The following is a 57118-nucleotide window of genomic DNA, read 5'->3' on the forward strand; positions in this document are numbered from 1 at the left end:
CCCCAGGATGTGATGAGCCGACATCGAGGTGCCAAACACTGCCGTCGATATGGACTCTTGGGCAGTATCAGCCTGTTATCCCCGGCGTACCTTTTATTCGTTGAGCGATGGCCCTTCCACGCGGGACCACCGGATCACTATGGCCGACTTTCGTCTCTGCTCGACTTGTCAGTCTCGCAGTCAAGCGGGCTTATGCCATTGCACTCGTCGAGCGATTTCCGACCGCTCTGAGCCCACCATCGCGCGCCTCCGTTACTCTTTGGGAGGCGACCGCCCCAGTCAAACTGCCCACCATGCGCTGTCCCGGCTCCGGATGACGGAGCGCGGTTAGACATCCATGACGATAAGGGTGGTATTTCAAGGGTGGCTCCACGCGAGCTGGCGCCCACGCTTCAAAGCCTACCACCTATCCTACACATGCCGACACGAATGCCAATGCAAAGTTACAGTAAAGGTGCACGGGGTCTTTCCGTCTGACCGCAGGAACCCCGCATCTTCACGGGGAATTCAATTTCACTGAGTCTATGTTGGAGACAGCGGGGAAGTCATTACGCCATTCGTGCAGGTCGGAACTTACCCGACAAGGAATTTCGCTACCTTAGGACCGTTATATTTACGGCCGCCGTTTACCGGGGCTTCAATTCAAGGCTTGCACCTCTCCTCTTAACCTTCCGGCACCGGGCAGGCGTCAGACCCTATACGTCATCTTGCGATTTCGCAGAGCCCTGTGTTTTTGATAAACAGTTGCCACCCCCTGGTCTGTGCCCCCTCGCCCTGGTTGCCCAAGACGAGGGCCTCCTTCTCCCGAAGTTACGGAGGCAATTTGCCGAGTTCCTTCAGCACCATTCTCTCAAGCGCCTTGGTATACTCTACCAGTCCACCTGTGTCGGTTTAGGGTACGGTCTGATGTGGGGGCTATTTCCTGGAACTCCCAGGCAGCAAGAACAATCCAATAAGTCCTCACTGCTTTCGGCGTTCGTCACCACCCACTGGCCCACGAATATTAACGTGGTTCCCATCGATTACGGCTTTCGCCCTCACCTTAGGGGCCGGCTAACCCTACGCAGATTAACTTTACGTAGGAACCCTTGGACTTTCGGCGACAGTGTCTCTCACACTGTTTGTCGTTACTCATGTCAGCATTCTCACTTCCGATACCTCCAGCGGCCCTCACGGGTCCACCTTCACAGGCTTACGGAACGCTCCGCTACCGCGCATCTTGCGATGCACCCGCAGCTTCGGTGTATGGCTTTAGCCCCGGTACATTTTCGGCGCAGAGACCCTTATTTAGACCAGTGAGCTGTTACGCTTTCTTTAAATGATGGCTGCTTCTAAGCCAACATCCTGGTTGTTTTGGGGTCTCCACATCCTTTCCCACTTAGCCATAACTTTGGGACCTTAGCTGGCGGTCAGGGTTTTTTCCCTCTCCACCACGGACGTTAGCACCCATAGTGTGTCTGCCGAGCAGTACTTCCAGGTATTCGGAGTTTGGTTAGGTTTGGTAATCCGGTAAGGACCCCTAGCCCATCCAGTGCTCTACCCCCTGGAGTATTCACTCGACGCTCTACCTAAATAGATTTCGCGGAGAACCAGCTATTTCCACGTTTGATTGGCCTTTCACCCCTAGCCACAAGTCATCCCCGGCTTTTTCAACAGACGTGGGTTCGGCCCTCCAGTAAGTGTTACCTCACCTTCAGCCTGCTCATGGCTAGATCACGTGGTTTCGGGTCTAATCCGACGAACTGAATGCCCTATTCAGACTCGCTTTCGCTGCGCCTACACCTATCGGTTTAAGCTTGCTCGCCAGATTAAGTCGCTGACCCATTATACAAAAGGTACGCTATCACCCTTGCGGGCTCTAGCTGTTTGTAGGTATCCGGTTTCAGGAACTGTTTCACTCCCCTAGTCGGGGTGCTTTTCACCTTTCCCTCACGGTACTTGTGCACTATCGGTCGCGCAGGAGTACTTAGGCTTGGAGGGTGGTCCCCCCATGTTCAGACAGGATTTCACGTGTCCCGCCCTACTCGTATCCCCAATCCTTCAACACCTGTACGGGGCTATCACCCGCTAAGGCCTGACTTTCCAGACAGTTCCAGTTAGAAGAATTGAGGCATTGGCCTAGTCCGCGTTCGCTCGCCACTACTAACGGAGTCTCGGTTGATGTCCTTTCCTCCGGGTACTGAGATGTTTCAGTTCCCCGGGTTCGCTTCGTTAACCTATGTATTCAGTTAACGATACCCTTGCGGGTGGGTTGCCCCATTCGGAAATCCACGGATCAAAGCTTGCTCACAGCTCCCCGCGGCTTATCGCAGCGTGCCACGTCCTTCATCGCCTCTGCGCGCCAAGGCATCCACCAGATACCCTTAAGACGCTTGATTACTCTCATTATCACTGCTCATTCCCAGATGTCGTAAGACACCCGGTCATGTTTTGATGACAACGAAAAGACCAGATAATCATTCGATTTACCCGTCCATGAGACCCATTAGTTAGTGTGGGTTGGTCTCACCGCAGGACCTCATGTGCATGAGGCGCTCCTGCGAACTGGCGAAGCTGATAGTTCTCCAGCGAAACCCCGTCCAGGGTGACGCTTTCAAACCCATCAGCCGGCTACGCCAGCATCGGGTAAATCCCTTCTTCACGATGTAAATGAACTGGGTCCGCACACGAAGTGTACGAACCAAATCTGTTCTTGGACGAGCTGTCACCGCTCTCGGCATCCGCCAGCACTACTGAAGCGCCTTGGTGGAGCCGGACGGGATCGAACCGACGACCTCAAGCTTGCAAAGCTAGCGCTCTCCCAACTGAGCTACGGCCCCGATAAGGCGTGCGAGCTAGCCTGAAAGCTTGGTGGGCCTGGGTAGACTCGAACTACCGACCTCACGCTTATCAGGCGTGCGCTCTAACCACCTGAGCTACAGGCCCCGCTGTAAGCGTGCGCTCGTCCAAAAAGCCCGGACATTCAACCGCCGGATGCGGAAGAACGACCAGACTTGAGAGAAAGAGAAACGAAGACGGCGGCATCCCGCTCTGTCTTTAGAGATGCTGCGCGGAAAGGCTGACTACCTTTCTCACCAGCATCATGTCTATTGAGGATCCGATAAGAGCAAGCTCTTGAAGGATCTTCCTTAGAAAGGAGGTGATCCAGCCCCAGGTTCCCCTAGGGCTACCTTGTTACGACTTCACCCCAGTCGCTGACCTTACCGTGGTTGGCTGCCTCCTTGCGGTTAGCGCACCAGCTTCGGGTAAAACCAACTCCCATGGTGTGACGGGCGGTGTGTACAAGGCCCGGGAACGTATTCACCGCGTCATGCTGTTACGCGATTACTAGCGATTCCACCTTCATGCACTCGAGTTGCAGAGTACAATCCGAACTGAGACGGCTTTTTGGGATTTGCACCGGGTCGCCCCTTCGCTGCCCATTGTCGCCGCCATTGTAGCACGTGTGTAGCCCAACCCGTAAGGGCCATGAGGACTTGACGTCATCCCCACCTTCCTCCGGCTTATCACCGGCAGTCCCTCTAGAGTGCCCAACTTAATGATGGCAACTAAAGGCGAGGGTTGCGCTCGTTGCGGGACTTAACCCAACATCTCACGACACGAGCTGACGACAGCCATGCAACACCTGTCTCCGGTCCAGCCGAACTGAAGGAAACCATCTCTGGTAACCGCGACCGGGATGTCAAGGGTTGGTAAGGTTCTGCGCGTTGCGTCGAATTAAACCACATGCTCCACCGCTTGTGCGGGCCCCCGTCAATTCCTTTGAGTTTTAATCTTGCGACCGTACTCCCCAGGCGGGGTGCTTAATGCGTTAGCTGCGTCACCAAACAGCAAGCTGCCTGACAACTAGCACCCATCGTTTACGGCGTGGACTACCAGGGTATCTAATCCTGTTTGCTCCCCACGCTGTCGCACCTCAGCGTCAGTACCGAGCCAGTGAGCCGCCTTCGCCACTGGTGTTCTTTCCAATATCTACGAATTTCACCTCTACACTGGAAATTCCACTCACCTCTCTCGGACTCGAGTCATCCAGTTTTGGAGGCAGTTCCCGGGTTGAGCCCAGGGATTTCACCTCCAACTTGGAAAACCGCCTACGTGCGCTTTACGCCCAGTAATTCCGAACAACGCTAGCCCCCTTCGTATTACCGCGGCTGCTGGCACGAAGTTAGCCGGGGCTTCTTATCCAGGTACCGTCATTATCTTCCCTGGCGAAAGAGCTTTACAACCCTAAGGCCTTCATCACTCACGCGGCATGGCTGGATCAGGCTTGCGCCCATTGTCCAATATTCCCCACTGCTGCCTCCCGTAGGAGTCTGGGCCGTGTCTCAGTCCCAGTGTGGCTGATCATCCTCTCAGACCAGCTATGGATCGTCGCCTTGGTAGGCTTTTACCCCACCAACTAGCTAATCCAACGCGGGCCCATCTAGGGGCGATAAATCTTTCACCCGAAGGTCGTATACGGTATTAGCACAAGTTTCCCTGAGTTATTCCGTACCCCTAGGTAGGTTCCCACGTGTTACTCACCCGTCTGCCACTGCTGTATTGCTACAACCGTTCGACTTGCATGTATTAAGCCTGCCGCCAGCGTTCGTTCTGAGCCAGGATCAAACTCTCAAGTTGAGTTGATCCGACTTATCAATCTCGCGAGGAAAATCGCGAGACGCGACGCAAGACACATACTCTCGTTATTGCCGATCTTGCGATCGACTAACGGGGTAGTGTGTTTTGAAACGTCAGACAGTCGGTATTTGGTTTGCTCGCAGATCCCAACTTTCGCTGGGCGAGCTCGCCAGGACACCGCCGTCCACGTTTCTCTTTCTCAAACCACAATGTCAAAGAGCACCTAAGCTTCTCGGCACTTTAGCGCCTCGAAACCGAGGGTCGTAACCGACCCGAAGGACAGTCATGCCACCGCTTCCGGAGAAGTCGGGGCTTGCCGTCACCCATCGTTGGATCGTCTACTAGACCACAAGGCAGACTGTCAAGCAAGCTCTTCAGTCTTTCTTACCGTCGGTGGCGCGCCGTGTTTGCGTTGCGCCGTGGTCTCGTTCGGTGAGGCGGTTTATAGGGGGGTCGCCCTGCCCCGTCAAACCCTTTTTTGCGTCAATTTCCAAAAAAATTCACGCTCTTTGCGCTTGACTCTGTTCGACTGATTTGTGTTGCGGCGCAGGCACTTCTCTCAAGGTGATTCCGGCCCGTCTTCTGCTACGCCCCTCGCAAGTGAAGGCCCGCCACGCTCCCTTTTGGGGCGTTATGGGACAGGTTTCGCGCGGCCGTCATATAGCCGCTCCATAATGGGAAGATAACGAGGCCGAACGACATAACGCGCGTTGACAGGGCATCCCTGAGAACGCATCGTTTGTTCACGACAAATTACAGTTCGTTACCGGCCGCCTGCGGGGGTGCCCGGAAACGGAGTTAAGGGCGGACGCGGGGTCCGTTCCGGACGACCAGGGGGTCCCTACTTGTACGACTCGGGGAAGCTTTCCGACGAACTCGACCTGGATAAGGCCAGCTCCGAAGCGGAGACCGGTGCCGAACAGGTCGCGCCGATGACCCGGTTCCGGCAATCGCTGCAGCGTTCGATGAAGCTCTATGTGTCGGTCAGCCGGCTGGTTCTGGGGCAGAGCCTCGGTCAGAACCGCTGGCTCGCCGCGACGGGCGTTGCGGGCGTGCTCTCTTTCGCCCTGCTCGGCATGGGCGTCGCGGCCCTCGTTTCACCCTATTCCAACGTCGAAACGGCCGCGTTGACGGCCGACCAGGCGCCGCAGATCGTGGCTCTGGACGCCGACGGCCCCGTCGAGCGCGTCACCCTGTCGGAGGAAACGCCGGCCCCGGATGCCGACCAGACCGCGGCGGAAGACGCCACGGATGAGACGGTGGCGGCCGATGCCTCTCCAGCCAATGCCGAACTGACCGCCCCGGCCACGCCCGCCGAGCCGAAGGAAGTCCAGACCAAGGTCGCCATCAATGATGGCGAGACGCTGATGCAGGTGCTGACCGATGCGGGCGCCGATCGCGTGGACGCCTATCACGCCATTGCGGCGATGAAACCGGTATTCAGCCCGTCGAAAATGCGGGCCGGACAGGAAGTATCCCTGACCTTCCTGTCCAATCCGAACCCTGAAAAAGACCAACCCTCCAAGCTTCTCACCGCCATTTCGCTCCAACCGGACATTGACCGCGCCATTCAGGTGAACCGCACCGAAGACGGCAGCTACAAGTCCGAAGAATTCCAGAAAGAGCTGAAAAGCGGCTTTGCCCACGCAAAGAACACGATCAGTTCAAGCCTCTTCCTCGACGCGCAGCAGGCCGGCATTCCGGCGCCGATCATCCTCGAAATGATCCGCATGTTCTCCTACAGCGTCGATTTCCAGCGCGAAATTCATCCCGGCGACTCATTCGAAGTCTTCTTCGATCGTAAATTCGACGAAGACGGAATTCCTGTGAAGGAAGGTCAGATCGCCTACGCGTCGCTGACCGTCGGCGGCAAACCCTATCGCCTGTGGCGCTTCAAGACCGCCGATGGCAACTGGGACTACTACGACGAGAACGGCAACAGCATGAAGAAGTTCCTGATGAGGACGCCGATCGATGGCGCCCGCATCAGCTCCGGCTTCGGCATGCGCAAGCATCCGATCCTCGGCTACAGCAAGCTCCATGCGGGCGTCGACTTCGCGGCCCCCAAGGGAACGCCGATCTATGCCGCCGGCGACGGCGTTGTGAAGATCGCGGGCTGGGTCAATGGCTACGGCAATTTCGTCGAAGTCGGCCACGCCAACAGATACGAAACCGGCTATGGCCACATGAGCGCCTTCGCCAAGGGTATCCGTCCCGGCGTCCGCGTCCGCCAGGGCCAGGTGATCGGCTACGTGGGCTCGACAGGTCGGTCGACGGGCCCGCATCTCCACTACGAGATTCATATTGCCGGCAAGAAGGTCAATCCGCTCGGCGTCAAGGTGGCGACGGGCATGAAGCTTGGCGGCAAACAGCTGGCCTCCTTCAAGGCCAACCGCGCCAATGTTGCGAGCCAGATGGCTGAAACGCCGTTGATGACGCGAGTCGCGCAGGCATCGGAAACGCCGAAGGCGAACTGATCCGCGGATATCGGGACGGAGATCAAAAAAGGGGCCGAAAATCGGCCCCTTTTTCATATGCGTCGAAGGCTTCCCGCCTTAGTGAATGAGGTGAGCTTCCGCGCCGCCTTCGTCGGCGATATGCCCGTCCACAGTGTCATGGCCGTTGATCGCGATGCCGTCGGCACCAGCAGAAACTGTCACCGTCTCGCCATCGCGAATCCCGCCTTCGAGCAGCAGTTCCGCGAGCGGATCCTGAACATTGCGCTGAATGACACGCTTCAGCGGCCGCGCACCATAGACCGGATCGTAGCCTTCATCGGCAAGCCAGGTCCTCGCGCTCGGATCGAGGTGAATGGCTATCTTGCGATCCGCCAGGAGCTTCTGGAGACGCGCCATCTGGATATCGACAATCGCGTCCATCTGCTCGCGGGTCAGACGGTGGAAGAGCAGGATCTCATCGAGACGATTGAGGAATTCCGGGCGGAAACGCGACCGCACGACATCCATCACCTGCTCGCGAACATCCTCCACGGCGCCGCCCTCGGCCAGGTATTCGGCACCGAGATTCGACGTCATGATGATGAGCACGTTTTTGAAATCGACCGTGCGTCCCTGTCCATCCGTCAGGCGTCCGTCATCGAGCACCTGCAACAGCACGTTGAAGACATCCGGGTGCGCCTTCTCGATTTCGTCGAAGAGCACGACCTGATAGGGCCTGCGGCGAACCGCCTCCGTCAACGCGCCGCCTTCCTCATATCCGACATATCCGGGCGGAGCGCCGATCAGGCGCGAGACCGAGTGCTTCTCCATGTATTCCGACATGTCTAGGCGACAGATCGCCTGGTCGTCGTCGAAGAGGAAGCCGGCGAGCGCCTTGGTCAGCTCCGTCTTGCCGACGCCGGTCGGTCCGAGGAACAGGAAGGAACCGATAGGGCGATTCGGATCCTGAAGACCGGCGCGAGCGCGGCGCACGGCCCGGGCAACTGCGGAAACCGCCTCCGACTGGCCGATGACCCGCTGTCCCAGCGCCGATTCCATCTGCAGGAGCTTCTCACGCTCGCCTTCGAGCATCTTGTCGACCGGAATTCCGGTCCAGCGCGAAACGACCTGCGCGATATGGGCTTCGGTCACGGCCTCTTCGACCAGCGCGCCCGCGGCGCTGGCGCGCTTTTCCATCTCGGCGAGCTTCTTCTCGAGATCGGGAATGACGCCATAAGCAAGTTCCGAAGCACGCTCAAGCCTGCCGGCACGCTGTGCCTGCACGAGTTCGTTACGCGCATTGTCGAGCTCTTCCTTGAGCTTCTGCGCGCCCGCGAGCTTCGACTTCTCGGCCTGCCAGGAGGCTGTGAGATCGGCTGACTTCTTCTCGAGGTCGGCAAGCTCGCCCTCGATCTTCTCCAGACGATCCTTCGAACCCTCGTCCTTTTCCTTCTTCAGCGCCTCGCGCTCGATCTTGAGCTGAATGACGCGGCGGTCGATTTCATCGAGCGCCTCCGGCTTGGAGTCGACCTGCATGCGAAGCCGGCTCGCGGCTTCGTCCATCAGGTCGATGGCCTTGTCCGGCAGGAATCGATCGGAAATGTAGCGGTCCGACAGGGTTGCCGCCGCGACGAGCGCCGAATCGGTGATTCTCACGCCGTGATGCAGTTCGTACTTCTCCTTGAGCCCGCGAAGAATCGATATCGAATCCTCGACCGTCGGCTCCTCGACGAAGATCGGCTGGAAGCGGCGGGCAAGCGCGGCATCCTTCTCGATATATTTGCGGTACTCGTCGAGCGTGGTCGCACCGACGCAGTGCAACTCGCCGCGCGCCAGAGCGGGCTTCAGCAGATTCGACGCGTCCATCGCGCCATCGGTCTTTCCCGCGCCGACCAGCGTGTGCAATTCGTCGATGAAGAGAATCACGCCGCCTTCGCTCGAACCGAGCTCCGTCAGTACGGCCTTCAACCGCTCTTCGAACTCGCCGCGATACTTGGCGCCGGCGATCAGGGCGCCGAGATCGAGCGACAAAAGGCGCTTGTTGCGGAGACTTTCGGGCACGTCGCCATTGACGACGCGCAGCGCAAGACCTTCGGCAATGGCCGTCTTGCCGACGCCGGGCTCGCCGATCAGGACGGGATTGTTCTTCGTGCGCCGGGCCAGAACCTGAATCGTGCGGCGAATCTCCTCGTCGCGGCCGATCACCGGGTCGAGCTTGCCCGACCTGGCCTCAGCGGTGAGGTCGCGCGTATATTTCTTCAGAGCCTCATAGCCTTCTTCGGCAGAAGCCGTGTCGGCGGTACGCCCCTTGCGAACGCGTTCGATCGCCTCGTTGAGAGATTGCGCGGTGACGCCCGCCGTCTTGAGGATTTTTTCCGATTCGGTGCCCGGCTCGATCAGCAGCGCGAGGAGCAGACGTTCGGCGGTGACATAGGAATCGCCCGCCTTCTTCGCGAGCTTTTCGGCCTGATCGAAAATTCGCGCCGTCTCGGGTGCGAGGTAAAGCTGACCGGCCGCAGATCCCTCGACCTTGGGCAGCTTGTTCAGCACCGTTTCGACGCCGGTAAGCGCCTGATCGGGTCTGCCGCCCGCGGCGCGAATGAGGCCCGCGGCGAGACCTTCCTCGTCATCGAGCAGAACCTTCAGAATATGTTCGGGGGTGAAGCGCTGGTGTCCCGAGCGCACGGCGAGCCCTTGCGCCGACTGGATGAAACCGCGACTGCGGTCCGTATATTTTTCCAGATCCATCTCTCGTCCTTTCAAGCACGTCCCGCGAGGCCCCGCGTCTCCATAAAAGGATGACGTCCCAGCACCTCTTTCGAGCGCCTTCTTCAAAATATCGCTTACTCTCCCTTGCGGGAGCATTGCGCTGGATCAGCCCTCTTCGAGGCACCGCTCCAAGGCAGATATGGTGTGACCTCATCGCCACACAAGAGGGGTATCCCCCGGATATCCGCGCGTTTTTGGAGCGAGAAACATGACAGGCTCGGCCCGCATTGCAGGTCTCTACCGCTACCCGGTCAAAGGGCTCTCGCCCGAGGCGATGCAGGAGGCGGCTCTCCGTCCCGGCGAGACGATCGACTGGGACCGCGCCTTCGCCATCGAAAACGGATCGGCCGATTTCGATCCGGCTGCGCCGAAGCATTTTCCCAAGGTCAAATTTCTGATGCTGATGAAGAACGAGCGCCTTGCCCGGCTTCATTCGCGATTCGACGAACGGACGGCGACGCTCACCCTCTCTGAGAACGGACGGCAAGTCGTCAGCGGTAACCTCATGACGGTCGAAGGCAGAACCGCCATCGAGGCCTTTATGGCGCAGTACATGAAAGCCGAACTGCGGGGCGCGCCGCGAATCGTCCACGCCCCGGGCTTTTCCATCTCGGATGTGGCGGCAAAGGTCGTATCGCTCATCAATCTGGCCAGCGTTCGCGAACTCGAAAAGCTCATCGGACGGCCGGTCGACCCTCTGCGCTTTCGCGGAAACCTTCTCGTGCAAGGCCTCAGCCCCTGGGAAGATCACGACTGGGCAGGCAGGGAAATTCGTCTGGGCGAGATTCGTGCACGCGGCGTCATGCCGATCAGGCGCTGCGCGGCGACCAACGTCGATCCTTCGACGGCGGAGCGCGACATGGAGATTCCGGCAACGCTGCAGCGGAACCTCGGCCACATGAATCTCGGCCTTTATGCAGAAGTGCTCGACGCGGGAACGATTCGCCCCGGCGACAGGATCGCCCTCGTCTGAAATGAAAAAAAGGCGCGGGCCCCTTCCGGATTGCCCGCGCCTTTCAGAAATCATGCCCGATCAGACTGCGGGCGCTTCGTCCACGCTGGATGAAGCGGCGTTCTCGCCACCTTCCGAAGCCGGGCGTTCGCCGCCAGCTTCATGGCGCGGACGACGCCGACGCCCCTGACGACGGCGCGATCCCTCGCCGCTCGGTACGCCGCCGGGAATGCCTTGCGCATGTCCATCGCCACGTGCCTCGCCTTCGGCAATGACGGGCTGCTCGCTGTCCGGCTGAATGTCGAGATCGCCCTGAGGCTGCTGCCCGCCACTCGAATTCTGATGGCGTTCGCCGCGGCCTTCGCCCCGCCCCTGACGCTGCCCATGCTGATGGGCCTGCTGATGGAAGGGCTGATTCGGAAAATTGGGCTGCGGCTGGTCGGAGGAAAAATCCTCCTCCTCTTCGTCCTGATCCTCGTCGGGGCGGTAGCCCAGATTATGCTGAGGACGGGGCTGGCCCTCGTTCATCACCTGCGAAGCCATCAGCAGGCGGTAGTAATGTTCTGCATGCTGATAGTAGTTTTCCGCCATGACGCGGTCGCCGGCCGAGATCGCATCGCGCGCAAGCTGCTGGTACTTCTCGCAGACATGAGCGGCGGTGCCGCGAATCTTCACATCGGGTCCATTGCTGTCATAAGCGCGGTTGCCCGAATTCTGCGGCTTGCGTCCACGCCCACGCGAGCGCTTGGAGTTGTTCTGCCCCTGCCTCATATGGTCACTATCTCGTCTAATGTTCATCTTGGAGTTCAAAGCATTTCCGCTGTGTCCGTACCGGGCGCTACGCGCGCGGCTTCTGGACGATCGCCGACCCATTGTCGGCATGCGCAATCTGCGTGGCGTACTTCAGCACCAATCGCGCCTTCCGGCTCCGCCGGTTCGGTCATGTCGGATGCTCAGAAGTTCCGGCCCCTGGCGCCTTTGCCTGCGATCCGATACCGGTTCGCGTGCCTGGCGCCCTGCCTCCGGGTTCACCTCAAGCTCTCTTTAAACCGCCATATCCATCGGCTTGAAGAGCGAGGTGGAGTGTCCCTTGGCTCAATACCCTGAAGGCAACCTAGACCCTAAAGCGCTTCTTTCCAAACATTTTTTGCAAGACGTGAATCTTGATTTCAACGCCGTGGCAACCGCGCAACGATGGCTCGGGGCACACCGGCGAGATCGGCCACCACATCGAGAACCTCAAGCCCTGCCTCGGAAAAAATCTTCGCCACATCCGCGTCCTGGCCGATGCCCAGCTCGACGACAGCGTGACTTTCGGGCTTCAGAAGTCTCGGCAATTCAGCGCCTATCGCACGATATGCGTCATAACCATCGACGCCTCCATCGAGTGCAAGGCTCGGATCGAAGGCCTTCACCTCCTCATCCAGCGTCGCGATGACGGCGGTGGGAATGTAGGGCGGATTGGAAATCACGAGATCGAAGCGCTCGTCGATGCCTTGTGCCCAACTTGCGCGGCGAAACGCCGCACGATCGGCACAACCGAGCGATGCTGCGTTGCGCGCAGCGACGGCAAGCGCCTCTTCGGAGATGTCGACACCCAGCCCACCGGCATCTTTGCGCTCGTGAAGAAGGGATATCAGCAGACATCCGGTGCCCGTGCCTATGTCGAGAATCCTTGGCGCCGTCACCTTTCCAAGAAGATCCAGCGCCGTCGCGATCAGCGTTTCGCTATCGGGCCGCGGGTCGAGCGTCGCAGGCGTAACCTCGAAGGCGAGCCCCCAGAATTCGCGCGACCCGAGAATGCGTGAAACCGGCTCATGGGCCATGCGCCGCGCCTCGAAGGTCCGCAGCTTTTCCACGTCAGCCTCGCCGAGCCTCTTTCCGGGCTCGCGGATCATCTCGATTTCGTCGCATCCGGCTGCGGCCTGCACGAGAAGCCGTGCGTCGAGCGAAGGATTTTCGATCCCCGCCTGTTTGAAACGCCAGGCGAGCATCCGATATTCATGATCGCGGGTGGTGATCACGCTTCTTCCCCGAGGGCAGCGAGGCGCTCCGCCTGATCCTCGGCGATGAGCGCAGAGATGATTTCGTCCAGCGCTTCGCCTTCCAGAACCTGGTCGAGCTTGTGCAGCGTCAGATTGATGCGGTGATCCGTCACGCGACTCTGCGGGAAGTTGTAGGTGCGGATACGCTCCGAACGATCGCCGGAACCGACCTGCCCCTTGCGCTCCGCCGCGCGTTCGCGGTCGATGCGCTCGCGTTCAGCCTCGTAAATGCGCGCGCGCAGAATCTGCATCGCTCGCGCCTTGTTCTTGTGCTGGGACTTCTCATCCTGCTGCGCAACGACAATGCCTGTCGGCAAATGGGTGATGCGGACCGCGCTTTCGGTCTTGTTTACGTGCTGTCCGCCGGCGCCGCTCGCACGGTAGACGTCGAAGCGGAGGTCCTTGTCGTCGATTTGGACGTCGACATCCTCGGGCTCCGGCAGCACGGCAACCGTCGCCGCCGAGGTGTGGATGCGCCCGCCTGCTTCCGTGGCCGGAACGCGCTGCACACGGTGGACGCCCGATTCGAATTTGAGCCGCGCAAAGACGCCCCTGCCGGAGATCTCCGCGACGATTTCCTTGTAGCCGCCGACTTCGCCTTCGGAGGCGCTGATGAGCTCGACCTTCCAGCCTTGCTTCTGCGCGTAGCGTTCATACATGCGGAACAGATCGCCCGCGAAGAGAGCGGCCTCGTCGCCGCCGGTCCCTGCGCGGACTTCGAGAATGACGTTGCGCTCGTCCGCCGCATCCTTGGGCAGCAGCATCAACTGCACTTCTCGTTCGAGCGTGGGCAGCTCCGCATCGAGCCGGTCGAGTTCCTCGCGCGCGATCTCGGCCATCTCCTTGTCGGAGAGAAGCGCACGCGCTTCTTCACGCGCCGCTTCGGCCGCCTGCAACTGCCTGACCGCTGTGGCGACCGGCGACAATTCCGCAAATTCTCGCGACAGCGCAACGAAACGTTCGCGGGAAACATTCGCGTTCATCTCGGACTGAACCGCTTCAAAGCGGTCGAGCAGCTTGTGCAATCTGTCCTGGGGAATCATCGTCTCGACTTCATGGGAAATTGGAACCGGCGGCTTTCATGCGCCTACGCGCCGCCTGAAAGCCCGGCTAATCCCCGGCGAGAGCGCGCGGCTCCCTTGCGGCTTCTTCCGCCGCCCGCGCCGCCTCGATTTCCTTCGCCTTTTCCTCGACGAGGCCCACGAGGTGATCGACGATTTCCTCGTTTCTGATCTTGTGATCGGTGACGCCCGCCAGATAGACCATGCCCGAACCGGCGCCGCCACCGGTGAAGCCTATATCGGTCTGTTCGGCCTCGCCCGGCCCATTGACCACGCAACCGATGACAGAAAGCGTCATGGGCGTCGGGATATGAGCGAGGCGTTCTTCAAGCAGCTTCACGGTGCCGATCACGTCGAAGCCCTGCCGCGCGCAAGAGGGGCAGGAAATGATCGTCACACCACGATGACGCAGATTGAGCGACTTCAGAATGTCGAAGCCGACCTTCACTTCCTCGACCGGATCGGCAGAGAGCGACACGCGAATCGTGTCGCCGATGCCGGCCCATAGCATCGAGCCGAGGCCGATCGAGGATTTGACCGTGCCCGACATGAGACCGCCCGCTTCGGTCACGCCGAGATGCAGCGGACAATCAATCGCTTCGGCAAGCTGCTGATAGGCGGCGACCGTGAGGAAGACGTCGGACGCCTTCACGCTGATCTTGAATTCGTGGAAGTCGTGATCCTGCAGGATGCGCGCATGATCGAGCGCGCTCTCGACCATCGCTTCCGGGCAAGGCTCGCCGTATTTCTCCAGAAGATCGCGCTCCAACGAACCAGCATTGACGCCGATACGCATCGAAAGCCCGTGATCCTTCGCCGCCTGCACGACCTCGCGCACGCGCGCCGCCGAGCCGATATTGCCCGGATTGATACGAAGGCAGGATGCGCCTGCCTCGGCCGCCTCGATAGCGCGCTTGTAGTGAAAATGAATGTCGGCAACGATCGGGATCTTCGTCGCCCTGACGATCTCCTTCAGCGCCTTCGTCGAATCCTCGTCCGGGCAGGACACGCGCACGATATCCGCGCCCGCTTCCTCGATGCGGCGAATCTGCTCGATCGTCGCCTTGGCGTCCGATGTCAGCGTATTCGTCATGGTCTGAACGGTAATCGGCGCGTCTCCGCCAACCGGCACCGATCCCACATGGATCTGACGGCTCTTCCTGCGGGCTATGTCACGCCAGGGACGAATGCTCATGTGTCGATCGAGGTCCTGCCGGGATGCGCCCGACAAAGTGCTGTCCGGCCGAAGCCGGTGAATGGTGCTCTATATAAGGTCCATTCATAGCAGAAACGATGCCCAAGACCAGAAATCCTGGGCCGAAAGCCGAATGGCCGCCGGTAAATCCCGCTCAGCGCGCCACGGGAGCCGCAGGCGCCCCCGGCTGGCCTGCCGGCGCCGCCGCCGCGCTCTGCTGCGGGCTGGCGGCAATGAGCGCCGCTGCATCGAGCGGCTTGCCGGTCAGAACCAGCGTCGGCGGACCTGCGAGCCCGAGGGAGGTTCCATCGACCAGAATTTCGAAAGCGCTCGCATCGCGCGCCACGAGGATGATCCCCGGCTTGCCCGGCGCCCTGTAGCTGTCGCCCAGCGCCAGAGTGCGCTCGATCAGCACGTGACCCTGTGCGTCCTCCACGCGGATCCACGCATCGCTCTTGCGGGCACGTACAACGACGCGACCGTCGATGTTCTCGCTGCCGAAGGTCTGACCGGCCTGGATCGGCGGCAATGCCGGAGCAAGCTCGGCCTGCAGCTGGACGGGAGCGGCAGCCGGCTGCGGCTCCAGCGCGGCCACTTGCTGGGCCGGCGCGGTCGCGGGCACGGCGTCCGCTGCGACCGGCGCGGCAGCCGGGGCCGGCGGCACCGCATAAACCGCGGAAGAATCCTGCTGAGGCGCGGAAACGCCCAGAAGCTGCGAAGAAGAGGATGACCCTTGAGTCCGCGTCGCGGCGGATGCCGGATCGCCGCTCAACACGGGACGCTCATCCGGCGCGCCGGTCGAGCCCGCCCGCTCCTCGATGCGCTCAGGCACCGGCGGAACGCGCTCGGCCATCATCTTGTCGGCGGAGCGCGTCAGCAGCCAGCCGCCATAGATGCCCAGCGCAACAACCAGTCCAACGATCAGGAAGGTGCCGCGCGGCAGCCTGGTCTCCTCCGTCACCTTCGGAAAGGTGAAGGCATCCATGGCCCGTTCGCTCTGATCGATCTCGAACTTGTAGCGATCGACCACATGGGCCACATCGAGCCCAAGATATTCTGCGTAGGAACGCACGAAGCCGATGGCATAGGCACGGCCGGGCAGATCGCGGTGGCGCCCCTCTTCGAGCGCTTCGAGCTGTTCGCGGCGAATGCGGAGCGCAGCGGCAATGGAACGGAGGTCCTCGCCCCGCTTCAGGCGGGCAGCGCGCAACTCGGCACCAACCGTATCGACGGGAAGCGGAGCGTCGCTGGAAATATCGCGCAGATGCAGCCTGCGACGTACCTCGGACTTCTCGTCCATTGGCGGCGTCGAACTTTTGATCATGGCCTTGGGATCTTCCCCGAGCTGAGCCGTCCCCATATACCCGTCACCATCTGGCGAATTAATCGACCGTCAGCGCCAGATCCGAGTGGCCCCAGACGCCCCCGTCCGAAACCGCCCAAAGTCGATGCGATCGCCCGTCCTTACCCGGCAGTAGTACGCCCCCGCAGGCACCTGCCGAATGCTAAGAATAAATCAAACCTGCTTAATAATCGCAACCACCGATTGGTCCAAACGTACGGAAATCGCTCGAAAAAGGAACGATGCCGCAACCGCTGTCACCGCACCGTCAAATAGCGACGCGATGGTCCCGCGCAAAGGACTTGAGCTCATCGCGAAGCGACGAAATGGGGAGCGCATATAGCCCCTCCATGTAGCTTTCGAGCGCACCGACGTCGAGCGAGCGCGCCATCATCTTGACCGGACCGATCGCGGCCGGCGACATGGAAACACGCCTGAATCCGACACCGAGAAGCGCCATCGCCTCCAGCGGTTTGCCCGACATCTCGCCGCACAGCGTCACCGGCACGCCCTGCGCGTGACACCTGGTCACGATCGATCTCAGAAATCCGAGAACCGCGGGGCTCAACAGGTCGTATCGGTTGGCTACGCGAGGATTGCCACGGTCTGCCGCGAAGAGGAACTGAAGCAGATCGTTGCTCCCGACACTGACGAAATCGACCAGCGGCAGAAGCGTATCGAGCTGCCAGACGAGCGAGGGAACCTCGAGCATGGTCCCGATCTCGACCTTCGCCGGCGGGGCCTTGCCGAACTTGGCGAGCCGCGCCAGCTCCTTGTCGACCAGGCTCCGCGCGCGCTTGAACTCCGCCACCTCTGCGACCATCGGAAACATGACGCGAAGCGAACGGCCGGAGGCCGCGGTCAGCAATGCGCGAAGCTGGTGCCGGAGGAGTGCCGGACGATCGAGACCGATGCGGATAGCGCGCCAGCCGAGCGCCGGGTTCTCTTCCTTGAACGCCGCCATGTCCATATAGGGCAGCATCTTGTCGCCGCCGATATCGAGCGTACGAAACACGGTCGGCTTGTCGCCTGCTGCATCGAGTACTGCAGAATAAAGCTCGATCTGATCCTTGAGACTCGGAAGCTTCGATGCGACCATGAATTGCAGCTCGGTGCGGAAAAGGCCGATGCCCTCCGCGCCAGACTCATGCAGATGGCGAAGATCCACCTGCAAACCTGCGTTCACGTAAAGATCGATTTTCTTGCCGTCGACACTGATCGCCGGCTCATGGCGGATCGCTTCATACTGCGCCTGCTTGCGTGCGCGGAAGCGCGCCTTCTCCGAATAGGAGTCGATGATGTCCTGCGACGGACGCACATAGACTTCGCCCGCGTCGCCATCGACGATGATCGCGTCGCCCTGGTCGATGTGATCAAGAATGGCCTCCGCACGGCCGACCGTCGCAATGCCCAGCGCACGAGCGACGATGGTCACATGCGCATTCTGCGCGCCTTCCTCCAAGACAAGGCCGCGCAAGCGCTCCTTGTCATAGTCGAGAAGCTCGGCGGGGCCCATGTTGCGGGCGATGACGATGGCATCGTTCGGCAGATTGCCGCTCGCCGAGGAAAGCTTCACGCCGGTCAGCTGGCGCAGAAGCCGGTTCGCGAGATCGTCGAAATCGTGGAGCCGCTCGCGCAGATAGGGGTCGGCTGCGCGTTGCAGCCTTGCGCGCGTATCGTTCTGCACGCGTTCGACGGCGGCTTCCGCCGTGAGGCCGGTCCGCACCGCCTCGCTCATGCGCTGCAGCCAACCGCGATCGTTCGCGAACATGCGATAGGCCTGAAGCACCTCGCGATGCTCGCCTGCATGGCTCAGGTCTTCCGTCTCAAGCATGTCGTCGATCGAGCCGCGGAGCTCATAGACCGCCTGCTCCAGCCTGTTCAATTCGACGTCGACATCCTCGGCGATGAGCTTCGTGACATGCACACGCGGCTCATGGAGCACCGCATGGCCGAGCGCGATGCCCTCGGAGAAGGAGCCACCCTTGACGTGAAACGGACGGCGGCGCGTCGTCGTCGGCTCGTCGAGTTCCTGCAGGTTGATGAGGTCGCCAGCCGCCACGACTTCGGCGAGCACCATGGCCACCGTCTGCAGCGCCTCGACTTCTTCTTCGGTGTAATTGCGCTTCGTGCGGTTCTGGACGACCAGAACGCCGACGACGCGGCCCGATCTGAGGATCGGTACGCCCATCAGCGACTTGTAGACCTCTTCGCCGGTTTCCGGTCGGTAGGCGAAGCCCGGATGCGATTGCGCGTCGGCAAGATTGAGCGGCCTTGCGTGCGCGGCAATGTCGCCGACAAGGCCTTCGCCGACTTTCAGCCGGGTCTTGTGAACGGCGCTCGGCTTCAGACCTTCGGTCGCGAAGAGCTCAAGCTCGCGCGTCGGGCGCATCAGATAGACGGAGCACACCTCCGCGACCATGTTGGCCGCGATCAGCACGACGATCTTGTCGAGCCGCTTCTGCGCCGCCTGAGGCTCCGCCATGACCTCGCGCAGCCTGCGGAGCAAGACGCGGGGACCACCGACGGAGCCCACCATCAGTTCGCGTCCCTCTGGTTGCCGCTCGCACGGCGCACGAATCTGCGGCGGCGCCGGAGCGCCGTCTGCGTCTTCGCGGCCATCCGGCCGGATATGGCGAGCTGAGGGTTCACGCGGTCTCCGTTATTCGCCGTCGAGTCCGTAAGCCGTGTGCAATGCGCGCACGGCAAGCTCAGTGTACTCCGACGCGATCAGCACGCTCACCTTGATCTCCGACGTGGTGATGGCGAGGATGTTGATGCCCTTGGCAGCGAGCGTTTGAAACATCGTCTTGGCGACGCCCGTATGGCTGCGCATGCCGATACCGATGATCGACACCTTGACGACATTGGTGTCGGTCTTGATTTCCTGCGCGCCGATCTCGGCCTGCGCCTTGCGGATCACATCCTCCGCACGGGCAAGTTCGGCCTGCGGCACCGTAAACGTCATGTCGGTGCTCTTGCCGTCATCCGAGACGTTCTGGATGATCATGTCGACATTGATCGAATTGTCGGCAAGCGGGCCGAAGACCTTGGCGGCGACGCCGGGCTTGTCCTCGACCTTGACGAGCGTGACCTTGGCTTCGTCCTTCGAATAGGCGATGCCGCTGACGACTTGCTGTTCCACGATTTCTTCCTCGTCGCAAACGAGTGTGCCGACGATGTCCCCAGCCCCGGTTCCTTGGGGAGCATCGGGCGCATCGAAACTCGAGCGGACCTGAAGTCGCACTCGATAGACCATGGCGAGCTCAACGGAGCGGGTCTGGAGAACCTTGGCGCCGAGAGACGCCATCTCCAGCATTTCCTCGTAACTGATTTTATCAAGCTTTCGGGCCTTCGCAACGATACGAGGGTCCGTGGTGTAGACGCCGTCGACATCCGTGTAGATGTCGCAACGATCGGCATTGATCGCCGCTGCGATCGCGACGGCGCTCGTATCCGAGCCGCCGCGCCCGAGCGTCGTAATCCTGTTGTCGGGGCCGAGCCCCTGGAACCCTGCGATGACCGCGACCTGACCTTCGCCGAAGCGCCGGACGATCTCGTCGCCGTTGATTTCCTGAATACGCGCGGCGCCATGCGCGTTGTCGGTGCGGATCGGAATCTGCCAGCCGAGCCAGGAGCGCGCCGGAATACCGATGCGCTGAAGCTCGATCGCCAAGAGACCGACCGTCACCTGCTCGCCCGTGGCGACAATGGTGTCGTATTCGCGCGCATCGTGGAGCGGCGCCGTTTCGCGCGCCCAGGCAACGAGCTGATTCGTGGTGCCGGACATGGCGGAAACGACCACCGCGACCTCATGGCCCGCATCCACCTCGCGCTTCACATGCTGAGCGACATTGCGGATTCGCGCGACGTCGGCCACCGATGTGCCGCCAAACTTCATGACCAGTCTGGCCATTCCTGAATATCCTGTCTTCGGGCCTCAAGGCCCCTAGCTTACGCACGCTCGCTCCGGCCGCCCCGCTGGACCCGAGCCATGCGGACGCCCTATATCATGTCGCGATTGGGATGGACCTGATGCCGAACCGAGCCTGAGCCCATACATACTCGGATGGCACTGGCCTCGCAACCGGGCCCGGGCCAAGATCGACGTTGCTCAATGCCGCACCTGCGAAGGGATTTTCTTATGACAAGCGCCGCCACCACTCCGGCAGGGGCCAGCACCGTCGATCCGGACGAAGTCGCCCGATTTTCCGTCATAGCGGCCGAGTGGTGGGATCCGACGGGCAAGTTCGGTCCGCTGCACAGGTTCAACCCGGTCAGGCTGGGTTTCATCCGTGAGCGCGTTTGCATGCATTACGGCCGCGATCCGAAGGCCCTCCACCCCTTCGCCGGTCTGCGCCTGCTCGATATCGGCTGCGGCGGCGGCCTCCTCTCCGAACCCATGCGACGCCTCGGCGCCGAGGTCATCGGCGCGGATGCGGGCGAAAGGAACATCGCGACCGCCTCGATCCATGCACAGGAGCAGGGTCTCGATATCGATTACCGCTGCACCACGGCTGAAGCCCTCGCCGAGGCCGGCGAGAAGTTCGACATCATCCTCAACATGGAAGTCATCGAGCATGTCGCGGACCGCGACATCTTTCTGAAGGCCTGCAGCGCCATGCTGAAGCCGGGAGCCCTCATGATCGTGGCCACGATCAACCGGACCATGAAGGCGTTCGGCCTCGCGGTCGTCGGGGCCGAATACGTGCTGGGCTGGCTGCCTCGCGGCACGCATGACTGGTCGAAATTCGTGACCCCCGCCGAGATGCGGCAGGGGCTTGCCGATGCGGAACTTGAAGTCAGGGAAGTGAGCGGCGTCAGCTACAATCCGCTTGGAGATATCTGGAAGGTCTCGGGCGATACCGGCGTCAACTACATGGTCGTGGCGGTCAAGCCTGGCAACGGCCGGCAGGACGAAAGATAGCGATCACTATTATGTCTTGACGGAAAAATCCCGCCTCGCCATTGTGCAACGGAAGACACGATGGGGAGCGGGGAGTCATGCATCGCCCATGGAAGATCGCGGTCATTGCCGTGCTGGCGGGCCTCGCGCTCACCGGCTGCGGCAAGGAAGACGAAGCGGCCAAGCCCGTCAGGCTCGATGAGCGGCTCGCCGACATCTATGGCCGCACCTGCCAGACCTGCCACCAGAACGCGGAAACCGGCGCGCCGCTCGCGCATGATCTCGCCGCATGGAAGCCCCGCCTCGCGCAGGGCGAGGCCGTTCTCGGCGATCACATCATCAACGGCTTCAAGGGCATGCCGCCGCTCGGCCAGTGCATCGAATGCTCGGCGGACGATCTCATCACCCTCATGAGGTTCATGGCCGCGCCCGCACCGGAATCGACACAAGAAGAAGAGCACTGAGAAAGCACGGCCCATGAACGCATCGCGCCGCAACCTGCTGAAACTCGCCACCGCCGCCAGCGCGCTCGCCGCAACCGGCACGATCCCCGCACTGGTGGAAAGCGCCTTCGCCGACGCATTGCCGCCGACGCAGCCGCCAGCGCGCAAGGCACTTCCCTGGCACAACTGGTCCGGCGGACAATCCTGCGAACCGTCCGTTCGCGCGGCGCCCGCCAATGAGGCGGAACTCGCGGCGCTGCTGAAAAAGACAACGGCCCCCATTCGCGCCGTCGGCGCCGGTCATTCATTCTCGGGTCTCGTTCCAACCGAAGGGACGCTGCTGACGCTCGACCGCATTTCAGGCGTGGTCGATCACGATCCGGCGACGCATCAGGCGACGGTACGCGCCGGTACGCGCCTCGCCGCGATGGCGGAAGAGCTCGCCCGCCGCGGCCTCGCGCTGGCCAACCTGCCGGACATCAACAAACAGTCGCTCGCAGGCGCGATCTCCACCGGCACCCATGGAACAGGCATCGATATCGGCTCGCTATCGAGCTTTGTGACCGGGCTGCGCCTCGTTACCGCCTCCGGCAAGACGATCGACTGCGATGCGCAGAACCGGCCTGAGATTTTCAATACGGCCCGCGTGTCTCTTGGTGCGCTCGGCATCATCACGCAAATCCGCATCCAGGCGCAGCCGATCTACAAGCTGAAGCGGCGCACATGGATCGCGCCCGTGAACGAAATGCTGGAGCAGATTCCGGAACTCGAAGCGAAGAACCGGAATTTCGAATTCTATTACATCCCCTATTCCGGCATGGCGCTCGGCATCGTGAACAACGAAACGAACGAGCCCGAAACGCCCACACCCGTCAACGAGGACGATGACGGCTTGCGCGAATTGAAGATGCTGGAAGACTGGCTCGGCTGGGCGCCGACGCTCCGCCGCTGGGCAATCCAGAAGGCTCTCGCCGGTCGCGGAGCGGAAGAGCGCGTCGACTATTCCAACAAGACGCTGGCGACGGAGCGCGGCGTGCGCTTCAACGAAATGGAATATCACCTGCCGCGCGAAGCAGGCCCGGCCGCACTGCGCGAAATCATCGACACGATCGAGAAGAACAACATCAAGGTCTTCTTCCCCATCGAATTCCGCACCACCGCGCTGGACGATATCTGGCTGAGCCCCTTCTACCAGCGCAAGAGCTGCTCCATCGCCATCCATCAGTTTCACGAATGGGATTACAAGCCCTATTTCGAAGCGATCGAACCAATCTACCGCAAGCATGACGGCCGCCCGCATTGGGGCAAGCTCAACACGCTCACGGCGGCTGATTTCTCCACGCTCTACCCGAGGTGGAAGGACTTTCTCGAAGTCCGCGCGGAACTCGACCCGACGGCCAAGTTCCTCAATCCGTATCTGAAGAAGGTCTTCGGCGTCGCCTGAGAGGGATCAGTTTGCCCGGCGCGATGGCACGACCGGCAACGGCGCAACCTCGACACCTTCCTCGATCAGTTCACGCGCTTCATCGACCGTCGCCTCGCCATAGATGCCGCGCTGCTCTTCCTCGCCGTAATGGATGCGGCGCGCGGTCTCGGCAAACTTGTCGCCCACATAGTCGCAATTTTCTTCGACCTTCTTGCGCAGCTCCGTCATCGCCATGACGAGCTTCTGCACGACCTGCGAGGCGTCGATCGCGTCGCGCTTTTTCGTCCCCGCAACGTTGGGCGCCATAAGGCCCTTGCGCACCTTGGCGCTGCCGCAAACGGGGCATGTGACCTCGCCCGCCTTCACCTGATCGTCGAAAACCGAAGAGGAACGGAACCAGCCGTCGAATTCATGTTCCTTTTCGCAAAGAAGAGCGTAGCGGATCATGACGCCTCCTTCGCCGTGGTCGGCAGATCGAATGGCTTGTCGTGAAGGAGGCTCGGCACACGGGTCCGCGCCTCGTCCACCTTCGCCGGATCGATCCCGACCATGATGATGCCCGGCTCCGTGCCCGCCTCGGCAATCACTTCACCCCAGGGGGCAACGACAAGGCTGTGGCCGAAAGTCTCCCGGCCATTCTCATGACGCCCGCCCTGCGCCGCCGCAAAGACGAAGGAACCCGTCTCGATCGCACGGGCACGCAGAAGCACATGCCAATGCGCCTCCCCCGTCTGTCGCGTGAAGGCGGCCGGCACGGTGAGGAAGCGTGCGCCCGCATGGGCCAGCGCGCGATAGAGATGGGGAAAGCGCAGATCGTAGCAAATCGTGAGCCCGACGCGGCCCCAGGGCAGATCGGCCGTCACAGCTTCGCGGCCAGCTTCGAAATTGCGCGACTCGCGATAGGACTCGCCACCCGGAAGATCGACGTCGAACATATGGATCTTGTCGTAGCGCGCCGCGACGGAGCCATCGGGCGCAACGAGGAAGGAGCGGTTGGCGAGCTTCGTCTCCGCCACCTTGATCGGGAGCGAGCCAATGGAAAGCCAGATCTTCTTTTCGCGCGCGACGGCACGAAGCGCGGCCAGAGCCACGTCGTCTTCCTCGGCCCTCGCCTTTTCGAAGAGCAGCCCGCGTTCGGCCTCCATGAGCGAGGTGTTCTCGGGCGTCAGCACGAAGTCGGAACCCGCTTCAGCCGCACGCGCCACGAGATCGACAACGGCCTCCGTATTCGCCGCAACGTCGCGCCCCGCGCGCAACTGCACGCAGGCGGCGACAAAGGATGAATTGCGGGAACCGGTCATGGTCGCCTTCAGGCCGCGAGCAGCGGATCGAGCTTGCCCGCGCCATCGAGCGCATAGAGATCGTCGCAGCCGCCCACATGGGTTTCCCCGATGAAGATTTGCGGCACGGTGTAGCGGCCACCGGCCCGCGCCGTCATTTCATCGCGCCTGGCAGCGTCGCCACTCACGTCGATCTCATGAAACTTCACGCCCTTCTTGCCGAGCAGGGCCTTGGCTCGCATGCAATAGGGGCAGGTCATCGTGGTGTAGATGGTCACTTCCGCCATGGGCGGCACTCCTCAGAAAACATGTCGATATATCATATAGTTGCTCCCTCGCCGGGAACAACCCGGGCAAGGCAGAGCACTCTGACCTCCGCCGCCCCTGCGGCATTGAGCACCCGGGCACAGGCATCGACGGTCGCGCCGGTCGTTATCACATCGTCCACGATCACGACGATCCGCCCTTTGACGCAGCCTTCGAGCCTTTCGCGCAACCGGAAGGCGCCCGCCACATTGCGCCGCCTCGCATTGCCCGAAAGCCCAACCTGCGGCCGCGTCGCCCGGACCCTTTCAAGCAGGTCCGGCACGAAGTCGACGCCCGAAAGCCGGGATAGGCGACGCGCCAACTCCGCCGATTGGTTGAAACGGCGCGAAAAGAGCCGCCGCCTGTGGAGCGGCACCGGCGCGACTATGTGCGCGTCTTCCAGCAGCTCGCGACCGGCCCGCGCCATCCATCGGGCAAAGGCAGGCGCCACCTCCATGCGGTCGCCATATTTGTAGCGATGGACGAGTTTCGCGCTTTCGTCCGAATAGCGCATCACGGCACGCGCCCTGGCATATGGCGGCGGGGAGGCAAGCGCCGCGGCGCTGACGATGCCGGGGCCCGGATCATAGGGAAATGGAAGGCCGCTCACGGGGCAGAAGGGCGCATCGATGAAGCCAACGGCAACCCAGCAGGGTCCGCAAAGCGCCCCATGCGCCTCCACGCCCCGGCCGCAGGAAATGCAGAGCGGCGGCAGCGCCAGATCGGCAAGCCGGGCCGCAAGCCCAAGCGCCGCCCGCGCCCAGCCGACGCTTCGCTCCGCAATGCCCACCTTTTCGTCGATGCCCCCGTCCATGGTCGAAACCTAGCGCCCCGCGGAGTGGGGGCAAAGCCTGCGCTTGCAGCATTCCCTCGCGATCACCATGATGCGCGCCATGCAACAAGCCTCCACCATGCTCATTTTCGACCGCAAGCTGCATGCGCAACGCCGCGCGAGGGCGGCGGCCGGCTTTGCCGGTCACGACTTCCTCGTCCGCCGCGTCGTCGAGGAATTCTCCGACCGGCTGATGGCGGTGAACCGGAATTTCCCTCTGGCTCTCGATCTCGGCAGCCATCTCGGCGCGCTCATCCATGCGGCGCTTCCGGCGGGCAAGATCGGCGCGCTGGTCGCAACCGATCTCTCCCCCGCCATGATCGCGCGGGGTTCGGGCTCGAGGCTCGCGGCCGACGAGGAACATCTTCCCTTTCGCGATCAAAGCTTCGACCTGATTGCCAGCGCCCTCTCGCTTCACTGGACGAATGACCTTCCCGGCGCGCTCGTCCAGATCCGCCGCGCGCTCGTTCCGGACGGCTTGTTCCTCGGCGCCGTTTTCGGCGGCGACACGCTGACCGAACTTCGCCAATCTCTCGCCGAGGCCGAGATCGAACTCGAGGGCGGCCTGTCACCCCGCGTCTCGCCCTTCGTCGAATTGCGCGACATGGGCTCACTCCTTCAGCGCGCGGGCTTCGCGCTGCCGGTCGTCGACTCGGACCGCATCACCGTGCGCTATGGGAATGCGCTGAAGCTCATGTCCGAGCTGCGCGGCATGGGAGAGACAAATGCGCTGATCGAGCGGCGGCGCACCCCGCTGCGGCGCGGGACGCTGCTCCGCGCAGCGGAAATCTATCAGCAGAAATTCGGATTGCCCGACGGACGGGTGGAGGTGACCTTCGAGGTCATTTTCATGACGGGCTGGTCGCCGCATGAGAGCCAGCAGAAGCCGCTGAAGCCCGGCAGTGCCAGGATGCGCCTCGCCGACGCCCTGCGCGGCGATGAAAACTCCAAAGGCGACTGATTATCCGAAATAGGCGGCAAGCGGCTGGAAGAGCGCGGCAAGATCCCCGCCCAACACCGACAGGACGCCTATGACACCCGTCGCGATGATGGCGAGGATCAGTGAATATTCGATCGCCGTCGCGCCACGCTCATCGCGTTGAAAACGCTGGAACTCGATCTGGGCCGTTATTGCGCGCATTGCACTCTCCCGTTCTGTCGCGACCGCCGGGAGATGTCAGGCACCTCAGAGCAGGTCGCGAAGCGCGGCCACCAGCGGTTCGTCCGCAGGCGGCATCGGATAATCCCGCATCCTCGCGGGTTTCACCCATTCAAGCGCCTGCCCCTCGATGGACTGAACCGTCCCCTGCCACCGCCTGCAGACATAGAGAGGCATGAGCAGGTGAAAGTCCGCATACGCATGACTCGCGAAGGCAAGAGGCGCCAGACACGCCTTCGCGACCTCGATACCGAGCTCCTCGCGCAACTCGCGAATGAGCGCGTCTTCCGGCGTCTCTCCCGGCTCCAGCTTGCCGCCGGGAAATTCCCAGAGCCCAGCAAGCGACTTGCCCTCGGGCCTCTGGGCGAGCAACACGCGCCCGTCCGCGTCGACGAGCGCGCAGGCCACGACCAGCACGATGTTCAGTGCGCGACCTTTTGTCATCGTGCCACCATTGACCGGAATTGTATGCGCCTAAATGAGCGCATGGTTAAGGCGAGGTTACCGATCAGCTGCGATAATCCGCGTTGATGCGGATGTACTCGTAGGTGAGATCGCAGGTCCAGACCGTCGCGCCGGCCTTGCCGACGCCGACATCGACTTCGATATCGATGTCCTGGCCCTTCATGTGACGCGCGACGGGCGTCTCGTCATAACCCGGAACGGCGACGCCATTCCTGGCCACATCGACGCCACCGATGCGGATCGCGAGCTTGTCGCGGTCCGCAGCCTCACCTGATTTGCCAACCGCCATGACGACGCGGCCCCAATTCGCATCCTCGCCGGCGATCGCCGTCTTCACCAGAGGCGAATTTGCGATGGCAAGGCCGATGCGCCTCGCGGCTTTCTCGTTCTCGGCGCCGCTCACCTCGATGCGAATGAACTTCGAAGCGCCCTCGCCATCCTTCACCACCTGATGCGCGAGATCGAGCAGCAGGTCGTCGAGCGCCTTGCGGAACTCGGCAAGCACGGGATCGCCTGCGCGTTTCACGAGGCGCGCACCCTTCGCCGTGCCCGTCGCAAAAAGCAGCACGGTGTCGCTGGTCGAGGTATCGCTATCGACGGTGATCGAATTGAAGCTGCGGTCCGAGCCCTCGGCGACAAGGCTCTGCAATGCCGCCGGCGCAATCGCCGCATCGGTCACGATGAAGACGAGCATGGTGGCCAGATCGGGCGCGATCATGCCCGAACCCTTGCCGATACCGTTGATCGTCACCGTCGCGTCGCCGATCCGCGCCTTGCGCGTCGCGAGCTTGGGATAGGTATCGGTGGTCATGATGGCGCGGGCGGCCCTGTCCCACTGGTCGGGACCGGCGGCATTGAGCGCCATGTGGATGCCGGTGAGAAGGGGCGAGGGATTGAGCGCCTGGCCAATGACGCCCGTCGAGGCGACATAGACCTCGTCCTCATCGCAACCGACGGCAGCGGCGGCCTCCATGACCGTCGCCTCCACGGTGGCGACGCCCGCCTTGCCGGTAAAGGCGTTCGAGTTGCCCGAATTGACGACGACGGCGCGGCCGCGTCCGCCCTTCGCAATGCCCGCGCGGCACCATTCGACGGGCGCGGAGGCCGTTTTCGAGGTCGTGAAAACGCCAGCCGCTGCCGTGCCTTCGGGCAGGCTGATGACGAGCACGTCGTCGCGGCCCTTGTACTTGATGCCCGCCGCCGCCGTTCCGAGAGAAACGCCCGCGATCGGCGGGAGCTTCGCATAGGATTTCGGCGCAAGCGGCGAGACCTTGTGTCCTGCCTTTTTTGCGGTCGCCTTTTTCGCCGTGGCCTTTTTCGCGGCAGCCTTCTTCGGCGCAGTCTTCCTGACGGCCGCCTTCTGGGCCGCCGGCTTCTTCGCCTTGGCCTTCGGCGCGGCTTTCAGCGCCTTCTTCACGGGTTTCTTCGCAGCCTTTGCGACCGGCTTCGCTTTCGCGGTCTTTTTCGGGGCCTTCGCCATCACTCGTCTCCAGCCAATCGGTTATTTCGCGCTATCGGGCGCGGGGGCGATCTGCGCCTTGTCTTCGCCGACGATGTCGACCTTCGCCTTCTTACGCAGATCTTCCATGATCTTCGTGCCCTGTTCGCGGGCAAGCATGCGCATCACGTCGTCATGCGCTTCTTCAAAGGTCGGCTTCTTCGCCTTGCGCGTCTCGACGAGCTGGATGACGTGCCAGCCGAACTTCGTCTCGACGGGGTCGGAAATCTGGCCCGGCTTCAACTTGAACACGGCGGCCGAGAACTCAGGCACCATGTCGCCCTTCTTGAACCAGCCGAGGTCGCCGCCTTCCTGCGAGCTCGAATCCTTCGACATGGCCTTGGCCACATCCTCGAACTTCTTGCCGCCCTTGATTTCCGCAAGCACCTTGGCCGCCTCGTCCTTCGAGCCGACCAGAATATGGCGGGCATGAACCTCGGTCTCGGCCTCTGCCTTGGCGATATGCTCGTCGTAATAGGCCTTCACCGCCTTTTCGCTGACCTTGTCGCGCATCAGCTGGACCCAGTAGACGTCGCGCAGAGCCTTTTCGTCGTAATAGGCCTTCCGGCGCTTCACCAGCGGATCGTCCTCGATATGCTTCGCCTTCGCCTCGCTCGCGACGATGCGCCGGTCGATCAGCATGCCAAGCAGGTACTGGAAGCGCACTTCCTCGGGCAGTTGGGCGAGCGCCTGGCCCATCTCCTCGTCGGCCAGCGCGATGTCGGAAAGCCTGATTTCCGAGCCATTCACCTTGGCGACGACCTCGTCGGCGCCCGCGGCGGGCTGCGCAGCTTCGGCGGCATTGGCTGCCGGCACGGTAACGGTGGCCGCAATCCCTCCGGCAAGCCCCAGGACAAGCAGGCAGGCAGGAGCAAGACTTGAGGCTAGGCGCATGATGAAATTCCTGTGACGGGGCTTCGACGGCCCCTTGCATGATCCGGGTGCCGCGCCGGATCCGGCCGGGCGGCTTGAGCGGCGACATGATGACGACGCGAGGGGCGTCGCACAAGGACCACTTGCACTAAGAATTTCATATACTTGAACCGCCTGAACGCCGGCTTTTCCGCCGCTCGCGGCGGTTAACATTACCCCGCCTTACATTGACAAGGTACGGCCTCCACCTTACATCTCGACAGGTCTTTTCGACTGCGGTTTCACCTCGTAGACCAGCCCGCAGAGCGGCATGTCGCCCGCCCCCGACATGCGGAAGGGGTCGGGGGCGTCCCGGAAGACAGGCCCGAACGGGCGACAGGAACAGGTCCGCAGCGGGGTCTTCGGGCGTCCGCGCGGATTCGCAAGGGATTTGGACTGATGGTTAGCTTGGGCGTCCTCGCCAAGCGTCTCTTCGGCAGCGCCAACGACCGGAAGCTGAAGACGTACAAGGCACGGGTAGAAGCGATCAACGCCTTCGAGCCGGCAATTTCAGCTTTGAGCGATGAAGCGCTCCGCGGCAAGACCGCGGAATTCCGCGCCCGCCTCGCGGAAGGCACGCCTCTCGACGACCTGCTGACCGAGGCCTTTGCGGTCGTCCGCGAAGCGGCCAAGCGCACCCTCGGCCAGCGTCATTACGACACGCAGCTCATCGGCGGCATGGTTCTCCATGACGGCCGCATCGCCGAAATGAAGACCGGCGAAGGCAAGACGCTGGTGGCGACGCTTGCCACCTATCTGAACGCTCTTCCGGCCAAGGGCGTCCATGTCGTCACCGTCAACGACTATCTCGCCAAGCGCGACGCCGAATGGATGGCCCAGGTCTATGGCTTCCTCGGCATGACGACGGGCGTCATCCTGCACGGGCTCGATGATAATGAGCGCCGCGAGGCCTATGCCGCCGACATCACCTATGCCACGAACAACGAGCTCGGCTTCGACTATCTGCGCGACAACATGAAGTACCAGATCGGTGCCATGGTGCAGCGCAAGCACCACTTCGCGATCGTCGACGAAGTCGACTCGATCCTGGTGGACGAAGCGCGGACGCCGCTCATCATTTCGGGCCCGCTCGACGACAAGTCCGAACTCTATATCGGCGTCGATGACGTCATTCCCCTGATCGATGCCAGCGACTACGAACTCGACGAGAAGCAGCGCACAGTCACCCTTACAGAAGAGGGTAACGAGAAGATCGAGGGCATCCTGCGCGAGCGCGGCATTCTCCCCTCGGGCTCGCTCTACGACATCGAGAACATCACCATCGTCCATCATGTGCAGAACGCGCTGAAGGCGCACAAGCTGTTCCAGAAGGACAAGGACTACATCGTCAAGGGCGACAAGGTCGTCATCATCGACGAATTCACCGGCCGCATGATGGAAGGCCGCCGCTATTCGGACGGCCTCCACCAGGCGCTGGAAGCAAGAGAGCGCGTGCAGATCCAGCCGGAGAACCAGACGCTCGCCTCGATCACCTTCCAGAACTATTTCCGCATGTACGACAAGCTCGCCGGCATGACGGGCACCGCGCTGACGGAAGCCGAGGAGTTCCTCGATATCTACAACCTCGAAGTGCTCGAGGTGCCGACCAACCGGCCCATCGCCCGCATCGACGAAGATGATGAGGTCTACAGGTCCGCGCGCGAGAAATACGATGCCATCGTCCTCGAGGTCGAAGACTGCGTGAAGCGTGGCCAGCCCGTGCTCGTCGGCACCGTGTCGATCGAGAAGTCGGAAACGCTCTCCGAGGTTCTCAAGAAAAAGAAGATCAAGCACAACGTGCTCAACGCGCGCTACCACGAACAGGAAGCGCATATCATCGCGCAGGCCGGCGTTCCGGGCGCCGTGACGATTGCCACCAACATGGCCGGCCGCGGCACCGACATTCAGCTCGGCGGCAACCTCGACATGCGCATCGCCGACGAGACGGCAGGCATCGAGGACGAAGCCGAGCGCAAGCGCAAGACCGACGAGATCAGGGCCGACATCGCGAAGAAGAAGGAAACCGCGCTGGCAGCGGGCGGCCTCTACATCATCGGCACGGAGCGCCACGAAAGCCGCCGCATCGACAACCAGCTGCGCGGCCGTTCGGGCCGTCAGGGCGATCCGGGCCGCTCGAAGTTCTTCCTTTCGCTCGACGACGACCTGATGCGCATCTTCGGCACCGACCGCATGGACGGCGTGCTGCAGAAGCTCGGCCTCAAGGAAGGCGAAGCGATCATCCATCCCTGGATCAACAGGGCGCTTGAAAAGGCTCAGCAGAAGGTCGAGGCGCGCAACTTCGACATCCGCAAGAACCTGCTCAAATACGACGACGTGATGAACGATCAGCGCCGCGTGATCTTCGATCAGCGCGTGGAACTGATGGAAGCCGACGATGTCCGCGAGACCGTGGACGACATGCGCCATCAGGTGATCGATGCCCTCGTCTCGCGGCATATTCCCGAAAAGGCCTATGCCGAACAGTGGGACGCCGCGGGCCTCAAGGAAGAAGTCGCGACGGTTCTCGGCCTCGATCTTCCGATCAGGGACTGGGCGGCCGAAGAAGGCATTGCGGACGAGGAAATCCGCGAGCGACTGAAATCGGAAGCCAACCGCGCCATGGCGGCGAAGGTCGCCCAGGCCGGGCCGGAGCTCATGCGTCAGGTCGAGAAGGCGATCCTTCTCCAGACGCTCGACCATCACTGGCGCGAGCATCTGATGATGCTGGACTATCTGCGTCAGGCCGTTGGCCTGCGCGGATACGCCCAGCGCGACCCGCTCAATGAATACAAGTCCGAAGCCTTCGAACTCTTCGAAAGCTTGCTGACCCGTCTTCGCGAAGATGTGACCCGCCAACTCATGAACGCGCAGTTCGTGACCGAGGCGCCGGCCATCGAGGAGACGCCGCTGCCGCTCATGCACGCGCATCACGCGGATCCGCTCACGGGCGAAGATGAGTTTGAAACAGGCGATGTGGCGACGCTCACCCGCCCCGCGCGCAACGATCCCGGCGTCGCCGTCGATCCCCGGAATCCGGCCACATGGGGAAAAACCGCCCGCAATGCGCCCTGCCCTTGCGGCTCGGGCAAGAAGTTCAAGCACTGCCACGGATCATTGGCGTGAATGAGCCGGGGCCCCTCCGGGGGCTCCGCCTCTACCCCAGAGGAACGGGCGTCGCCACGATCTTCTCGGCGGCGTGCTTCACCGCCCGATCGAAATTGATCACATCCATTTCGATGTAGGTGACTTCGTGCGCGGGCGCCATCTCGCGCAGCTTGCGGCTGTCCTCGATCATCTCCCGCGCGCGTGCGGGGAGATCACGCCAGCGCTCGCTTTTCACCGTCCAGCATTTGCCGGTCTGCTGATACGTCCGCAGCGCCTTCACCTTCGAGTCGACCGCCGCATCGGCGTTGCCGATAACGAAACACTTGATCTTGTGGCGGTTCGTCAGAGAGCCGCAGACGTTGAGAGAAATATTCCGCGGATCGTCGATCCGTTTGCGGTTCACATAGATCAGGTCATCGCCCTCGACGATCAACCCTTCGGGGAAGCGCATGAACAATTCGTCCAGAAGAAACTGACGCATCTCGATACGCAGGTCGTCTTCATCGACATCCTGGTAGATGTCGCGAAGCTGATCGAGCGAAATGAGCGAGAATCCATGCTTGCGCGCCAGCGCGAAGGAAATCAGCGTCTTGCCGGTTCGCGGCCAGCCCGTAATGACGCATGACGGGCCTCCTGTTTCAGCCGTTGCAGGAAGCTCGCGAACATAATCGCGCAACGCCTCGAAAACCCGCTCCCTGACGTCCGGGCCCCCCTTACGCAGAATGTCCCGAACCTTGTAGGCGGCAGCATCTATCGAGGCCGTGATTGCACGCTGACCGTCCAGCCAGGATCGCAACCCCAGCCGGTAAATAGCGAAAGAAAACTTCCGCATGCTGCTGCCCATTTTGCCCCTGCACCGTCAGAGTGATCACGATCGCAATCTTTCCCCGCACTGACGTTTCTTCATCTTTTTGCACCCACGAATTATTAGCAATTTTCGCGCCAACTCGCATGGTGAATCGGGAAAATCCCTATTTCTCATGCCGGGTAGAACGGCGCCTTCGGCCTTGCCGCCCGGAATGCAAAACGGCCGCCCTGATCAGGGCGGCCGCAGAGCTTCGGTCGTTGCGATGGCGGCGACGCCTTTGCGCATCAGCTCCCGGTGAGCTTTTCGAGATCGGCCTGATAGGTCTTGCCCGCCCAGTAGTAATGGACGGCCGCCCATACACCGATGAAGGACGTGCCGAACAACGCCCAGCGCAGGCTTTCATCGCCGAAATGGGGCTTCAGCAGATCGCTGACGAGGCCAACCGTCAGTGGACCGAAGCCCAGCGCGATGAAGTTCAGCACAAAGAGCATGACGGCAGAGGCAAGCGCCCGCATGTGAAGCGGCGTCAGACTCTGGATCATGGCGAAGCTCGGCCCGAGATAGAAGGCGCCAAGGATCGACGAGACAATATAGATCGGGATCATCAGCGTCAGATCGGACGACAGATAGAAGACGATGAAGAGAGGCATGCCGAGGATTTTCGCCACCGCGATGACCCAGGCATTCCAGCGCATATCCCGCTTCGAGAGACGGTCAGCGAGGATTCCGCCGGTCAGCGCACCGAGACCACCCACAAATCCGGCAATGAGTCCAAAGATGAGGCCGACCGACTGTGGCGACATGCCGAGACTGCGTTGAAAGAAGGACGGACCGAAGATGAGCCCGCCATAGCCGACAAAAGACACGAGCGTCAGGCCAATGGTGATGTGCCGCGCAGAGCGCGTTTGCCAGAGATGCACGATCACATGGACGATATTCGACTTGAGCGCCGCATCATGCGCAATGCCGTCCGCATGGCCGCGCGCAGGCTCCTTCATCGTGAAGCGCACGAGTAGTGCAATGAGAAGCCCCGGCAGCCCCATGACATAAAACGTCATGCGCCAGCCGTAGTGCTGCACCACATAGCCCCCAAGCACGAGGCCGATCATCGCGCCCAGATAGACGCCGATCGAATAGATCGCCATCGCGGTAGAGCGGCTTTCCTTCGGATAAAGGTCCGCGATCATGGAGTGCGAGGGCGGGCTCGAACCCGCCTCGCCGACGCCCACGCCGATGCGCGCGAGGAGAAGATGCGTGAAATTGCTCGCGACACCGCAGAGCGCCGTCATCGCGCTCCAGACCGTCACCGCCAGGGCGATGATGTTGCGCCGGTTGCCCCGGTCCGCCCACATCGCAATCGGCACGCCCAGCGTTGCATAGAAGAGCGCGAAGGCCAGGCCCGACATGAGGCCCAGCAGCGTGTCGCTGACGTGAAACTCGTTCTTGATCGGCTGCATCACGATGTTGACGATGCCGCGATCCACATGGCTCGACGTGTAGGCGAGCGTCAGAATGAGGAGCGCATAGTGGCGCTGGAATATTGAGCCCTTCTCCATCGCCGCCGGCGCGCCTTCCGGCACATACCTCTCCACAATCTCCTCGGCCATGCGTCTCCCCTCTTTGATTATCGTTTTCATCCACCTTAAAGACGCGGGAGAAGCGGAGCAATCGCAAGCGGCGTTGCGGCCCGGCTCGCTGCTGCCATAATGCCCTCAACAAAAACACCCACATGGAGGATGCTCAAGCATGGGCGCGCCCGTTCCTTTCAAGATCGAAATCCCGCAATCGACGATCGACGCCATTCTGGCCAAGGTCCGCGCCTATGAGTGGCATGAGATGCCGGAGATCGCACCCGGCGCCGACCGCTGGGCCTATGGCACCGACATGGAATACATGAAGGAGCTTTGTGCCTACTGGACGTCGGCCTTCGACTGGCGCAAGGCCGAGGCGACGCTCAACCGCTTCCCGCAATTCAAGGCGACGGTCGACGGTCAGGAAATACACTTCATTCATGTGAAAGGTTCGGGCGCCAATCCCCAGACGGTGCTGCTCACTCATGGCTGGCCGGGATCGGTGTTCGAATTCTGGGACGTGATCGAGCCGCTCGCGCATCCTGAGAAATTCGGCGGCAGGGCGGAAGATGGCGTGAACCTCGTCGTGCCCTCGCTGCCCGGCTACGCCTTCTCCGGCAAGCCGAAAAAGCCGATCGGTCCGAAGGGAACCGCCGCCCTTTGGGACAAGCTCATGCGCGAAGTGCTGGGCTACAAGGACTACATCGCGCAGGGCGGCGACTGGGGCGCGGTCGTGACCGGCTATATCGGCCTCAATCACTCGCAGGCGAAGGGCGGCGGAGCCAAGGCGATCCACATCAACATGTTCGGCATTCGCGGCCCCTTCGCGCCGGAAACGCCGGAGGAAAACCAGTGGGCGGGCGCTGCAGCGCTCAACTTCGAACTCGAAGGCGCCTATCTGCGCCTGCAGATGACGAAGCCGCAGTCGCTTTCCTACGGCATGATGGACAGCCCCGTGGGCGCGGCTGCCTGGATCGTCGAGAAGTTCAACACCTGGTCGGATCGTCGCGGACCGGACGGCAAGGAATTCATCGAGAACGCCTTCACCAAGGACCAGCTTCTCACCAATGTGATGATCTATCTCGTCACCCGCACCTTCAACACGGCGACCTGGTTCTATCGCGGCATGTTCGAGGAAGGCGGCACGAATATTCCCGCAGGCGAGAAGGTCGAAGTGCCGACGGGCATCGCCAACTTCCCGAAGGAGTTCATGCCCTTCCCGCCGCGCAGCATGGTCGAGAAGAGTTTCAACGTCGCCCGCTGGTCGACCTTCGAGCGTGGCGGCCATTTCGCGGCCATGGAAACGAAGTCGGTCTTTGCCGATGAGGTTCGCGCCTTCGTCAACCAGGTGAAGGCGGGGAAATGACACATCGCATCATCCCCGCCGATCCGTTCAGGATTCGTGTGCCCGAGGAGGAGCTTCAGGATCTGAAGCGCCGCCTCCAGCGCACCCGCTTTCCGAACGAGCCCATGGGCAACGAACATTGGGCCTATGGCACCAGCCTTCCCTATATGGAGCGGCTCGTCGAAGTCTGGCGCGACGATTTCGACTGGCGAAAGCAGGAAGAGGCGCTCAACCGCTTCCCGCAATATCGCGCCACTCTGACGGACGAGGATGGCGAGGATCACGAGATCCATTTCATCTATGAGCGCGGCTCAGGCGAAAATCCCGTGCCGCTGATCCTCACGCATGGCTGGCCCTCGACCTTCCGCGAGTTCCTCGATGTGGTCGATCCGCTGGCGCATCCTGAAAGATACGGGCGCGAAGGTCCGGCCTTCGACGTGATCGTGCCCTCGCTCATCGGCTACGGCTTTTCCTCGAAGCCCCGCATTCCCATCGGCCCCGCCGCCATTGCCGATCTCTGGCACCGGCTGATGACAGAGGTGCTCGGCTACGACAAATATGCCGCGCAGGCGGGAGACTGGGGCAGCTTCGTCACCTCGCGCCTTGCGCTACAGCATTGCGATAGCCTTCTCGGCATCCACCTCACCATGCTGCCGCTCCGTCCTAGCCTGAAGCATGCCTCACAGCCGCCGGTGAGCGAGGAAGAGGGACGCTGGATCAAGGAAATGCAAGGGTGGTGGCGGCAGGAAGAAGGCTATCGCTCGATCCAGTCGACCAAGCCCATGGCGCTCGCTTTCGCGCTGATGGACAGCCCTGCGGGTCTGGCGGGCTGGCTTGCCGACAAATATTACCGCCTCGGCGACACCGACAAGACCGACACGATGGAAGGCATGATCGCGCGCTTTCCCTTCGACACGATCCTGACGCAGCTCTCGATCTACTGGTTCACGGGCACGATCAATTCGGCGAACACGCTCTACAAGGCCGGCCCCGCGGAAGGCTCGGCCTCGCTCAAACCGGGCGAGATGGTGACGGTTCCCACCGCCTATTCGGAATATCCGATCGACACGCTGCCGATCACGCCGCGCTCATGGGCCGAGCGCAGCTACAATATCGTCCGCTGGCGGATCATGGAGAAAGGCGGCCATTTCGCCGCCATGGAGGAGCCGGAACTTTTCGCGGATGATGTTCGCGATGCTTTCCGCGAGATGGGGCTCTAGCCCCGTCTCGCGCCGGTCAGACGGCGCCGACGCGCCCCATGGCAAGGAACTTCTCGCGGCGGAGACGCTTCAGCGTGGCGCCGTCGAGCTTTTCGAGGCCGCGCAGCTCTTCCTCGATGCCATCGCCCGCTTCCTTGATCATCTGGTGGCGTTCGCGGTGCGCGCCGCCGATGGGCTCGGGGAGCACGCGGTCGATGACACCGAGCTGATGCAGGTTCTGCGCGGTGATCTTCATCGCGGTGGCGGCATCCTTGGCCTTGGCCGAATCGCGCCACAGGATCGACGCCGCGCCTTCCGGCGAGATGACGCTATAGACCGAATGCTCGAGCATCAGGATGCGGTTTGCGCAGGCAAGCGCCACAGCGCCGCCCGAGCCGCCCTCGCCGATGATGACCGAGACGAGCGGCACCTTGAGCGACAGGCAGCGATCGGTCGACCGCGCGATGGCTTCGGCGACACCGCGCTCCTCGCTGTCCGAACCCGGATAGGCGCCCTGCGTATCGACCAGCGTGACCACGGGAATGCCGAAGCGCTCGGCGAGGTCCATCAGGCGAATCGCCTTGCGATAGCCCTCGGGCCGCGCCAGACCGAAATTGTGCTTCATGCGGCTCTGCGTGTCCGAGCCCTTTTCATGGCCGATCACGACCACGGAACGGCCCCGGAAGCGGCCGAGACCGCCCATGATGGCCGCGTCCTCGCCGAACAGGCGGTCGCCCGCCAGAGGCGTGAAATCCTCGATCAGACGCTCGACATAATCGACGAAGTGCGGGCGGCGCGGATGGCGCGCGACCTGCAGCTTCTGCCACGGCGTCAGAGAGGAATAAGTGTCCTGGAGAAGCTGGGCGGCCTTCTGCTCAAGCTTGGCCACCTCGTCGGTGATGCTGACCGAAGGGTCTTCCTGGGCCAAAAGCCGAAGCTCCTGGACCTTGCCCTCCAGTTCCGCAATCGGCTTCTCGAAGTCGAGATATGTGTGCATCGCGCTCCGGAAGTCCCGCTTGTCCGCCCTGGAAACGCCCGGGCGGTACCCCTTAGGCAACGATCCTTTTGTCAGGATTTGCGCGGCACACTGGCTCGGGAGAGGCCCCTTGTCAACCGCCAGGGCCCTCTTCCAGCCTTCGGGCCGCCCCTTTGGTAAACGCCGAGACTTCCCCTGTCACAAATCCGGGACCCCATGCGTCCTGAGGACATGGCGGAACCCCAAGTGACGCTGGGTCATGCGAACGCCGCCAACGGGAGCCGGGAAAGCCGATGTCGATCAATCAGTTTACCGCCCGCACGGGCGATTCCAGCCGAGCCGGCCTGAAGCGATTCCTGATCGCGCTTGCCGGCCTCGCCCTCTTTGCCAACGCCCTCTTCATGCTGGCCGATCCACTCGGCTGGTATGAGGCCATCGAGGGCGTACCCGATACCGGCCCCTTCAATCCCCACTTCGTCCGCGATATCGGCGTCTCGTTCCTGACGGCCGCACTCACCACGGCGGCCGCCGCCCGCTGGTTGCGGCTCGCCTGGCCGCTTCTCTGTACCGTCGCCCTCTATCTGGGCCTGCACGCTCTTCTCCATCTCTGGGATATCGCTGCAGGCCGCCTCGAACCCGGCCACCTGCTGATCGACGCGCCTGGCGTTTTCCTCCCCCTCTTCGCCATCGCCGCGCTCGCCCTGTGGGTGCGCCGGGACCACGACATCTGACCGCCCAAGGAGAGGAGAAAGCGATGCTCAAGGCATTCATCGAAAGAGCCCTGCGCAGGCAGGAAGAGGCGACCGGCGAATCCGTGGATTACCTGCGCGATCTTCATGCCGCGGCACCCGGCGCGCTGTGGCGCTTCGTCTGCTTTCTGCCCATGAGCCGGTTCCGCAAGAGCCTTCCACTGGAAGCTCATGCGGTGGCCCGCATCGCCGCCGTTCATGCGGAAGATTGCGGCCCATGCCTTCAGACCGTGGTGAACCTGATGACCGCGGCGGGCGTTGCGCCGCAGACGCTGCGCGCCGCCGTCACGCGCGATCTCACGGCGATGGACGAGCGCACGCGAACCGTCTTCGAATTCGCCGAAGCCATCGTCCACCGCGATATCCGCAGCGAGGAACTCCGCCCCTTGATCGAAGGCTGGTGGGGAAAGGCCGCCATGGCGGATCTGGCGCTTGCCATCGCCAGCACCCGCGTCTTCCCGACCGTGAAGCGCGTGATGGGTTACGGCCAGGCATGCTCGCGCGTGACCATCGGCCAGGAGACGCTGCGCGCCGAACTGACAAAGCCACAACCCGCCTGATCGGCTAGGATGGAACCATGATGCCGACGACCGAAACACAGGAAGCGATCTTCACGCGCCATCGCGCGCGCGTCTTTGCGGTCGCCTATCGTCTCGTCGGGACGGTGAGCGACGCAGAAGACGTCGTGCAGGAAACCTGGCTGCGCTGGAGCGGCGCCGACACGGGCAATGTGCGCTCGCCGGAGGCGTGGCTCGTCACCACGGCAAGCCGCCTCGGCATCGACCATCTGCGCCGCCTGCGGGCAAGGCGCGAAGCCTATGTCGGCCCCTGGCTGCCGGAGCCCATTGTAGAGCCTGCGAATGCGGAGCCGGTTCCCACGCCCGAGGAGCGGATCGCCCTTGCCGACGAGGTATCGATCGCGCTGCTGCACATGCTGGAACGGCTTGCGCCGGAAGAGCGCACGGCCTTTCTGCTGCATGAAGCATTCGACTACGACTATGGAGACCTCGCCGCCATTCTCGGCAAGTCGCAGGCCGCCTGCCGCCAGATCGTCAGCCGCGCGCGCCGCCGCGTATCGGATGAAAGGCCGCGCTTTGAAGCAAGCCCCGCCGATCATGCGCGGCTCGCCAGCGCCTTTGCAGATGCACTGATGAAGGAGGACCCGCAGGCGCTTCTCGCATCGCTGCGCGAAGACGCGATCCTCTATACCGATGGCGGTGGCCGCGTGACGGCGGCGCTCAATCCGATCTACGGCGCAGACCGGATCACGCGCTTCTTCTTCGGCATAACGAGGAAGTTCCCCGAGCCCTATGTCATAGACGGCATTCGCATCAACGGAAGGCCCGGCTTCACGCTGAGCCTCGGACGCCAGATCAGTTCGATCGTGAGTTTCGACATTCGCGACGGTCTCATCGCCAACGTCTACATCATGCGGAACCCGGACAAGATCGCGCGGGCGGCGCAGGCGCTCGGACGTCCGCTGCTCGGAGCCTAGACTCCGAGCTTTACGAGCTTCACCGTCGAGGTTCCCTTGGCGAGCACTGCGCCGGACGCGTCGAGAAGCCGGCCTTCGAGAAACCCCGTCTTGCGTCCGAGCATCTCGACCCAGCCTTCCGCGATGACGAGACCGGGCGGAACGGACTTGAGGAAGCTGACCTTGATCTCGAGCGAGAGCGGCGACATGGTTCTGCCGGTTGCCGCGATGACGCAGAAGCCCATCGCCTGATCGATCCAGCCGGTCACAAAGCCGCCCTGTGCGATGGTGCCGTTCGTGTGGCACATATGCGGGCCGACGCGATATTCGATCGCCACCCGGCCCACGCCCTCCTCGAACCTGACAATCCGCTGAAAGCCCAGCGCCTTTGCCAGATCGGCGACATGGCTCATCCGCGGGTCGATATCAATCACGTCACTCATAACCGTCCACCAGCAATTTCGATCTGGCGGACGATATAGGCGACGCGGATGGCCCCGTGAAGAAAATTCGGCTCCAGCCTCAGGAGCCGGTTTCCTTCTTCGCCAGCGGATGGTGCTCTTCCACGAGCTGCTTCAGCCGCCCATCGAGCACATGCGTATAGATCTGCGTCGTTGAAATATCGGCATGGCCCAGCATCTGCTGGACGGCACGCAGATCGGCGCCATTGGCGAGCAGATGGCTCGCAAAGGCATGACGCAGCGTATGCGGCGACACGCGATTGGGATCGAGCTTTGCCGCAATGGCGAGATCCTTCAGGAGCTGGGCGAAGCGATGCCGCGTCAGATGCCCCTGCCGCCCGCGCGAGGGGAAGAGCCAGGGCGAAACGGAATCGCCGAGCCGCGCCACGCGCAGGGGGAGGTACTCGTCGATGGCGAGCCGCGCCGCTTCCGACAGCGGCACGAGCCTTTCGCGCCCGCCCTTGCCGGATACGGCGAGGAAGCGGCTGTCTCCCTTGGCGGCCGAAAGCGGCAGGCCGACAAGTTCGGAAACACGCAATCCCGTCGCGTAGAGAACTTCCATCAGGCAGACGAGGCGCGCCCGCTTGTAGGCCCGCACCGCCTCTTCATGCGAACGCCCGTCCTCGGCGAGCCGCGCAGCGCGGAGCAGCGCATCGACTTCCTCGACGGTGAGCGTTTTCGGCAGCGGACGCGCGCGGCGCGGACCTTCGATCGCACCGCAGGGATCGTCCGGCCTGATGCCGTCGGCATAGAGGAAGCCATGGAACTGGCGGATCGCGGAGAGTCTGCGCGCCGCCGTCGAAGCGGAGAGCCCCTGCGCCGACAGGCCTTCGAGATAATCCCGCACATCGAGCGTCCGGGCCTCGGCCGCGCCGCGATTTCGCGCCGCGAGGAACGCCGCGAAATCCTTCAGGTCTCTCGCATAGGCATCGAGCGTATTGCGCGCAGCGCCACGCTCGGCACTCAGCATTTCAAGGAAGGCGTCGATGTGATGCCTTCCGCCTTTTTCGGTCGCGATTGGATCGTGGGACATGGAACTTACCCGGGTGCGGCATGACTGCGTCCCATTAGAGCTTCGGTGGCGAGGCGCCGGGCTTCATCACCGAGGTTGACAGCTCTGAGACTCGAAACGGCTTGCGCAATCACTTGCGGAACTGCGCCATCCGGCCCCCCAGGCCCGATACTCACGAGAGAAAGCAACACTACTTCGCCAACAGCGCCCTTGCTGGCGGAATTCTGCAACTGGTTCATCAGATCGGTCGGCGCCGCAGTTGCCGCGGCGGCGACGATATCTTGCGGCACGGGAAAGCCCAACGCCTGCAACAAAAGAGCTTCCTGTGCACCGAACATGCGCGTGGCCGACACGCCTGAACGCAGATCGGCCCGAAGATCGGCTTCGATCTGCGCGCCATTGCCACCAGGCCCTTGCGGGTCGCTGATACGCATCAGAGCGCCAAGCTCACGCGCATCGCGTCCGATACCCTGCCCCTGTGGCGCCACCAGAGCATACCACTGTGCGGCATGGGCCCGATCGCCCACCAGCAGGAAGGCGCGAATGGCAGCTGGCGCAAGATTGCGCAGCGTCGGCGACGGCGTCAACTGCGTAAGAACGGGCAGCAACACTTCGACCGTCGAGAGGTAAAGCCCCGCGCTCCGCCCGGTCGAAAGCATGAGCTTGATCAGCTCCGCGCGATCGGTCGGCAAAACCTCGGCGTTGATTGCCTGATAGAGCAACGCGCGGCGGAAGGCCGGTTCGGGCGGGAAGGTCGCCGCCTTCAGCCCGTCGAAATCGACCTGCGTGAACGGTTGAAGATTGTAGAGCTTCGCAAGCTCGTCGGCCTGAATAAGGCCGAGCATGGCAGCGCGTTCGCCTGCCGATATCCGCGTTTCCGGCGGCAGGCTCTCGTCGCGCGCCAGCGTCTGCACCACGGGCACGGTCGCGATATCGCCCGCATTCCTGGGCAATTCGCGATGCGCAAGGCGGTAAAGCGCGACATCGAGAATATCGAGCTGCTTGGGATCGGCCGCCTTGAGCTTCAGCCCGTCGGTCGCCTCGGCAACGAGCGAATAGAACATCGGATCGTCGAGCCCTTCTTCGCGCGCGAGATCGAGCGTGAGATTGGCTTCGGTCTTCTTGCCCGCAAGCACCTGACAGAAGGCCGAGAGCTTGAGGCTGAAGGCCGCTGTCGCGTCATGGGCGGGATCGGTGCCGGTCGGGATGTCGGCAAGGGCGGCGCAGGCTTCATCATGCGCGCCGGCGGCCAGCGCCGCGCGGGCCCGCGCCAGCGCAACGCTCGGCGTCTTGTCCGCCTGAGCGGTCTTTGCGAGTTCGAGGGCGAGATCGGCATGGCCCGCCAGCGTCAACCGCTCCAGCCGGATGGCGAGGAGCGAGGCCCCGGTCTGCGCCCCTTCGGGCGCCTGAGCCGTCGTCAGCAAGAGGCGCCGCGCCAGATCGTTCATCACAGGCGAGCCCGTGACCACGGGCATTTGCGCGAGATAGCGCTCGACCTCGCTGCGTGTGGCGCCCCGCCACATATCGGAGCCGAAGCCGCCATCCTTGTCGCCAAGAAGGCCTGCCGCCGAGGCGTCGACGCCGCCCAGCGTGGAAACGGTGATGCCGGAGCCGCTGCTGCCCGGAACGCTCTTCACGGCCTGCGGGGTGCCGGCGTCGGGTTCGGCGCCTCCCGGAAAGGCCGCGGGCGCGGAGGCCGGGTTCGTTGCGCCGAAGCCGGGCGGCACGATGCTCTGGGGCGCCGTGCCTTGTGGCGCCGCACCTTGGGGGGCGGCAGCGCCTTGAGGCGCGGACAGTTCCGAAGCGGGGAGCGTTCCAAGCGTTCCCGCAAGCGCAGGCGCCGAGACCGCCATCAGCAGGGCGAACCCAGCCAGGCCGAGGCCTCCCGCGCGCATTTCGGAACGACGCGACGTCACACCATCATCCTCAAGGCGGGCATCCTCAACGCGGGAACTGGCCATCGGGCAGAACCTTTTCGGCAGGCTGAACCGACGGCTCGACCGATTGGCCGAGATAGACGACACCGCCCAGGATGGCGGCAACGATAACGGCGGCGACTAAGAGTACGCGAGTGGCGCTGTTCATCAATTTGACCTTCTGGCTGGCCCCAGCATAGCGCCGAACGGACCGTAAGTTTCCCTTTTATGCCCGGCTTGCGGCAAAATTTGGGCGCGAAACCGGCCCGAATGCTATATCTGCCCTATGGATAAGGGTCCACTCCCGGACCGGAAAGCGGCTGCCGGGGGCGCCCGCACCGGCGGCCCGAGGCGCGGCGGCGGTGACAATACGTCGCGGAAGGCTTTCAGGCCGTTAAAAAGGCGGCCGGCGACGGGTTTTTGCCGGCTGGAACGAATACATTAGATCGAACGACGATGACCACCGAGACCAGACCAGAGACCCAGCCTGACCCAGGCATAGCGAACGACCATGACGCCCCGCAGGCGCGGCTCGCGCCGGCTCCGCTTGCCGAACGCTCGATCGTCCTGGTTGGCCTGATGGGCGCCGGCAAGACCACGGTCGGCCGCCGCCTCGCCCAACGTCTCGGCCTGCCCTTTGTCGATGCCGATGCGGAAATCGAACGGGCCGCCGGCGAAACCATCCCCGAGATTTTCGAACGTCACGGCGAAGCGGCCTTTCGCGACGGCGAGCGCCGCGTGATCGCCCGGCTGCTCGAACGCGGACCGCAGGTCCTCGCGACCGGCGGCGGCGCCTTCATGGACGAGACCACCCGCGCCAACATTGCAGCCCGCGGCATTTCCGTCTGGCTCAAGGCCGATCTCGACGTGCTGATGAAGCGCGTCGGCCGCCGCTCCGGCCGGCCGTTGCTCAAGGCCGACGACCCGCGCGCGGTGATGGAGCGCCTGATGGCGGTGCGTTACCCGGTCTACGCGCAGGCCGACCTTACCGTCGAAAGCGTGGAAGGCCCGCATGACAGCGTGGTCGAGGACGTTGTCGCGCGGATCGAGACATTCAGAGACAAAGCGAAAGAGGCTGCGAGATGAGCGCCGATGTGAAGACTGTGCAGGTGGCGCTCGGCGACCGCTCTTATGAGATCAAGGTCGGCCCGAACCTCATCGCCAATGCAGGCCAATATCTGAAGCCCCTGCTGCGCCGCGCCCGCGTCGTCATCGTCACCGACGAAAACGTGGCCGCGCTGCATTTGCCCGCGCTCGAAAAGAGCCTCGACGCCGCGGGCATTCGTCACGACGCGATCCGCATGCCGGCGGGCGAAGGCACGAAGTGCTTTGCCGAATTGCAGCGGCTGAGCGAATGGCTGCTCGAAACCGGCGTCGAGCGCGGCGACCTCGTGATCGCACTGGGCGGCGGCGTGATCGGCGATCTCACCGGATTCGCGGCCTCGATCGTGCGCCGCGGCGTCGACTTCGCGCAGATTCCGACGACGCTTCTCTCGCAGGTCGACAGTTCCGTCGGCGGCAAGACGGGCATCAACACGCCGCAGGGCAAGAATCTCGTCGGCGCCTTCTATCAGCCGCGCATCGTGCTTGCGGACACAAGCGCGCTCGAAACGCTGCCGAAGCGCGAACTCCTCGCGGGCTATGCCGAGGTCGTGAAATACGGCCTTATCAACGACCGGCCTTTCTTCGACTGGCTCGAAGCCAATCTCGACGCGATCGTCTCCGGCGATGTCGCGGCGCGCACCCATGCGATCGTCAAGAGCTGCGAGTCGAAAGCGGCGATCGTTGCCGCCGACGAGCGTGAGAGCAACGTCCGTGCGCTGCTCAATCTCGGCCACACTTTCGGCCATGCGCTGGAGGCGGCGACGGGCTTTTCCAACCGCCTCGTCCATGGCGAAGGCGTGGCCGTCGGCATGGCGCTCGCCTTCGATCTCTCCGTCCGCCTCGGCCTTTGCTCCGGTCAGGATGCCGTCCGCGTCCGCAAGCATCTCGAACGCGCTGGCCTTCCCTGCCGCCTTTCCGACGTGGCGGGCGGTCTGCCGGAGGCTGAAACGCTCATCGAGCTGATGGGTCAGGACAAGAAGGTCGTCGACGGAAAGCTCACCTTCATCCTCGCCCGCGGTATCGGCGAAGCCTTCATCACGCGCGATGTCGATCCGAAAGCCTTGCGGACCGTTCTCGAGGAGCGCGAAACAGCCTGATGAGTTCTCTCGGCATCGGTCTCACAATGGCCTGCATCGCCGCACTCGTCGGCATGTCGGGCTTTTTCTCCGGGTCCGAAACCGCACTCACCGCCGCGTCGCGCGCGCGCATGAACCGGATGGCCGAGGAAAAGAACAGGCGCGCCAAGCTCGTTCTGTGGCTGACCGAGGATCTCGAACGGCTGATCGGCGCCCTCCTCCTCGGCAACAACCTCGTCAACATTCTCGCTTCGGCGCTGGCGACGAGCGTTTTCATCTCGATTTTCGGCGACGCGGGCGTGCTCTACGCCACCGCCACGATGACGGCCATCGTCGTCATCTTCGCCGAGGTCATGCCCAAGACCTATGCGATCACCAATACCGACCGCTTCGCGCTCGCCGTCGCGCCGCTGGTCCGCATCGTCCTCTGGGTCTTTGCGCCGATCACGGTCGCCGTCCGCTTCATCGTGCGCGGAACGCTCCGTATTTTTGGAATTGACGTCAGCGAGACGACGAACGTCCTTTCCCCGCATGAGGAATTGCGCGGCGCGATCAACCTGCACCATCAGGAAGGCGGCGTGGTCAAGCGCGACCGCGACATGCTCGGCGGAATTCTCGACCTTGCCGACCTCGAGGTCGCCGACATCATGGTTCACCGCAAGAACATGACGATGATCGACGCCTCCGAACCGAACGCCATCATCATCGCCCAGGTTCTCGGCAGCCCGCATACCCGCATTCCGCTCTGGCTCGACGATCCGGAAAACATCGTCGGCGTTCTCCATGCGAAAGACCTGCTGCGCGCCATGGCCAGCGTCAACTGGGACCCCGAGGCCGTTCGCATTCTCGACATCGCGACCAAGCCGTGGTTCGTGCCGGATACGACGCCGCTGGTGAACCAGCTCAACGCCTTCCTGCGCGCCAAGGCGCATTTTGCCCTCGTCGTCGACGAATATGGCGGGTTGATGGGCCTCATCACGCTCGAGGACATTCTCGAGGAAATCGTCGGCGACATTTCCGACGAGCACGATATCGAGCGCACGCGCATCAGGCTGCAGGATGACGGGTCCGTGATCGTCACCGGCACCGTGCCGATCCGCGATCTCAACCGCAAGCTCGACTGGCATCTGCCCGACGACGAGGCGACCACCATTGCCGGCCTCGTCATTCACGAAGCGCGCGCGATTCCGGAGGTGGGCCAGGCCTTCACATTTTACGGCTTCAAGTTCGAGATTCTGCGCCGTCAGCGCAACCAGCTCGCAGTACTACGCATAACGCCGGTTCGTACCGGCCAGAACGCAGCCGACTAGCGCGCTGCCTCGTCCGGCGTCAGCGTCCTGAGTGCGAGCGCATGGATCGGGTTGCCGATCTCTTCACGAAGCGCCGCCGTCACCAGCCTGTGACGCTCCACGCGCGAACGGCCATTGAAAGCCGCCGAGACAATGGTCACATTGAAATGCGTCTCGCCGCCCGGCCGGTGTCCCGCATGCCCCTTGTGCTTCGCGGAATCGTCCACGATCTCCAGCGCCTGTGGCTCGAATGCCTTTTCCAGCTTCTCGCGGATCTTTTCAGCGACCGACACGCAACACCTCATTAAACTCGTCGTTAGCGGACGCCATGCTTCCTTGTTTTGCGGCCCGCGCCAACTCATAATTCAATCGTGAAACTGAACTCGACATATTTTGACAGCATCCGCATCGCGCCGCGCAAACAACGCGGCCTCGAAGGCGGCCCTGCCGCGCGCGCCGACGTCAAGAGCAAGACGACGGTGCGCCGTTGCGACTGGGCTGGCTGCGGCGCCGTCGGTCTTCACCGTGCGCCCGCCACCACGGCGCGCCAGGGCGAGGACGCGCGCAACCAGTATCGCTGGTTCTGCGCCGACCATATTCGCGAGTTCAACCAGAACTACGACTATTTCCAGGGCATGAACGACGCGGAAATCGCGGCGTTCCAGCGCGACGCCCTGACCGGCCACCGCCCCACCTGGGGCCTCGGCGTCAACGCCGCTCCCGGCTATGCGCGGGGTGCGGGGCCCCATATGCGGCGCAACAACGCATTTCACGACGCATTCGGCTTCTTCGGCGGGGAAATTCCCGGGGCAACGGCGGAGGAGCCGAAACCCGGCCGCCGGAAGCCCCGCACGCTGGAGCGGCAGGCCTTGCAAACTCTCGGCCTTGACGAGGCGGCAACCTTGAACGAGATCAAGTCCCGGTATAAGGAACTTGTTAAAAAGCACCATCCGGACGCAAATGGCGGCGACAGATCGGCCGAAGAGCGTCTGCGCAAGGTAATCCAGGCCTATGATTACCTCCGAAAGAGCGGCTTCTGCTGAAACAGGGCGGTTTTGACGGCGAGAGGGCAAGTTTGATGCCCCCGGCCTTGCGCGGGGCTGCATAATGAATGGAGCAGGCGTTCGGCACTTCATCGATTTCGTCAGTTGCTTGAGTACTGAGCCGCGCCGGCCGCATACAGGATTTGGGAAGCAGAGAAGATGAGCGTAGAAGTCACAGGCAGCATGTCCCAGAACGGCCCGGACAAGACCGTTTCCGTCCGCGACGTTTTCAAGATCGACATCGATCTGCAGGTCCCCGCGTTTTCGCAGTCGAATGAATATGTGCCGGACCTCGATCCGGATTACCTCTTCGATCGCGACACCACGCTCGCCATCCTCGCGGGCTTTGCCTACAACCGCCGCGTGATGGTTCAGGGCTATCACGGCACGGGCAAGTCGACCCATATCGAGCAGGTCGCCGCCCGCCTCAACTGGCCCTGCATCCGCATCAACCTCGACAGCCATATCAGCCGCATCGACCTCGTCGGCAAGGACGCGATCGTTCTGCGCGACGGCAAGCAGGTGACGGAATTCCGCGAAGGCATTCTACCCTGGGCGCTGCAGCACCCGGTCGCACTCGTGTTCGACGAATATGATGCCGGCCGCCCGGACGTGATGTTCGTCATCCAGCGCGTGCTCGAAGTCGCGGGCAAGCTGACGCTTCTCGACCAGAACCGAGTCATCCGCCCGCATCCGGCCTTCCGCCTTTTCTCGACGGCGAACACCGTCGGCCTCGGCGACACCTCGGGCCTCTATCACGGCACGCAGCAGATCAACCAGGGCCAGATGGACCGCTGGAACATCGTGACGACGCTGAACTATCTGCCGCATGACGCCGAAGTCGCCATCATGGTGGCGAAGTCGAAGGCCTATCAGACCGAAGAGGGCAAGAAGAAGCTCTCCGCCATGGTCCGCGTCGCCGATCTGACGCGCTCGGCCTTCATCAATGGCGACATCTCGACCGTGATGAGCCCGCGCACCGTGCTCACCTGGGCCGAGAACGCCCAGATTTTCGGCGGCGATATCGGTTTTGCCTTCCGCGTCACCTTCCTCAACAAGTGCGACGAACTGGAACGGGCGACCGTTGCCGAGTTCTACCAGCGCTGCTTCGGCGAGGATCTGCCGGACTCGGCCGCGAAGGTCATGGTCGCCTGACGCAAGGCCTGACCGGCAACAGGGCAGCAAGACAATGAAGAGCAAAGAAGGCCCAGTCGAACCCTTCAAGCGCGCGCTGACGACAACCATGCGCACGATTGCGGAGAACGCTGAGCTCGCAGTCACCTTCGGCACCGAGCCGCCGGGACTGCGGGGCCTTCGCGCGCGCCTGCCCCTGCCGAGCCGCACGCTTCCGCCGGAAGAAGTCGCGCAGGTGCGCGGCGTTTCCGACTCCTATGCGCTTCGCCTCGCCCATCACGACGAGAAGATCAACACCCGCCTGCAGCCGGAAGGCGGCAATGCGCTCGCCGTCTTCGACGCGGTGGAGCAGGCGCGCTGCGAGGCGATCGGCGCGAACCAGATGGCGGGCATGGCGCAGAACCTCACCGCCGCGCTCGAACAGCGCTGCCAGTCGCGCGGCTATGGCCGCATCAAGACGCGCGAGGAAGCGCCGCTTTCCGAAGCCGTCGCCATGATCGTGCGCGAGCAGTTGACCGGCGAGGCGCCGCCGCCTTCGGCGCGGACGCTCGTCGATCTCTGGCGTCCCTGGATCGAGGAAAAGGCCGGCAAGGACCTGAAGCGCCTCAACGAGATCATCGAGAACCAGACGGCATTCGCCCGCGCGACGCGGGACATTCTCGCCGATCTCGACATGGCCGACGAACTCGGCCAGACGCAGGACCAGCAGTCCGAGGACAATGAAGATCAGGAAGGCGATTCCGATCAGTCGTCCGAGGAAAGCCAGTCCGGCGAAGCCGAGCAGCCCGAAGGCGCTTCCGCCGACAAGGTGGAATATAGCGAGGGCGAAGGCGAGGAAGGCGAGGAGCAGACCGTCGAGGTCGAGTCCGACGAAGTTCCGAGCGACGGCGAAACCGACGAGACGAGCGAAGGCAACCAGCCCTGGCGCCCCAACGCGCAGGGCGACGACCGCAACCGCGAGCCGAGCTACAAGATCTTCACCTCGCAATATGACGAGGTGATCGCGGCGGAAGATCTTTGCGACACTGAAGAGCTTGGCCGCCTGCGCCAATATCTCGACACGCAGCTGCAGCAGATGCAGGGCGTCGTCTCGCGGCTCGCGAACCGGCTCCAGCGTCGCCTGCTCGCCAAGCAGAACCGCACCTGGGAATTCGATCTCGAGGAAGGCCTACTGGATGCCGCACGCCTGACCCGCGTCGTCATCGATCCGCTGCACGCGCTCTCCTTCAAGGTCGAGCACGACACGAATTTCCGCGACACGGTGGTGACGCTGCTTCTCGACAATTCCGGCTCGATGCGCGGCCGGCCGATCACGGTCGCAGCCATGTGCGCGGACATTCTCGCACGCACGCTCGAACGCTGCGGCGTCAAGGTCGAGATCCTCGGCTTCACGACGCGCGCCTGGAAGGGCGGGCAAGCGCGTGAACGGTGGCTCGCCGACGGCAAGCCCGCCATGCCGGGCCGCCTCAACGATCTCCGGCACATCATCTACAAGGCAGCGGACACGCCCTGGCGTCGCGCCCGGCGCAATCTCGGCCTGATGATGCGCGAGGGTCTCCTCAAGGAAAACATCGACGGCGAAGCCCTGATCTGGGCCTATAACCGCCTTCTCGCCCGGCCCGAGCAACGCCGCATCCTGATGGTGATTTCGGACGGCGCGCCGGTCGACGACTCGACGCTTTCCGTCAATGCGGGCAATTATCTCGAACGCCATCTGCGCAGCGTCATCGAGCAGATCGAACTGCGCTCGCCCGTCGAACTCATCGCGATCGGCATCGGCCATGACGTGACGCGCTATTACCGCCGCGCCGTGACCATCGTCGATGCCGAGCAGCTTGGCGGCGTGATGACCGAAAAGCTCGCCGAGCTCTTCGATGACGAATCCGCGACGAAGCGCGGCGGCAGGTCGGCCTCCAAGATACAGAGCCACAGCGGCCCCATCGCCGCGCGCGGCGCCCGCGCCATTCGCTGATACGCAGCTCCTTTCAGCATCTTTGCGCCCGCCGATTGCTTTTATGCCACGGGCCGGTGCTTGTGCATCGCACGGGCCCCGATATGATGCGCGGCGCGTCAGGCCGATTGTGGGGGCCGAGGCGTGGTGGATGCGAGGGATGTGGGACTATGCAGTGGCCTAAGCGTATTTTGCGGCACGGCGCCGCGCGGCATTCCTTTGCCGCCTTGCTAGCAGCGGCAGCACTCCTCTCCCCGGCCTGGGCCCAGCCCGAACAGATCGACCTTTCCAGCCAGCCCGTTCATTGGAACCCGGAAAGCCGCGGCGACATCGCCGCCGGCGAACTCGAATGGGCGGGCGAGATCGAGCTCAAGTCGACGCATAAGCGCTTCGGCGGCTGGTCCGGCCTCGCCATCAGCGCCGACGGCTCGACGCTCCTTGCCGTCTCGGATGAGGCCATGTGGCTCACCGGCCAGCTTCTCTACGACGAAAAGGGTCGTCTCTCAGGCATGGGCGACGCGAAGATTGCGCCCCTTCTCGGCCCGGACGGCAAGCCGTTCGCCGGCAAATCCCAGGCCGACGCGGAAGGGCTCACGGTCGATGGTCCCGACCCGCTGAAATCCAATGCCTATGTGAGCTTCGAACGCCAGCACCGCGTGTTGCGCTATGACCTCGGCAAGAACGGGTTCGACGCGAAACCCGAGAAGATCCTCACGGAGCGCCAGCTCGGCAAGCTCAATGCCAATGCCGGCCTTGAATCGCTGACGACGCTGAAACCGAAGCCGGGCGTCAACGAAACGCGGCTCCTGCTCGTTTCCGAGAATTCGCGCGACGCTCGCGGTAATGTGCGCGCCTTCATCGCCGAAGGGCGCAAGGTGAAGCGTCTCTCGTTCCGCCTGCACGATCCCTATCACCCGACCGATATCGCGCGGCTGCCCAATGGCGACTTCCTGCTGCTGGAGCGCCGCTTTTCGCTGCTCGCAGGCGCGGGCATGCAGCTGCGGCTGATCCGTGAAGACGCGGTGCGGCCCGGCGCGGTGGCGGACGGCAATGTACTGCTCGATACCGGCCAGCGTCGCTCGATCGACAACATGGAAGGCCTCGCGGTCCGTCAGGACGAGAAGGGCAATGTCTGGGTCTATGCGATCTCCGACGACAACTTCAATCCGCTGCAGCGGACGCTTCTGGTGATGTTCCGGCTGAAGCCCGAAACGCTCACGCCCCTCCAAACCCAGGGCAAGGACGGATCGCTCGGCGCAAAAGCTGTGTCGGCACCAGCTGAGAGCAAGCCCAAATAAGCTGAAGGCCACCAAGCGCCGCAAGGCGGGGCAGCGCGGCTTCGTCGAAGCCGCCGCCCGTCGCCACATGGAAGACCACCGTGAAGGCGAGGCCGCCGAGCAGCGCCGCAATGAACGGCGCCTTCCACCAGGGGACACCCCTGAACCAGTCGAAGAAATAGACATTCACGATCTGGCCGATGAGCAAGGCGCCGAAGAAAGCGCCCGCGCGACGCGGCGGCGCGATCTCGGCTACCGCGTGAATGATCCCTTCACGCAGCGCCCAGACAATGCCGCCCGCGATGACTGCCCATGCGAGCATGGCGGCGCCAAGCGCGATGGCCGGGCCATAGCGCCGGTTGGTCAGATTGAGCACGAAGAAGATCGCGGGCAGCAGAAGCATGCCCCATGTCAGCCATCCATCATTTGCCGGATCGAGCGAGGAATGCAGGTCCTTCAGGAAACGCAGATCGGCCGCAGGCTCGCTGCGGCATGACCACGCCAACGCCAGCGCGGCAACGCACGACAGCACCGGCAGAACGAGCTGCCGGGCGACAGTGATCATTCGTGTAACCAGGCCGGCCCGCGCAGGCGGCGGACGCCGGTCTACCCCACTATCCAACATTATCGAACTTCCCCCCGGAAGTACGGCCAGTGTAGCGGCGCAGACGGGATGCTGAAAAGCAAAACGGGCAGCCAAGGCTGCCCGTTAACTCTCTTTACGAGAAATTTTCTCAGGCCTGCGCGGCGGCCTGCGCCTTCTCGATGTCGCGCTTCAGCTTCAGGGCGCGGGTCGAGAGTTCGGTCGGGCGAGCCTTCAGCAGGAACTTGTCGAGACCGCCATTATGCTCCACCGAGCGCAGGGCGTGCGCCGAGATGCGCAGCGAGAACTGACGGCCGAGCGTGTCGCTGATGAGCGAGACGTTGCAGAGATTCGGGAGGAACCGGCGCCGCGTCTTGCGGTTCGCGTGGCTCACGTTGTTGCCAGACATCACGGCCTTGCCGGTGAGTTCGCAAACGCGCGACATTGGACCATTCCTTGCGGTTCAGAGAGAGAAGCGGCCCGTGGCGAGTTTCGCCGGCCAGACCCGATCCCTCAGGGTTTCAGAATTTCGTGCGATGCCGCGAAGAACGCGCAACCGCAGGCGCGCACGTATAAAAGGCCCGCCCGGACCCGTCAAGGGGCGGCCGGCCCGAAAGCCCTAAAAGCCCCAAAAAAGGCCGGAAATCTGGCCTCTCAGGCCGATTCCGGCCCCAGAACCAGCCTCAGCAGCCGCCTTGCCGCCGTGGTGGGCGTGGTCAGGCCCGATTCCACCTCGGCCTCGAGGAGCGGGATGAGATGGGCGGCTTCCTCATGGGACTTGAGCGCCGCAAAGAGCCCTTCCCGGATCTCGGTCCACATCCAGGCGCGGGCCTGGTGCGCCCTCACACGTTCGATCTCGCCACCGGCCTCCAGCGCCGCCTTGTGCGCCTCGACAGCCGCCCAGACCGCCTCCAGCCCCTCGCCCTTGAGCGCCGAGACGAGCTTCACATCGGGCGTCCAGTAGGGGTTCTTGGGCCGCATGAGATGCAGGGCGCCCCTGTATTCCATCGCCGCGCGTTTCGCGGCGGGGATGAGGTCGCCGTCGGCCTTGTTGACCACGATGAGATCCGCAAGCTCCATGATGCCGCGCTTGATGCCTTGCAGCTCGTCTCCACCGCCGGGCGAGAGCAGCAGCAGGAACATGTCGACCATGTCGGCGACCGATGTTTCCGACTGGCCGACGCCAACCGTTTCGATCAGCACCACGTCGAAGCCCGCTGCCTCGACGAGCAGCATGGCCTCGCGCGTGCGCCGCGCCACGCCGCCCAGTGTGCGGCCTGCGGGCGACGGCCGGATGAAGGCGTTGGGGTCGCGGGCGAGCTGCTCCATGCGCGTCTTGTCGCCCAGAATCGACCCGCCGCTGCGCGCGGAGGACGGATCGATGGCGAGCACGGCGACCTTGTGGCCGCGCGCCGTGAGGAAGGTTCCGAAGGCCTCCGTGAAGGTCGACTTGCCGACGCCCGGCGCGCCGGACAGGCCGACGCGGATCGCCTTGCCCGTGTCCGGCAGGAGTTCGGACAAGAGCGCCTGCGCCTGCGCCTGATGATCGGCGCGGGAGGATTCGACCAGAGTGATCCCACGGGCAAGGGCCGTCCGTTCGCCATTGCGGATTCGGGCGGCAAGCTCAACGGGATCGGCTTCTTTTCTCTTCATCGGCAGTGTTCTTCCCATCTCCGCAATCGGCGGCCTCCCAAGCTGCATACTCGGCCCGGCGCCCCTTTGGGAAGACGCCAGAGCCTCAATCCCGCCGAAAATTGCCTATATTGTCGAAATCACCACGCTTTTTGGTGCAGGCCCCGGGACGCTGAGATGAAGAAATTCGGCAAATGGACCGCCATCGCCGCCCTGTCCTTCCTGTCAGGACTGACTGGCCATGGCGGCAATGCCCTGGCTTCGCCATCCATGGAGAGGCCGGGCCCCGCGAGCGACATCGCGGCGCAATTCACGATCTATCTGGGCGGATTTCTGTTCGCGACGGGAAATTTCGAAGCGCGGCTCGACGGCGATCAGTACCGGCTGAATGCGCTCCTTTCGACGGCGGGCCTCCCCCGCGCCTTCTACGAGGCCGAATTCAAGCTCGCCAGTGAAGGCGAATTCGCGGCCCCTGAAGTACGTCCTCGCCATTACGTGTCGGATAGCTGGGACACGCATAGCGCCCGCAAGGTCATGCTCGCCTATGACGGCGACCGCATGCCCCATCTGACGGCGACCCCGCCCTATGAGCCGGGCGACCTCGCCGGGGTCCTGCCCTATCAGCAGCGCGGCACGCAGGATCCGGTGAGCGCCGTTCTCGTGCCGGTCCTGGCCAGCGCAAACCCCTGCGACCGCTCGATCCCGGTCTTTGACGGTCGCAGGCGCTATGACCTGAAGCTCTCCTACTCCAGGGAGGTCAGCATGACGCCCCGCGGCCTCGGCACGCCGATCAAGGCTGTCGCCTGCAACATCCGCTATGTCCCGGTCGCGCCGATAGAGCGACGCAAATTCACTGAAATGCTGCGCAAGAATGACGGCATGACCGTATGGCTTGCGCCATTCGATCAGGGCCGCGTCTACATGCCGGTCCGGCTGCAGCTCCGCACGCCACTGGGCGGTGCGGTGCTTGAACTCACGAATGTCAGCGAGCGCATCGCGGCGCAGCCTGTCGCGGAGGGAACCGCCTACCGACTGCCCATGCCGCGACCCTGATCGCGCACTGGCACGTTACGCCGTCTGCTTCGCCTGCTCACGAATGAGCGTGAGAATTTCGGCGGCGGCAGCGGGAATATTCGTACCCGGTCCGAAGATCGCGGAGGCACCCGCCTTCTTCAGGAACTCATAATCCTGCTGCGGGATGACGCCGCCGACGACGACGAGAATGTTGTCCGCGCCTTCCTTGCGCAGCGCTTCGACCAGCGCGGGCACCAGCGTCTTGTGGCCGGCGGCCTGGCTCGAAATGCCGACCACGTGGACGTCGTTCTCGATGGCGTCGCGCGCGGCTTCTTCCGGCGTCTGGAAGAGCGGGCCGACGTCAACGTCGAAGCCGAGATCGGCAAACGCCGTCGCGATCACCTTGGCGCCGCGGTCATGGCCGTCCTGGCCCATCTTGACCACGAGCATGCGGGGACGGCGGCCTTCTTCTTCGGCGAAGGCCTCGATTTCCTTCGTGATCTTCATGAAGCCCTCATCGCCCTCATAGGCCTGACCATAGACGCCCGAGATCGACTTGATCTCGGCGCGATGGCGGCCGAAGACCTTCTCCATGGCGTCGGAGATTTCGCCGACCGTCGCGCGGGCGCGGGCAGCATCGACCGCGAGGGCAAGGAGATTGGCGTTGCCCTTGGCGCCTTCGGTCAGAGCGGCGAGCGCGGCCTGGCACTTCGCTTCGTCGCGCGTTGCGCGGATATTCTTCAGACGTGC

At 62.9% G+C, this 57118-nt stretch carries 48 protein-coding genes, 2 tRNA genes and 2 rRNA genes (1 of these 52 cut by a window edge); 20 read left to right on the plus strand and 32 right to left on the minus strand.

Annotation, left to right across the window (positions count from 1 at the left end):
* The 4 genes from ABFC66_RS00785 to ABFC66_RS00800 all read right to left on the minus strand — a co-directional run.
* A 23S ribosomal RNA gene (locus tag ABFC66_RS00785) occupies positions 1-2378 on the minus strand; the annotation flags it as partial.
* 365 nt (positions 2379-2743) lie between these two features.
* Positions 2744-2819: transfer RNA gene (locus tag ABFC66_RS00790), tRNA-Ala, on the minus strand.
* A gap of 29 nt (positions 2820-2848) precedes the next feature.
* Positions 2849-2925, minus strand: a tRNA-Ile gene (locus ABFC66_RS00795).
* Between the two features lie 207 nt (positions 2926-3132).
* A 16S ribosomal RNA gene (locus ABFC66_RS00800) occupies positions 3133-4620 on the minus strand.
* An 845-nt stretch (positions 4621-5465) separates the two neighbouring features.
* Here ABFC66_RS00800 and ABFC66_RS00805 point away from each other — a divergent pair.
* Positions 5466-7097 carry a peptidoglycan DD-metalloendopeptidase family protein gene (locus tag ABFC66_RS00805; RefSeq protein ID WP_346739052.1) on the plus strand — a complete coding sequence of 544 codons (1632 nt, stop codon included), beginning with the start codon at positions 5466-5468 and terminating at the stop codon, positions 7095-7097.
* Between the two features lie 78 nt (positions 7098-7175).
* On the opposite strand, the gene clpB is transcribed toward ABFC66_RS00805, so the two are convergent.
* Positions 7176-9806 carry an ATP-dependent chaperone ClpB gene (gene clpB / locus ABFC66_RS00810; protein WP_346739053.1) on the minus strand — a complete coding sequence of 877 codons (2631 nt, stop codon included), beginning with the start codon at positions 9804-9806 and terminating at the stop codon, positions 7176-7178.
* 229 nt (positions 9807-10035) lie between these two features.
* On the opposite strand from clpB, the gene ABFC66_RS00815 reads away from it, so the two are divergent.
* The gene (locus tag ABFC66_RS00815; protein ID WP_346739054.1) at positions 10036-10800 is read left to right on the plus strand and encodes an MOSC domain-containing protein; all 765 of its coding nucleotides are present in this window, start codon (positions 10036-10038) and stop codon (positions 10798-10800) included.
* Positions 10801-10860: 60 nt separating this feature from the next.
* Here the strand turns inward: ABFC66_RS00815 and ABFC66_RS00820 are convergent, their stop codons facing one another.
* The 7 genes from ABFC66_RS00820 to ABFC66_RS00850 all read right to left on the minus strand — a co-directional run bounded on the left by ABFC66_RS00820 (position 10861) and on the right by ABFC66_RS00850 (position 20338).
* Positions 10861-11550 (minus strand): DUF4167 domain-containing protein, encoded by a 690-nt coding sequence (locus ABFC66_RS00820; protein ID WP_346739055.1) that lies wholly within the window; start codon positions 11548-11550, stop codon positions 10861-10863.
* A gap of 398 nt (positions 11551-11948) precedes the next feature.
* The gene (prmC, locus tag ABFC66_RS00825; protein WP_346739056.1) at positions 11949-12803 is read right to left on the minus strand and encodes a peptide chain release factor N(5)-glutamine methyltransferase; all 855 of its coding nucleotides are present in this window, start codon (positions 12801-12803) and stop codon (positions 11949-11951) included.
* Positions 12800-13867 (minus strand): peptide chain release factor 1, encoded by a 1068-nt coding sequence (prfA, locus tag ABFC66_RS00830; RefSeq protein ID WP_346739057.1) that lies wholly within the window; start codon positions 13865-13867, stop codon positions 12800-12802. Before prfA ends, prmC begins: the two co-directional genes overlap by 4 nt.
* 67 nt (positions 13868-13934) lie before the next feature.
* Entirely contained in the window at positions 13935-15080 is a 1146-nt protein-coding gene (ispG, locus tag ABFC66_RS00835) for a flavodoxin-dependent (E)-4-hydroxy-3-methylbut-2-enyl-diphosphate synthase (RefSeq protein ID WP_346739058.1), read from the minus strand.
* A gap of 154 nt (positions 15081-15234) precedes the next feature.
* Entirely contained in the window at positions 15235-16404 is a 1170-nt protein-coding gene (locus ABFC66_RS00840) for a RodZ domain-containing protein (protein ID WP_346739059.1), read from the minus strand.
* Positions 16405-16690: 286 nt separating this feature from the next.
* Complete coding sequence (gene ptsP / locus ABFC66_RS00845; RefSeq protein WP_346739060.1) at positions 16691-18961, minus strand: phosphoenolpyruvate--protein phosphotransferase; 2271 nt, start codon at positions 18959-18961, stop codon at positions 16691-16693.
* Positions 18962-19084: 123 nt separating this feature from the next.
* Complete coding sequence (locus ABFC66_RS00850; RefSeq protein ID WP_346739061.1) at positions 19085-20338, minus strand: aspartate kinase; 1254 nt, start codon at positions 20336-20338, stop codon at positions 19085-19087.
* Positions 20339-20566: 228 nt separating this feature from the next.
* On the opposite strand from ABFC66_RS00850, the gene ubiG reads away from it, so the two are divergent.
* The 3 genes from ubiG to ABFC66_RS00865 all read left to right on the plus strand — a co-directional run bounded on the left by ubiG (position 20567) and on the right by ABFC66_RS00865 (position 23215).
* Positions 20567-21349, plus strand: a complete 783-nt coding sequence (gene ubiG / locus ABFC66_RS00855) for a bifunctional 2-polyprenyl-6-hydroxyphenol methylase/3-demethylubiquinol 3-O-methyltransferase UbiG (RefSeq protein ID WP_346739062.1) — start codon at positions 20567-20569, stop codon at positions 21347-21349.
* 77 nt (positions 21350-21426) lie between these two features.
* Positions 21427-21792, plus strand: coding sequence for a c-type cytochrome (locus ABFC66_RS00860; RefSeq protein ID WP_346739063.1), 366 nt, complete (start codon positions 21427-21429; stop codon positions 21790-21792).
* A gap of 13 nt (positions 21793-21805) precedes the next feature.
* On the plus strand, positions 21806-23215 hold the full coding sequence (locus tag ABFC66_RS00865; RefSeq protein ID WP_346739064.1) for a D-arabinono-1,4-lactone oxidase: 1410 nt from the start codon (positions 21806-21808) through the stop codon (positions 23213-23215).
* 6 nt (positions 23216-23221) lie between these two features.
* Here ABFC66_RS00865 and ABFC66_RS00870 read toward each other — a convergent pair whose 3' ends face one another.
* Genes ABFC66_RS00870 through ABFC66_RS00885 form a run of 4 tightly spaced genes read right to left on the minus strand, consistent with a single transcriptional unit; the run spans position 23222 to position 25597 of the window.
* A complete protein-coding gene (locus ABFC66_RS00870; protein WP_346739065.1) occupies positions 23222-23644 on the minus strand; it encodes a DUF1178 family protein in 423 nt (140 codons plus the stop codon).
* Complete coding sequence (locus ABFC66_RS00875; protein WP_346739066.1) at positions 23641-24498, minus strand: carbon-nitrogen hydrolase family protein; 858 nt, start codon at positions 24496-24498, stop codon at positions 23641-23643. Before ABFC66_RS00875 ends, ABFC66_RS00870 begins: the two co-directional genes overlap by 4 nt.
* 8 nt (positions 24499-24506) lie before the next feature.
* Positions 24507-24764 carry a glutaredoxin 3 gene (gene grxC, locus ABFC66_RS00880; protein ID WP_346739067.1) on the minus strand — a complete coding sequence of 86 codons (258 nt, stop codon included), beginning with the start codon at positions 24762-24764 and terminating at the stop codon, positions 24507-24509.
* A gap of 32 nt (positions 24765-24796) precedes the next feature.
* On the minus strand, positions 24797-25597 hold the full coding sequence (locus tag ABFC66_RS00885) for a ComF family protein (RefSeq protein ID WP_346739068.1): 801 nt from the start codon (positions 25595-25597) through the stop codon (positions 24797-24799).
* A 79-nt stretch (positions 25598-25676) separates the two neighbouring features.
* On the opposite strand from ABFC66_RS00885, the gene ABFC66_RS00890 reads away from it, so the two are divergent.
* Positions 25677-26576 (plus strand): methyltransferase domain-containing protein, encoded by a 900-nt coding sequence (locus ABFC66_RS00890; protein ID WP_346739111.1) that lies wholly within the window; start codon positions 25677-25679, stop codon positions 26574-26576.
* Here ABFC66_RS00890 and ABFC66_RS00895 read toward each other — a convergent pair whose 3' ends face one another.
* The 4 genes from ABFC66_RS00895 to ABFC66_RS00910 all read right to left on the minus strand — a co-directional run bounded on the left by ABFC66_RS00895 (position 26577) and on the right by ABFC66_RS00910 (position 29631).
* Positions 26577-26756, minus strand: coding sequence for a Flp family type IVb pilin (locus tag ABFC66_RS00895; protein WP_346739069.1), 180 nt, complete (start codon positions 26754-26756; stop codon positions 26577-26579).
* 45 nt (positions 26757-26801) lie between these two features.
* Positions 26802-27218 carry an 8-oxo-dGTP diphosphatase MutT gene (mutT, locus tag ABFC66_RS00900; RefSeq protein ID WP_346739070.1) on the minus strand — a complete coding sequence of 139 codons (417 nt, stop codon included), beginning with the start codon at positions 27216-27218 and terminating at the stop codon, positions 26802-26804.
* 64 nt (positions 27219-27282) lie between these two features.
* The gene (gene argJ, locus ABFC66_RS00905) at positions 27283-28719 is read right to left on the minus strand and encodes a bifunctional glutamate N-acetyltransferase/amino-acid acetyltransferase ArgJ (RefSeq protein WP_346739071.1); all 1437 of its coding nucleotides are present in this window, start codon (positions 28717-28719) and stop codon (positions 27283-27285) included.
* A 21-nt stretch (positions 28720-28740) separates the two neighbouring features.
* Positions 28741-29631: a peptidylprolyl isomerase gene (locus ABFC66_RS00910; protein WP_346739072.1), complete on the minus strand. Its 891-nt coding sequence runs from the start codon at positions 29629-29631 to the stop codon at positions 28741-28743.
* Between the two features lie 417 nt (positions 29632-30048).
* On the opposite strand from ABFC66_RS00910, the gene secA reads away from it, so the two are divergent.
* Positions 30049-32772, plus strand: coding sequence for a preprotein translocase subunit SecA (gene secA / locus ABFC66_RS00915; protein ID WP_346739073.1), 2724 nt, complete (start codon positions 30049-30051; stop codon positions 32770-32772).
* Between the two features lie 31 nt (positions 32773-32803).
* On the opposite strand, the gene ABFC66_RS00920 is transcribed toward secA, so the two are convergent.
* Positions 32804-33586, minus strand: a complete 783-nt coding sequence (locus ABFC66_RS00920) for a hypothetical protein (RefSeq protein ID WP_346739074.1) — start codon at positions 33584-33586, stop codon at positions 32804-32806.
* Between the two features lie 260 nt (positions 33587-33846).
* Positions 33847-35169, minus strand: coding sequence for an MFS transporter (locus ABFC66_RS00925; protein ID WP_346739075.1), 1323 nt, complete (start codon positions 35167-35169; stop codon positions 33847-33849).
* A gap of 139 nt (positions 35170-35308) precedes the next feature.
* Here ABFC66_RS00925 and ABFC66_RS00930 point away from each other — a divergent pair, with 139 nt between their 5' ends.
* Positions 35309-36499: an epoxide hydrolase family protein gene (locus tag ABFC66_RS00930; protein ID WP_346739076.1), complete on the plus strand. Its 1191-nt coding sequence runs from the start codon at positions 35309-35311 to the stop codon at positions 36497-36499.
* Positions 36496-37698 carry an epoxide hydrolase family protein gene (locus tag ABFC66_RS00935; RefSeq protein ID WP_346739077.1) on the plus strand — a complete coding sequence of 401 codons (1203 nt, stop codon included), beginning with the start codon at positions 36496-36498 and terminating at the stop codon, positions 37696-37698. Before ABFC66_RS00930 ends, ABFC66_RS00935 begins: the two co-directional genes overlap by 4 nt.
* Positions 37699-37714: 16 nt before the next feature.
* On the opposite strand, the gene ABFC66_RS00940 is transcribed toward ABFC66_RS00935, so the two are convergent.
* On the minus strand, positions 37715-38674 hold the full coding sequence (locus tag ABFC66_RS00940) for an acetyl-CoA carboxylase carboxyltransferase subunit alpha (protein WP_346739078.1): 960 nt from the start codon (positions 38672-38674) through the stop codon (positions 37715-37717).
* 272 nt (positions 38675-38946) lie between these two features.
* Here ABFC66_RS00940 and ABFC66_RS00945 point away from each other — a divergent pair, with 272 nt between their 5' ends.
* Genes ABFC66_RS00945 through sigJ form a run of 3 tightly spaced genes read left to right on the plus strand, consistent with a single transcriptional unit; the run spans position 38947 to position 40897 of the window.
* Complete coding sequence (locus tag ABFC66_RS00945; RefSeq protein ID WP_346739079.1) at positions 38947-39384, plus strand: hypothetical protein; 438 nt, start codon at positions 38947-38949, stop codon at positions 39382-39384.
* Between the two features lie 23 nt (positions 39385-39407).
* The gene (locus tag ABFC66_RS00950; protein ID WP_346739080.1) at positions 39408-39962 is read left to right on the plus strand and encodes a hypothetical protein; all 555 of its coding nucleotides are present in this window, start codon (positions 39408-39410) and stop codon (positions 39960-39962) included.
* Between the two features lie 17 nt (positions 39963-39979).
* Positions 39980-40897, plus strand: a complete 918-nt coding sequence (sigJ, locus tag ABFC66_RS00955; RefSeq protein WP_346739081.1) for an RNA polymerase sigma factor SigJ — start codon at positions 39980-39982, stop codon at positions 40895-40897.
* On the opposite strand, the gene ABFC66_RS00960 is transcribed toward sigJ, so the two are convergent.
* The 4 genes from ABFC66_RS00960 to ABFC66_RS00975 form a co-directional block, all read right to left on the minus strand.
* Positions 40894-41319, minus strand: a complete 426-nt coding sequence (locus tag ABFC66_RS00960) for a PaaI family thioesterase (RefSeq protein WP_346739082.1) — start codon at positions 41317-41319, stop codon at positions 40894-40896. The genes sigJ and ABFC66_RS00960 overlap by 4 nt on opposite strands.
* Before the next feature lie 79 nt (positions 41320-41398).
* Positions 41399-42370 (minus strand): site-specific tyrosine recombinase XerD, encoded by a 972-nt coding sequence (locus ABFC66_RS00965; protein ID WP_346739083.1) that lies wholly within the window; start codon positions 42368-42370, stop codon positions 41399-41401.
* Between the two features lie 5 nt (positions 42371-42375).
* Positions 42376-44265 carry a hypothetical protein gene (locus ABFC66_RS00970; RefSeq protein WP_346739084.1) on the minus strand — a complete coding sequence of 630 codons (1890 nt, stop codon included), beginning with the start codon at positions 44263-44265 and terminating at the stop codon, positions 42376-42378.
* Positions 44266-44290: 25 nt separating this feature from the next.
* The gene (locus ABFC66_RS00975) at positions 44291-44434 is read right to left on the minus strand and encodes a hypothetical protein (RefSeq protein WP_346739085.1); all 144 of its coding nucleotides are present in this window, start codon (positions 44432-44434) and stop codon (positions 44291-44293) included.
* 287 nt (positions 44435-44721) lie between these two features.
* On the opposite strand from ABFC66_RS00975, the gene ABFC66_RS00980 reads away from it, so the two are divergent.
* The 3 genes from ABFC66_RS00980 to ABFC66_RS00990 are packed head-to-tail and all read left to right on the plus strand — an operon-like array spanning position 44722 to position 47755.
* Positions 44722-45351, plus strand: a complete 630-nt coding sequence (locus ABFC66_RS00980) for a shikimate kinase (protein WP_346739086.1) — start codon at positions 44722-44724, stop codon at positions 45349-45351.
* Positions 45348-46466 (plus strand): 3-dehydroquinate synthase, encoded by a 1119-nt coding sequence (gene aroB, locus ABFC66_RS00985; protein WP_346739087.1) that lies wholly within the window; start codon positions 45348-45350, stop codon positions 46464-46466. Before ABFC66_RS00980 ends, aroB begins: the two co-directional genes overlap by 4 nt.
* Positions 46466-47755 (plus strand): HlyC/CorC family transporter, encoded by a 1290-nt coding sequence (locus ABFC66_RS00990; protein WP_346739088.1) that lies wholly within the window; start codon positions 46466-46468, stop codon positions 47753-47755. The genes aroB and ABFC66_RS00990 overlap by 1 nt, the downstream gene beginning before the upstream one ends.
* On the opposite strand, the gene ABFC66_RS00995 is transcribed toward ABFC66_RS00990, so the two are convergent.
* Positions 47752-48027: a BolA family protein gene (locus ABFC66_RS00995; protein WP_346739089.1), complete on the minus strand. Its 276-nt coding sequence runs from the start codon at positions 48025-48027 to the stop codon at positions 47752-47754. The genes ABFC66_RS00990 and ABFC66_RS00995 overlap by 4 nt on opposite strands.
* Positions 48028-48105: 78 nt before the next feature.
* Between ABFC66_RS00995 and ABFC66_RS01000 the strand changes: the two genes are divergently transcribed.
* The 4 genes from ABFC66_RS01000 to ABFC66_RS01015 all read left to right on the plus strand — a co-directional run bounded on the left by ABFC66_RS01000 (position 48106) and on the right by ABFC66_RS01015 (position 53160).
* Positions 48106-48777 (plus strand): J domain-containing protein, encoded by a 672-nt coding sequence (locus ABFC66_RS01000; RefSeq protein WP_346739090.1) that lies wholly within the window; start codon positions 48106-48108, stop codon positions 48775-48777.
* Positions 48778-48936: 159 nt separating this feature from the next.
* Positions 48937-49932, plus strand: a complete 996-nt coding sequence (gene cobS, locus ABFC66_RS01005; RefSeq protein ID WP_346739091.1) for a cobaltochelatase subunit CobS — start codon at positions 48937-48939, stop codon at positions 49930-49932.
* A gap of 34 nt (positions 49933-49966) precedes the next feature.
* Positions 49967-51883, plus strand: coding sequence for a cobaltochelatase subunit CobT (cobT, locus tag ABFC66_RS01010; protein WP_346739092.1), 1917 nt, complete (start codon positions 49967-49969; stop codon positions 51881-51883).
* Between the two features lie 149 nt (positions 51884-52032).
* Positions 52033-53160 (plus strand): esterase-like activity of phytase family protein, encoded by a 1128-nt coding sequence (locus tag ABFC66_RS01015; RefSeq protein ID WP_346739093.1) that lies wholly within the window; start codon positions 52033-52035, stop codon positions 53158-53160.
* Here ABFC66_RS01015 and ABFC66_RS01020 read toward each other — a convergent pair.
* The 3 genes from ABFC66_RS01020 to meaB form a co-directional block, all read right to left on the minus strand.
* Complete coding sequence (locus ABFC66_RS01020; RefSeq protein ID WP_346739094.1) at positions 53078-53704, minus strand: VUT family protein; 627 nt, start codon at positions 53702-53704, stop codon at positions 53078-53080. The two genes, ABFC66_RS01015 and ABFC66_RS01020, sit on opposite strands and share 83 nt — an antisense overlap.
* A gap of 169 nt (positions 53705-53873) precedes the next feature.
* Positions 53874-54167 carry a 50S ribosomal protein L28 gene (rpmB, locus tag ABFC66_RS01025; protein ID WP_346739095.1) on the minus strand — a complete coding sequence of 98 codons (294 nt, stop codon included), beginning with the start codon at positions 54165-54167 and terminating at the stop codon, positions 53874-53876.
* Between the two features lie 209 nt (positions 54168-54376).
* On the minus strand, positions 54377-55375 hold the full coding sequence (gene meaB / locus ABFC66_RS01030) for a methylmalonyl Co-A mutase-associated GTPase MeaB (RefSeq protein WP_346739096.1): 999 nt from the start codon (positions 55373-55375) through the stop codon (positions 54377-54379).
* A 156-nt stretch (positions 55376-55531) separates the two neighbouring features.
* Between meaB and ABFC66_RS01035 the strand changes: the two genes are divergently transcribed.
* Positions 55532-56407, plus strand: a complete 876-nt coding sequence (locus tag ABFC66_RS01035) for a DUF3108 domain-containing protein (protein WP_346739097.1) — start codon at positions 55532-55534, stop codon at positions 56405-56407.
* Positions 56408-56422: 15 nt separating this feature from the next.
* Here the strand turns inward: ABFC66_RS01035 and scpA are convergent, their stop codons facing one another.
* Positions 56423-57118, minus strand: the end of a protein-coding gene (gene scpA, locus ABFC66_RS01040; RefSeq protein WP_346739098.1) for a methylmalonyl-CoA mutase. 1461 nt of this gene lie beyond the right edge of the window; only the last 696 of its 2157 coding nucleotides appear in the window; its start codon lies off the right edge, out of view; it ends in the stop codon at positions 56423-56425.

Origin of the sequence: Parvibaculum sp., from assembly GCF_039680535.1 — a bacterium.
GTDB lineage: Bacteria > Pseudomonadota > Alphaproteobacteria > Parvibaculales > Parvibaculaceae > Parvibaculum.

What these genes read in the sequence shown, in the direction of transcription:
- ABFC66_RS00960 (WP_346739082.1), bottom strand. Translation starts at nt 41,319, where the DNA reads ATGAGTGACGTGATTGATATCGACCCGCGGATGAGCCATGTCGCCGAT.
- ABFC66_RS01035 (WP_346739097.1), top strand. Translation starts at nt 55,532, where the DNA reads ATGAAGAAATTCGGCAAATGGACCGCCATCGCCGCCCTGTCCTTCCTG.
- ABFC66_RS00940 (WP_346739078.1), bottom strand. Translation starts at nt 38,674, where the DNA reads ATGCACACATATCTCGACTTCGAGAAGCCGATTGCGGAACTGGAGGGC.
- rpmB (WP_346739095.1), bottom strand. Translation starts at nt 54,167, where the DNA reads ATGTCGCGCGTTTGCGAACTCACCGGCAAGGCCGTGATGTCTGGCAAC.
- ABFC66_RS01020 (WP_346739094.1), bottom strand. Translation starts at nt 53,704, where the DNA reads ATGATCACTGTCGCCCGGCAGCTCGTTCTGCCGGTGCTGTCGTGCGTT.
- clpB (WP_346739053.1), bottom strand. Translation starts at nt 9,806, where the DNA reads ATGGATCTGGAAAAATATACGGACCGCAGTCGCGGTTTCATCCAGTCG.
- ubiG (WP_346739062.1), top strand. Translation starts at nt 20,567, where the DNA reads ATGACAAGCGCCGCCACCACTCCGGCAGGGGCCAGCACCGTCGATCCG.
- ABFC66_RS00850 (WP_346739061.1), bottom strand. Translation starts at nt 20,338, where the DNA reads ATGGCCAGACTGGTCATGAAGTTTGGCGGCACATCGGTGGCCGACGTC.
- grxC (WP_346739067.1), bottom strand. Translation starts at nt 24,764, where the DNA reads ATGGCGGAAGTGACCATCTACACCACGATGACCTGCCCCTATTGCATG.
- ptsP (WP_346739060.1), bottom strand. Translation starts at nt 18,961, where the DNA reads ATGGTGGGCTCCGTCGGTGGTCCCCGCGTCTTGCTCCGCAGGCTGCGC.
- ABFC66_RS00865 (WP_346739064.1), top strand. Translation starts at nt 21,806, where the DNA reads ATGAACGCATCGCGCCGCAACCTGCTGAAACTCGCCACCGCCGCCAGC.
- ABFC66_RS00945 (WP_346739079.1), top strand. Translation starts at nt 38,947, where the DNA reads ATGTCGATCAATCAGTTTACCGCCCGCACGGGCGATTCCAGCCGAGCC.
- meaB (WP_346739096.1), bottom strand. Translation starts at nt 55,375, where the DNA reads ATGAAGAGAAAAGAAGCCGATCCCGTTGAGCTTGCCGCCCGAATCCGC.
- ABFC66_RS00965 (WP_346739083.1), bottom strand. Translation starts at nt 42,370, where the DNA reads ATGTCCCACGATCCAATCGCGACCGAAAAAGGCGGAAGGCATCACATC.
- ABFC66_RS00990 (WP_346739088.1), top strand. Translation starts at nt 46,466, where the DNA reads ATGAGTTCTCTCGGCATCGGTCTCACAATGGCCTGCATCGCCGCACTC.
- ABFC66_RS00930 (WP_346739076.1), top strand. Translation starts at nt 35,309, where the DNA reads ATGGGCGCGCCCGTTCCTTTCAAGATCGAAATCCCGCAATCGACGATC.
- ABFC66_RS00820 (WP_346739055.1), bottom strand. Translation starts at nt 11,550, where the DNA reads ATGAGGCAGGGGCAGAACAACTCCAAGCGCTCGCGTGGGCGTGGACGC.
- ABFC66_RS00920 (WP_346739074.1), bottom strand. Translation starts at nt 33,586, where the DNA reads ATGCGGAAGTTTTCTTTCGCTATTTACCGGCTGGGGTTGCGATCCTGG.
- mutT (WP_346739070.1), bottom strand. Translation starts at nt 27,218, where the DNA reads ATGACAAAAGGTCGCGCACTGAACATCGTGCTGGTCGTGGCCTGCGCG.
- secA (WP_346739073.1), top strand. Translation starts at nt 30,049, where the DNA reads ATGGTTAGCTTGGGCGTCCTCGCCAAGCGTCTCTTCGGCAGCGCCAAC.
- ABFC66_RS00925 (WP_346739075.1), bottom strand. Translation starts at nt 35,169, where the DNA reads ATGGCCGAGGAGATTGTGGAGAGGTATGTGCCGGAAGGCGCGCCGGCG.
- ABFC66_RS00935 (WP_346739077.1), top strand. Translation starts at nt 36,496, where the DNA reads ATGACACATCGCATCATCCCCGCCGATCCGTTCAGGATTCGTGTGCCC.
- aroB (WP_346739087.1), top strand. Translation starts at nt 45,348, where the DNA reads ATGAGCGCCGATGTGAAGACTGTGCAGGTGGCGCTCGGCGACCGCTCT.
- sigJ (WP_346739081.1), top strand. Translation starts at nt 39,980, where the DNA reads ATGATGCCGACGACCGAAACACAGGAAGCGATCTTCACGCGCCATCGC.
- cobS (WP_346739091.1), top strand. Translation starts at nt 48,937, where the DNA reads ATGAGCGTAGAAGTCACAGGCAGCATGTCCCAGAACGGCCCGGACAAG.
- ABFC66_RS00910 (WP_346739072.1), bottom strand. Translation starts at nt 29,631, where the DNA reads ATGCGCCTAGCCTCAAGTCTTGCTCCTGCCTGCCTGCTTGTCCTGGGG.
- ABFC66_RS00860 (WP_346739063.1), top strand. Translation starts at nt 21,427, where the DNA reads ATGCATCGCCCATGGAAGATCGCGGTCATTGCCGTGCTGGCGGGCCTC.
- ABFC66_RS00875 (WP_346739066.1), bottom strand. Translation starts at nt 24,498, where the DNA reads ATGACCGGTTCCCGCAATTCATCCTTTGTCGCCGCCTGCGTGCAGTTG.
- ABFC66_RS01015 (WP_346739093.1), top strand. Translation starts at nt 52,033, where the DNA reads ATGCAGTGGCCTAAGCGTATTTTGCGGCACGGCGCCGCGCGGCATTCC.
- ABFC66_RS00840 (WP_346739059.1), bottom strand. Translation starts at nt 16,404, where the DNA reads ATGATCAAAAGTTCGACGCCGCCAATGGACGAGAAGTCCGAGGTACGT.
- argJ (WP_346739071.1), bottom strand. Translation starts at nt 28,719, where the DNA reads ATGGCGAAGGCCCCGAAAAAGACCGCGAAAGCGAAGCCGGTCGCAAAG.
- ABFC66_RS00980 (WP_346739086.1), top strand. Translation starts at nt 44,722, where the DNA reads ATGACCACCGAGACCAGACCAGAGACCCAGCCTGACCCAGGCATAGCG.
- ABFC66_RS00950 (WP_346739080.1), top strand. Translation starts at nt 39,408, where the DNA reads ATGCTCAAGGCATTCATCGAAAGAGCCCTGCGCAGGCAGGAAGAGGCG.
- ABFC66_RS00895 (WP_346739069.1), bottom strand. Translation starts at nt 26,756, where the DNA reads ATGCGCGCAATAACGGCCCAGATCGAGTTCCAGCGTTTTCAACGCGAT.
- ABFC66_RS00815 (WP_346739054.1), top strand. Translation starts at nt 10,036, where the DNA reads ATGACAGGCTCGGCCCGCATTGCAGGTCTCTACCGCTACCCGGTCAAA.
- cobT (WP_346739092.1), top strand. Translation starts at nt 49,967, where the DNA reads ATGAAGAGCAAAGAAGGCCCAGTCGAACCCTTCAAGCGCGCGCTGACG.
- prfA (WP_346739057.1), bottom strand. Translation starts at nt 13,867, where the DNA reads ATGATTCCCCAGGACAGATTGCACAAGCTGCTCGACCGCTTTGAAGCG.
- ABFC66_RS00870 (WP_346739065.1), bottom strand. Translation starts at nt 23,644, where the DNA reads ATGATCCGCTACGCTCTTCTTTGCGAAAAGGAACATGAATTCGACGGC.
- ispG (WP_346739058.1), bottom strand. Translation starts at nt 15,080, where the DNA reads ATGAGCATTCGTCCCTGGCGTGACATAGCCCGCAGGAAGAGCCGTCAG.
- ABFC66_RS00890 (WP_346739111.1), top strand. Translation starts at nt 25,677, where the DNA reads ATGCAACAAGCCTCCACCATGCTCATTTTCGACCGCAAGCTGCATGCG.
- ABFC66_RS00975 (WP_346739085.1), bottom strand. Translation starts at nt 44,434, where the DNA reads ATGAACAGCGCCACTCGCGTACTCTTAGTCGCCGCCGTTATCGTTGCC.
- ABFC66_RS00885 (WP_346739068.1), bottom strand. Translation starts at nt 25,597, where the DNA reads ATGGACGGGGGCATCGACGAAAAGGTGGGCATTGCGGAGCGAAGCGTC.